Consider the following 56,027-nt stretch of genomic DNA (forward strand, 5'->3'; position numbering starts at 1 on the left):
TCGACCAGCTCCGGCTGGTGCTCGGCCACGGCTCGCTCACCGGCGCCAGCCCGGCCGCGGAGCGGGCCGCCTTCTGGCGTCAGGTGCCCACCACCGCCTCGCTCTCGCTCGGGCTGCTGCGTCCCGACGACGCCCGGCTGCGCGCCGACTTCGGGATCGGCCAGGACGACGTGGCCTGGGAGGCGACGTACGACGGCGGCTGGATCCTGTCCTTCCACGACACCGTCCCGATGGCGTCGGTGCAGCGCGCGGTCAAGGCAGGCGTGGGCCGGCTGCGGGGCGCGGTCGTCGACCCGGCACGGCACCTCGTCACCTCGACCGCCCCGCCGGACGTCGCCCAGTCCTGGGGCGCCCAGGCGAGCCTGCTGGCGCTGGTCGGGCGGGAGGCCGTCTCGACGTACGTCGACCGGTCCTGCCTCTCCTTCGACAGCGTGTTCGGCGACGGGCTGCAGGCCCAGCTCGCCGACGCCCCCGCCGCGGCGCTGCGGGCGCTGGACGAGCTCGACGCCTACTCGGTCGCGCTCGGCACCGAGCTCGCCACCGTCCAGCTCGGACCGGGTCGCGACGACGCCTTCGACCGGGTCCGGCTGGCCGAGGTGATGCCGCCGACGAAGCCCGAGTTCGGCCTGGCGCTGAGCCGCGGGGTCGCCGACCCGGGCAGCGGCCGGCTCGGCTACACGCTGAGCGACCCGGCCGCCGCGGCCGAGCTGACCCGCACCGGGCAGCTGCCGTTCGCGGTCTGCCGCAACGGCGGCTGATCAGCCTCGCGTCTCAGCCCGCAGCGCGTCGAGCTGGGCCTTGTCGTGGGCGCAGAAGACGGTGACCTCGTCGCCGTGCGCTCGGGCCAGCTCCTGCAGCCGCTCCAGGTTGCTCACCCGGGCCTTGTTGTCGACCGCCATCAGCCGCTGGAAGGCGGTCAGCGCGGGCGGGCAGGTGGGCGGCTCCTGGACCTGGCCACCACTGAAGAAGGCGTCGCCGGCGTGCAGCAGCCAGCGGCCGTCGTCCGTGCGGACGGCGACACCGGAGTGGCCGCGGGTGTGCCCGGGCAGCGGCACGATCACCACGTCGTCGGCCAGCGCCGTGACCGCGGCGAACCCGAACCAGTCGTCGCCGCCCTCGGCGTGCGTCTCCCAGCGCGGGCCGTGCGCCCACTGGCCCTGGACGTAACGCTGCTTCTCCTGCAGCGAGGGGTGCAGCGCGGCCTCGAGCTCGGTGGCGTGCACGTGCACCCGCGCGTCCGGGAAGTCACCGATGCCGCCGGCATGGTCGAGGTCGAGGTGGGTGAGCACGATGTCGGTCACCTCGGCCGGGTCGTGCCCGAGCGCCCGGACCTGCGCCTGCGCGGTCTCCTGGGCGTCGAGCGCCGGCCGGACCGCGGCGAGGAAGGGCCGGCCGAGGCGGTGCTTGTCGGCCAGGTCCGCGGTGCCGAAGCCGGTGTCGACGAGGGTCAGTCCGTCGGGCCGTTCGAGCAGGAGCACGTGGGCGACCATCCGCGGCGCCAGCGGCGGCCGCATCGTCGCGCAGTTCAGGTGGGAGATGCGCACGGCCCGATCCTGGCGCTGCCGCGCGTGCGGTGACTACCTCCCGCGGGAGGATTTGTCTGTCTTGCGGCGCGACCGGGTGGTCACAGCGACAGGTCGTGCAACCGCTGGACGGTGGGCGAGGTCGGCACCGTGCTCGGGTCCGGCGCGGTGCCGAAGATCCGGTCCGCCGTACCGGCGGTGGTGACGGTGAACCAGTAGTGCTCGCTCTTGTAGTGGTGCAGCCGGTGGTTGCGCCAGACCTTGCGGTACCACGCCGACCTCGGCCGGTAGTCGCTGTGCAGGAGGTAGTGCGTCCACTCGTAGCCGGACTTGATCGCGTAGATCGCCACCAGGAGCGTGAACATCGCGGTCCAGGTCGGCGTGACCAGCCAGGCCAGCCCGGTCCACGCGGGCGCGAGCCACAGCTGGGCCTGCCAGGGGATGAACACGAGCGGGATCTCGCGCGGGTTGGCGTGGTGGAGGCGGTGCTTGCGCGCGAGCAAGGGGTCGAGGGTCAGCGGGCCGAGGTGGCGCGGCTTCCAGTGCAGGATGACCACGTGGACCAACCACTCCACGACCGGCAGGATCGCGACCAGGCCGACAGGCACGAGCAGCTCCCACCACGAGCCGGGACCGGCGAGGACCCGGCCGGTGGTCGCGGCGGCGAGGGCGGTGCCGAGCAGGTAGGGGCTCGGGTGCCGCCAGAACGCGGCGAAGACCTCCCCCAGCGTCTGGTTCGTACGACGGCCGGCGGCCCTGTCGCCGACGTACTTGCCGTCGAGCCGCGCCTCGTCGTCGGCCAGCCGGGACGCGGCGTGCGCCTCGCGGGGGCTCATCGCTCGTCCCCGATCGCGTCGAGCGCCGCGAGCAGCGCCTCGGCCGTCGGCGTGAGGACCCGGGCCGCGGCGGCCCGGGCGGTGGCCGCGTCGCCGGCCCGGACAGCGTCCGCGAGCAGCCGGTAGGGCTCGACCTGGCCCACCTCGGCGGCGAGCAGGGCACCGAGCGCGGGCAGCGCCGGCTCGTAGGCCGTGCGCAGGCTGTTGAACATCAACCGGTAGACGATCGACTCGGCGCCGTCGACGAGCAGGTCCCAGTAGTCGAGGGCGAGCTGTTGCCAGCGGACCGGGTCGGTGGCGCCGCCCATCGCGTCGACGACGTCGATGAGCTGGTGGGCGAGGGCCGGGCCACCCCGCTGCGCGGCGAGCGCCGCGATGCCGGGCCCGACCTCGGCGCGGGCCTCGATCACGCTGCGGGCGACGGCGGTGTCGAGGCCGCCGGTGCGCACGAGCAGCCGGGGCAGCAGGTCGAGCCCGGCCGCCGTACGGAAGTCGCGGACGGTGGTGGCGCCCCCGTGCCGCACCTCGACCAGCCCGGTCTGCGCGATCCGCTGCAGCGCCTCGCGCACCGCCGGCCGGGAGATGCCGAGCACCTCGGCCAGCCGGCGCTCGCTGGGCAGCGGCTCGCCGACGGCGAGCTCGCCGTCGAGGACGTCGTCGAGGACCTGGTCGAAGACCTGGTCGGCCACGGAGCGGCGGGTCACGGGTCGCAGTGCCATGTCCGCGACCGTAGTCGACCACTCGACTGGTGGTCAAGTGGTCTGACCAGTCGGTTGTAGTCCCTGGCGAAAAGCACCCATTCCGGCCCGATCGGGGTGCTTTTCGCCAGGGACTACCGCGCCCGTAGGCTGAGAGCGTGGTGCGATGGTGGAGCATGCGGCTGTGGGGCGTGCACCTCCTCGCCCTGGTCTGCGTGGGCTTCGCGGCCGGCATGGGCGTGTGGCAGTACGACGCCTGGCAGGACCGCCGCGCGGCCGAGCAGGTCGACCTGACCGCCGCCGCCCCGGTCCCGATCACCGACGTCCTCGGGCCCGACGACCCGTTCCCGACCGCCGGCCTGGGCCGCCCGGTCGACATCACCGGCACCTTCCTGAGCGAGGGCACGGTGCTGGTCACCGGGCGCGAGGGCGCCGACGGTGCTGACGGCTCCTGGCTGGTCACCCCGCTGAGCGTGGGCGCGCCCGACCAGCCGGCGGTGCCCGTCGTCCGGGGCTGGGTGCCCGCGGACACCGCGATCGCCGACGTCCCACCACCGCCGGCCGGCGAGATCGCCCTGACCGGCTGGCTGCAGCCGACGGAGTCCGCCCAGGAGGGCGACGACGACCCGAGCGACGGCACGATCGCGCACCTGCGGGTGGCCGACCTGGTCCAGCTCGTCGGCGGCCAGGACCTGTACGGCGCCTACGTGGTCGCCGAGGACACCTCCCCCAGCGACGCGGCCGCCGGGGTGGTGGCGGCGAGCCTCGACCAGCTCCCGCCCGCGAGCCGGTTCACCGGCCTGCGCAACATCCTCTATGCGATCGAGTGGTGGGTCTTCGCCGCGTTCGCGGTGTTCCTGTGGTGGCGCCATGTGCGCGACGTCACCGCGCAACCGGTCCTCGACGAGTCCGCCGCCGAGGACGCCGAGGACGACGCCGTACCCTCGAAGCCGTGACCAAGCTCTTCACGGCCTATCGCGTGCTCGCGCTCGTGGTGGGCGTCCTGCTCGTCGTCGGCACCCTCGGCTCGCTGTGCAAGTACCTGCTCACGGACGGCTCCGCGCTCCAGCAGCTCGGCGACGACCTGACACCGATCTGGCTGGTGCACGGCTGGATCTACATGGTCTACGTCGTGGTGGCGTTCCTGCTCAGCCAGAAGCTGCGGTGGAGCATCCCCCAGCTCGGCCTGGTGCTGATCGCCGGCCTGATCCCCGGCCTGATCTTCTGGGTCGAGCACCGGGTGGTCGCGCGGGTGCGCGAGGACCACCCGGAGCTCGCCCGCGCCTGAGTCAGGGACGCGGCTCGGCGGACTGCCACTGCTGCTCGCCGCCGGCCTGCAGCTTCTTGGCGACGGCGGCCACGGCCGCGCCGACCAGACCGACCAGCACGAGCCTCTTCAGCGTCTTCATCGCGTTCTCCTCGGGTGTCGTCGGACGGGACCTGACGTCCAGCATGGTCCCCTGCGCAAGTCCTCGTAGGATCGGGGCGTTGCCGGACCACCCCGGACCGGCGCGACGTACCGAGCTCACGAGACGAGGATCCCCATGGCAGACCAGCAGGCCGTCCTGAAGACCAACAAGGGCGACATCACGGTCAACCTGTTCCCGAACCACGCACCGCTGACGGTGAAGAGCTTCGTGGGGCTCGCCACCGGCAACCCCGTCGAGGTCACCCCTGACGGGCCGTTCACCCCCGACCGCCGCGGCGGTACGACGGGCGAGGGCCCCTTCTACGACGGCCTCACCTTCCACCGGATCATCCCCGGCTTCATGATCCAGGGCGGCTGCCCCGACGGCATCGGCACCGGCGGCCCGGGCTACCAGTTCAAGGACGAGCCGCACCCGGAGCTGACCTTCGACAAGCCGTACCTGCTCGCGATGGCCAACGCCGGCCCGGGCACCAACGGCTCGCAGTTCTTCATCACCGTCGGCGCGACCACCTGGCTGAACTTCAAGCACACCATCTTCGGTGAGGTCGCCGACCAGGCCGGGCGCGACGTGGTCGACGCGATCGCCGCCGTGCCGACCGGCCGCAACGACAAGCCGGTCGAGCCGGTCGTCATCGAGTCGGTCGAGATCAAGGGCTGACCCCTTCGATGACCAACCCTCCGGTCGGGGTGCCGACCTGCTACCGGCACCCCGACCGGGAGACCTGGATCCGCTGCCAGCGCTGCGACACGCCGATCTGCCCGGACTGCATGCGCGACGCGGCGGTGGGCTTCCAGTGCCCCTCGTGCGTGGCGGAGGGCCGCAAGTCGGTGCGCCAGGCCAAGACGGCGTACGGCGGGGTGATCTCCGCCAACCCGGGCGCCACCTCGATCACCCTGATCGGCATCAACGTGCTGGTCTGGATCGCGATCATGGCCAGCGGCTACCGCGACAGCCGGCTCACCTCGTGGCTGAGCCTGCACGCCGCGAGCTTCTGCCAGGACGGCGACCGGGTGCTGATCACGTCGAGGACGGCGTGCGAGGCCGGCTTCAGCGCGACCTGGGTCCCCGGCCTCGACGACGGGGCCTGGTGGCAGGTCCTCACCGCCTCCTTCACCCACGTCGAGCCGTGGCACATCTTGATGAACATGTTCGCGCTGTGGTCGCTGGGCCCGGTGGTCGAGCGGTTCCTGGGCCGGGCCCGCTTCGTCGCGCTCTACCTGGTCGCGGCCCTCGGGAGCGCCTTCGCCGTCTACGCGTTCGCCGGTGCCTACACCGAGACGGTCGGTGCGTCCGGGGCGATCTTCGGCCTGCTCGCCGCCTCGCTGGTCGCGGCCTGGAGGATCGGCGCGGACCTGTCGGTCTTCCGGACCACGCTGATCCTCGCGGTGGTGATCAGCATCGTCCCGGGTGTGTCCTGGCAGGGCCACCTCGGCGGCTTCGTCGCCGGTGGCCTGGCGGCGGGGGTGCTGGTGCTGGCACCCAGGGAGCAGCGCACCGTCGTCCAGGTCGCCGGGCTCGGCCTGATCGCGGCGATCTGCCTCGGTGGGATCGCCCTGATGATGGCGGGAGCCTGAGTTTCCCCAGGTTTCTCCACCGATGTGGAGGAATGACAGCCATGTAGTTCTCCCCAGCTGTGGAGATCGTTGTGGAAAACGAACGGCGCCGGTGACCCGAAGGTCACCGGCGCCGCGTCGTACGAGGGCGGAGGACCTACTCCCAGCGGGTGGCGAACGTGAAGCCGACCGCCATGAAGGCGATGCCGACGAACAGGTTCTTCTGCCCGAGGTCGGTGAAGACCGCGATGTAGTCGGGGTCCTTGCCGGTGAGGAAGATGTAGAAGATGCAGATCCACAGCAGGCCGATGAGGAAGCAGCCGAGCATCCCGACCACCACGCCCCGGCCACGGCCGAGCGGCGTGCTCGGGTGCGCGGAGACCGCGAGCCCGAGGAAGAGCAGGACGAAGCCGATCAGGTAGTTCTTGCCCTCGAGGTCGGCGATGAAGGACGGGCCGCCCGGCTGGACCGGCTTGCCCTGGTCGTTGAGGGCGCCGAAGCCGCCCTCGGGCCGGACCCCGAAGTAGTAGTAGAGGATCCACGCGATCCCGGCGACGATCAGCAGGAGCGCGATCGCGAAGCGGACGGTCAACAGCGGTCCGCGCTCGGGGGCGAACGGGTCGTCGTCCTTCTTCTTCGACAGGCGGGGCAGCTTCGCCACGTCTCGGCTCCTCGTGCGTTTCGCCCAGCGGTGGGCTCGGGGTGGACACTGTCAGTATGACGGGTACGCACGCGGGCGCACCGCCGGGCCATCGCTCCAGCAGGTCGCTGGCCTGGCGGGTCGGGACGCCGCTCGTCGCGCTGCTCAGCGGCAGCCTGCTCGCGGTGTCCGCCGCGAACAGCGACGGGACCGACCTCCGGCCCGGACGGTACACCGATCTGGCCGGACTCGTGGAAGCCGAGGCCCAGGACTACCAGCGCGTCGAGGACCGCTTCAACGACCTGACCGCCGAGGTGGACCGTCTCGGCGGCGACGTCAGCGACCGCGGCGTCGACAAGCTGCGCCGCCGCGCGGCCGGCCTGCGCGACCCCGCCGGGCTCACCCCGCGCGAGGGCCAGGGCGTGCGGATCACCATGTCGGACGCCCCCACCGAGCTGGTCGAGGACGCGCTGAAGCGCAACAAGGAGACCAAGGACCCCGAGCAGCGGCTCAACCTCAACCGCTTCGTGGTCCACCAGCAGGACATCCAGGCGGTGGTCAACGCGTTGTGGGACGGCGGCGCGAGCGCGGTCACCATCGCCGGCCAGCGGGTGATCTCCACGACCGGCATCAAGTGCCGCGGGCCTGTCGTCCAGCTGCAGGGCGTGCCCTACTCCCAGCCGTTCGTGATCGAGGCGGTCGGCGACCAGGGCGACCTGCTCGGCGCCATCGACGACGACCCGCTGGTCAGCGGTTACCGCACCGACTCGCTCAACCCGCAGATCGAGATCGGCTGGTCGCTCGACGCCGAGGAGCAGATCAAGGCGCCGGCCTACGACGGCCTGCTCGACCTGCAGTACGCCCGGCCGCTGCGCCGGAAGTAGCCGCTAGCCCGCGGGGTTCTGGCCCGGGGGCGGGTCCAGCGGGTTCTTCGGGTCGGTGCCGGCAGTGACCTCCTGGCCGTCGCTGATGCCGTCGCCGTCACTGTCGGGGTTGTTCGGGTCGGTCCCCAGCTGGGCTTCCTGCGCGTCGGAGAGCCCGTCGCCGTCGGTGTCGACCGGCGCGGGCGGCGTCGGCTTGACGTAGATCGAGACGAAGATGACCACCTCGTCGCCCTGGTCGCGTCGCGTGCCCGCGGCCGGCACCTGGTCGGTGATCCGGCCCTTGGTCTGGCTGTCGTCGGACGCGGCGGCGTTGCGCACCACCGGCACGAAGCCCGCGTCGCGGATCAGCTTCTCCGCCTGGGCACGGGTCTTGCCGACCACGTTCGGCACCGCGGCCGGGCCCTCGGAGACGCAGAGGGTGACGTCGGTGTCGGTGCCGACCGACGTACCGGCGACCGGCGTCTGCTCGACGACGGTCCCCTTCGGGTCGTCCGCCTCGCACTGGGTGACCTTGACCTTGGTCTCCGGGATGCCGGCCTCCTTGAGGGCGGTGATCGCCGCGGCCCGCTTCTGCCCGGTCAGCGTCGGCATCGGGAAGTCGCACCGCCCGCTGGAGACGGTGAGGTAGACGGTGCCGTTGGGGCGCAGGTAGTCGCCGCCGCCCGGCTCCTGCTTGATGACGGTGCCGCCCTCGAACTCGTCGCTGCACGCGACCTGGCTGTGGTCGCTCTCCAGGCCGGCCTCGCCGATCTCGCTGCGGGCGGCGTCGACCTCCTTGCCGACCACGCCGGGCACGGCGACGTCGGTCGGGGTGTCGTCGAAGAGCTTGGGCCAGACCAGGTACGCCGTCCCGAAGAGCGCCAGCAGCAGCACCGCCAGCAGCACCCACAGCCCGGCGCGGCTGCGCCGCTCGTCCGGCACCGGGGGCACGGCGGCGCGGACCGCGGTCTCGTTGGTCGCCGGCCGCGGCACCGGGACCGGCACGGGCACCGGGGTGGGCCCGGTCGACGGGTCGGCGACGACCGCCTGCACCGGCCGGCCGGCGAGGTAGCGCTCGATGTCGGCGCGCATCTGCGCGGCCGACTGGTAGCGGTCCTCGACCCGCTTGGCGAGCGACTTCATCACGATCGCGTCGACCTCCGGGGTGAGGTCGTGCTCGTGCCGCGACGGCGGCACGGCCGGCTCGCGCACGTGCTGGTAGGCCACCGCGACCGGCGAGTCGCCCACGAAGGGCGGCCGGCCGGTGAGCAGCTCGTAGAGCAGGCAGCCGGCGGAGTAGACGTCGGAGCGGGAGTCGACGGTCTCGCCGCGCGCCTGCTCCGGGGAGAGGTACTGCGCGGTGCCGACGACGGCCGCGGTCTGGGTCATCGAGGACTGGGCGTCGCTCATCGCGCGGGCGATGCCGAAGTCCATCACCTTCACGTCGCCCGACGGCGTGAGCATCACGTTGCCGGGCTTGATGTCGCGGTGGATGATGCCGGCGCGGTGGCTGTAGTCGAGGGCCGACAGCACGCCGCTGGTGATCTCCAGGGCCCGCTCGGGCAGGATCTTGCGGCCCTCGCGGAGGATGTCGCGCAGGGTGCGGCCGGCGACGTACTCCATCACGATGTAGGGCACGACCTCGTCGCCGCCCCCGGGCTGCGGGGTGCGCTCCTCGCCGGTGTCGTAGACCGAGACGATGGCGGGGTGGTTGAGCGAGGCCGACGACTGCGCCTCGCGGCGGAAGCGGGCCTGGAAGGTCGCGTCGCTGGCGAGGTCGGTGCGCAGCCGCTTGACCGCGACCACGCGGCCGAGCCGGGTGTCGGTGCCCTTGCGGACCTCCGCCATGCCGCCGCGGCCGAGGAGCTCGCCGAGCTCGTAGCGGCCGCCGACGACGGGGCCGTCGTTGGGTGGGGTGCTCATCCGGCCGCGCCTTCCGTGAGCTGGCTGCCGATGTCGGTCGGGAGGGTGGGCTCGGTGGTCGGCTCGGTGGGCTGTGTCGGCTCGGTGGGCTCCGTCGGCTCGGTGGGCTCGGTCTCCTCGACCGGTCCCCAGTAGAAGACGACGATCTCGTCGCCCTTGTCCAGGGTGCCCGAGCGGGAGAGCTGGGCCACGGTGCCCTCACGGCAGGAGCCGTCGTTGGGGACGTCGTAGCGCTCCACGGAGACCTGCAGGCCCAGGTTGCGCAGGTCGCGCTGGGCGTCGCGGTAGCCGGTCGTGCAGGTGTAGTCGTCCTCGTCGACGTCGACCGTGGTGTCCTCGGTCGTGGTCTCGCTGGTCGGCGTGGTCGCCTCGCTGGTCGGGGCCGAGGTGGTGTCGTCGGCGGTCGGCTCGTCGTCGTCCTTGCCGCCCAGCAGCAGTGCCGCCACCACGATCGCGGCGACCACGAGCAGCAGCACCCCGACCACGGCCGGCCACGGGGACTTGCGGCGCTCGTCCGGCTCCTCCGCGCCGGCGTACGCCGACGGGGAGTCCAGGCGCTGCATCGGCGTCGCCGGGCCGGGAGCCGGGACCGGCACCGGGACCGGGACGGACGGCAGCACCTGGGTCGCGCCCTCGGCGGGCGTGGGCGGCGGGACGGCCGCGGCGGCGCTGGAGGGGTTGCGGATCGCCGCGGCGAAGGCGGCGCCGTCGGCGTAGCGCTCGGCGGGGTCCTTGGCCAGCGCGCGGGTGACCACGGCGGCCAGCGGCGCGGGCACGCTCGCGGGCAGCGCGGGGACCGGCTGCTGGAGGTGCGCGAGCGCGGTGGCGACGGGCGTCTCGGCCTCGAACGGGCGACGCCCGGTGAGGCACTCGAAGGCGACCACGCCGAGGGAGTAGACGTCGGAGGCGGGCGTCGACGGGTTGCCGCGCGCCTGCTCGGGGCTGAGGTACTGCGGGGTGCCCATCACCGAGCCGGTGCGGGTCAGCGCGACCGCGTCCGCGGCCCGGGCGATGCCGAAGTCGGTGATCTTCACGGTCCGGTCGGCGGTGACCAGCAGGTTGGCGGGCTTGACGTCGCGGTGCACGATGCCGGCGCGGTGCGCGACACCGAGCGCCTCGCCGGCCTGCGCGATGAGGTCCTGGACGACGGCGGCGTCGAGGGTGCGGCCGTTGGACCGCGCGGTCGCGAGCAGGCTGGAGAGCGGCTGGCCGTCGACCAGCTCCATGACCAGGTACGGCGGCAGCTCGCCCGCCTCGTCGGCGCCGTAGTCGTAGACGCCGGCGATCCCCGGGTGGTGCAGTGCCGCGGCGCTGCGGGCCTCGCCCTCGAACCGGGTGCGGAACATCGGGTCGTCGGCGAACTCCGCCTTGAGGACCTTGACCGCCACCGGCCGGCTCAGCCGGGTGTCGGTGCCGCGCCAGACCACACCCATGCCGCCCGTGGCGATCACGGAGTCCAGGTGGTAGCGACCGGCGCGGTCGGCGTACGGGCTCTGGCTCACTTGTTCAACACCGCTTCCATGACTGCCTTGGCGATCGGCCCGCCGAGCTGGCCCCCCGCGATCTCCTTGCCCGGTGCCTCCTGGATCATCACCGCGACGGCGACCTCGGCGTCCTTGGCGGGCGCGAACGAGGTGAACCAGCCGTACGGCGGCTTGCCCTCCACGCCGCGCTGCGCCGTGCCGGTCTTGCCGGCGACGCTCACCCCGTCGATGGCGGCCGGCGAGGCGGTGCCGTCGTCGACGGTGGAGACGAGCAGGTCGGTCAGCTGGGCGGCGGTCTGCGGGGAGATCGCGTCGCGCAGCTTCTCCGGCTCCGTGGTCTCCAGCACGTCGAAGCTCGCGGTCTGGATCTCGTCCACGAGGTAGGGCCGCATCAGCGCGCCGCGGTTGGCGATCGCGGAGACCACCATCGCCATCTGCAGCGGCGTGGCCTGCACCGAGAACTGGCCGAAGCCCGAGCGCGCGGTCTCGGCGTCGTTCAGCTCCCGGGCGTCCTGCTCCTTGCCGTCGATGGTGTCGACGACGCTCTCGGGGAACACCGAGCGGGCCTGCGGGCCCAGGTCGAGCAGGTAGTCGCTGTTGAAGCCGAACGCCTCGGCCGTCTCGCGCAGCTTCTCCGGGCCGACCTTGACCGCCATCTTGGCGAAGGCGGTGTTGCAGGAGTTCTCCATCGCCGCGGCGAACGAGATCTCCGCCGGGCTGCACCCGCCGCGGCCCTCGTTGTCGACGACGTTCTGGTCGCCGCGGGTGCCGGGCAGCTGCCAGGTCGCGCCCGAGGGGACCTTGTCGTCCTGGTTGTAGTCGCCGTTCTCGATCGCGGCCGCGGCGGTGACGATCTTGAACGTCGAGCCCGGGAAGAGCCGGGTCTGGATCGCCCGGTTGAGCAGCGGCTGGTGGTCGTTGGCCTCGAGCCGGTCGTAGGCCTTCTCCCGCACCTCGCGGTCGTGGGAGGCCAGCTGGTTCGGGTCGTACGACGGGAAGGACACCATCGCCAGGATCCGGCCGGTCTTCGGCTGGATCGCCACCACGGCGCCCTCGCCGTCGGGACCGACGGTGTCGCGCAGCGCCTGGTAGGCCGCGCGCTGCGCCTTCGGGTCCAGCGTCAGCGAGACGTTGCCGCCCTGGTTGGTGTCGCCCTTGAGCAGGTCGACGAGGCGGTTGACGAACAGCCGCGGGTCCTCGCCGGAGAGCACCTTGTTCTGGCTGCGCTCGATGCCGGTCTGGCTGCCGAGCTGCAGGTAGCCGGTCACCGGCGCGTAGAGCTGCTTCTGCGGGTAGACCCGCAGGTACTTGTAGCGGTCGTCGATCGGCTTGCTCTGCGCGATGGGCGTCTCGCCCACCTGGATCAGCCCGCGCTCGCGGCTGAACGCCGCGGCGGCGACCCGGGCGTTGCGCGGGTCGGTGTTGAGCTTGTCGGCGTGCCAGAACTGCAGGTATGTCACGTTCGCCATCAGGGCGAGGAAGAGGAACATGCAGAAGATCGAGACCGCGCGGATCGGCTTGTTCATCGGTCCACCACCTTCACGATCTGGGTTGCTTGCTCGTCGGCGTCCTCGGTCTCGGTCAGGTCGGGCAAGGGGCGCCGGGCCTGGTCGGAGATCCGCAGCAGGATCGCGATGATCACCCAGTTGGCGACCAGCGAGGACCCGCCGTAGGACAGGAAGGGTGTCGTCAGGCCGGTCAGCGGGATCAGCCGGGTGACCCCGCCGATCACCACGAAGATCTGCAGCGCGAAGACCGCCGCCAGACCGGTCGCGACCAGCTTGCCGAAGCCGTCGCGGGAGATCAGCGCCGCACGCAGCGCGCGCTCCACGACCAGGCCGTAGAGCAGCAGCACCGCCATCACCGCGGTCAGCCCGAGCTCCTCGCCGATGGAGGCGAGGATGAAGTCGGACTCGGCGTAGGGCACCCGCTCCGGCGAGCCCTCGCCGAGGCCGCGCCCGATCAGCCCACCCCAGGCGAAGCCGTAGAGCGCCTGCACCAGCTGGTAGCCGTTGCCGTCGGGGTCGGCGAAGGGGTGCAGCCAGATGTCCACCCGCGACTGCACGTGGGAGAACAGCCGGATGGCCGTCGCGGCGCCACCGAAGAAGAGCAGGCCACCGACGACCAGCCAGCCGGGCCGCTCGGTGGCGACGTAGAGCATGACCAGGAAGAGGCCGAAGAACAGCAGGCTGGAGCCGAGGTCGCGCTGCAGCACCAGGATGCCGAGGCTGACCACCCACATCATCAGGATCGGCCCCAGGTCGCGCCCGCGCGGCAGGTCGATGAAGACCACCCGGCGCCCGGCGAGCGCCAGCGCGTCACGGTGCACGACGAGGTAGCCCGCGAAGGTGATCACCAGCAGCACCTTGGCGACCTCGCCGGGCTGGAAGCTGAACGGGCCGAGCGCGATCCAGATCCGCGCGCCGTTGATGGTGCGTCCGACGCCCGGGAGCATCGGCATGATCAGCAGCACCAGCGCCGCCAGCCCCGAGGTGTAGGTGAAGCGGGCGAGGAGCCGGTGGTCGGGCAGCACGATCAGCGTGCCCACGAAGAGCACCACTCCCAGCGTCATCCAGGTCAGCTGCTGGCTGGCGAGCGCGGTGTCCTTGGCGAGGTCCAGGCGGTGGATGATCGCCAGGCCCATGCCGTTGAGGGCCGCCACCACGGGCAGCAGCACCGGGTCGGCGTACGGCGCGACGAGGCGCACCGCGACGTGGGCCGCGACCACGAGCAGGGTCAGCCAGCCGCCGTACGCGAGCAGGTTGGTGGGCACCTCGCCGTCGATGCCCAGGCCGACCGAGGCGTAGGCGCCGATGCCCACGACGAGCGCGAGCACCAGCAGGAAGAGCTCCGCGCCCCGCCGGCGGCGGTGCACGAAGCCCATCAGGGCGGAGTTGGTGGCCATGTCAGCGGATCACTCGATCGGCGCGAAGTCGCTGGCGTCGGACGACGGGGTGGTCGTGGGCGTCGAGCTGGGGGTCGGGTCGGTGACGGTGCCGGGCTCGTCGTCGGACGAGGGCTGCGCGGCCTGCTGGGCGAGCTGCTGGACCTTCTCGCGCGCGGCGTCGTAGTCGTCGGCGGCGATGCCGTCCTCGACGCTGGAGCGCTGCGCGTCGGACAGGTCGGCGACGGCGATGTCGGAGACCTCGAAGACCGAGGACAGGCCGGGGACCTCGACACCGCGGTAGATGACGACCTTGCCGGCGTCCTCGCCGACGTAGTACTGCCGCTGGGACCACCAGTACGCCGTCCCGAGCACCACCCAGACCAGGCCCACCAGCACGGCGAGGGCCAGCAGGCGGCGCGGCCAGATGAACCGCGGCGGCGGCTGCGGGGCGTAGCGGATCGCCTCCGGGTCCAACGGCGGGTCGGCGCGGATCGCGTGGTCGATGCCCGGTGGGATCTCCGCCGTCACCGGCTCCAGCTCGCCGGTGTCGCCCGAGCGGTGGCCCCGGAAGAGCGCGCGCGGACGGCGCTGCCGCAGGTCGGCGGCGGCACCGACGACCATCGGCTCCGGAGGCACGTGGCCCGGCTGGGCCTCGCCGACGTCGGCCACCACGCAGGTGACGTTGTCCGAGCTGCCGGCCTCCAGGCTGGCGCGGACCATCTCGACCGCGGAGAACTCCGGCGTCCCGCCCGCCAGGATCGTGGTGATCCGCGGGTTGTCGAGCACGCCGCACGCGCCGTCGCTGCACAGGAACAGCCGGTCGCCGGCGACCAGCTCGAGGGTGAACAGGTCGGGGTCGACGTCCTGGTGGCCGTCGAGCGCCTTGAGGATGAGGTTGCGGTGCGGGTGCACCCGCGCCTCCTCCTCGGTGATCCGGCCCTCGTCGATCAGGCTCTGCACGAAGGTATGGTCGCTGGTCAGCTGGGAGAGCTCGCCGTCGCGCAGCAGGTAGGCGCGCGAGTCGCCGACGTGGCCCAGGCCGAGCCGGGCGCCGTCGAAGAGCGCGATCGTCGCCGTGGTGCTGGTGCCGTTGAGGGAGGCGTCCTGGTCCACCTGCGCGCCGATCGCGACGTGCGCGTCGTGGATCCCGTCGGAGACCCGGTCCAGCAGGTCGGCGCCGGTCGGGGAGGCGTCGAGCTGGCGGAGCTCGTTGACCGCCGTGCCGGAGGCGATGTCACCGCGGGCGGCGCCGCCGACCCCGTCGCACACGGCGAGCAGCCACGGTCCGGCGTACCCGGAGTCCTGGTTGTCCTTGCGCACCCGGCCCACGTCGGAGACGGCGTAGTAGTCGAGGCTCAGCGCCGCCTTCTCCGCGCGCGGCGGCGGGTCGACGGTGTCCTCGTCGAAGACCCGCGGCACCTCCGCCGTCGGGTCGGGGACAGGGCGCTCCGGGGTCACCGGATCCGTGGGGTCGGGCATTACTTCCTCAGCTCCACGATGGTCTTTCCGATCCGGACTTGCGACCCGAGACCGATGGGCACGGGCTGGGTGAGCCGCTGGCTGCCGAGATAGGTGCCGTTCGTCGAGCCGAGGTCCTCGACGTACCACTGGCCGCCGGAGGACACGATCCGCGCGTGCCGGGTGGAGACGTAGTCGTCGTCGAGCCGGATCGCCGCGTCGTTGCCGCGGCCGATCAGCACCGGCGCCTGCGCCAGGTCGGCGGTGATGCCGGTGTTGACGCCCTGCACGACGGCCACGTGGGTCGGCTGGCCACGGCGGGGGGCCGGCGGCTGCTTCGCCTTCCGCGGCTGCTTGCCGGGCGCCGCCGGCGTCGGCACCCGGGCGCCGAACATGTCGGAGCGGATCACCGAGATCGCCGACAGCACGAAGATCCACAGGATCGCCAGGTACGCGATGCGCACCAGGAAGAGGGTCAGCTCAGACATCGGGCGTCTCCTCGAGGAGCCGGAGGACAAGGGAGGTGTGGCCGACCTGCACCCGCGAGCCGTCGCGCAGGGTCGCCCGCGCGACCTTCTGCCCGTCGACCCGGATGCCGTTGGTCGAGCCCATGTCGTGGACCTCGACGTGCACGGGACCCTCGCCCGGCGTCGTCGTACCGGTCGGTGTGGTGATGAGGAACTCCGCGTGCCGCCGGCTCACGCCGGGGTCGTTGATCCGGATGTCGGTCTCGCTGCCGCGCCCCACCACCAGGCCCGGGGCCTGGAGCGGGTGCTGCGTGCCGTTGACCTCGAGCACCGCCCGCGTGCGCTGGTTGCCGCGCCGCGCGTGCCCGGTCACCGCCGCCTCCGCCTGGCTGCGGACCCGGAACCGTCCGGTCCCGAGGTCCTCGGCCGGCTCGAAGGCGATCCGGATCGGGCCCGGGAAGACGTACGACTGCAGCTCCGCGTGCTCGGTCAGCTGCTCGGTGAGCTCGCTCTCCAACGCCGTGTCGTACGGCGTGAGGCGCTCCAGGTCGCCCCCCGACAGCTCCACCACGAAGCTGTTGGGCACCAGCCGCCGCTGTCGCGACAGCACCTGCGCCTTGTTGTCGAGCTCGCGCTGGAGCGCGGCCGCGATCTCCACCGGCTGCACGGCGCTGCGGAAGGTCCGGGCGAACACACCCGAGATCGCCTGCTCCAGTCGTTGCTCGAAGCGCTGCAGTCCCCCCATGTGTCTGCCCTCCTCTCCACGACTCCGGTGCATGCTGGCCGGCAGGTCCGGCCGACCAGGTCACTCGATCGTATCGGTGGCGGCCCCAGGGGCCCGGAACCTCACCCCCGTCGTGGGTCGGTGCCCCCGGTTTTGGGTGCGGGGCCAAGGCTGGGATAGCCTTGCGGGGCTTCACGCGCGAGTGGCGGAATAGGCAGACGCGCACGGTTCAGGTCCGTGTGTCCGAAAGGACGTGGGGGTTCAACTCCCCCCTCGCGCACGTAGAAGTGGGGAACTCCCCACCAGAGATGGTGGGGAGGCCTCACCGACTTGATGGCCATGACTTCCCCGGATGTCATGGCCATCTGCGTTTCGTAGGAGAAACCGTGCGCCAAACGTCGTTCACCGCAACGGTCCTCACCGCGCCCGGAGACATTCACGTCAGCGGCGACCGGGCGGGTGGTGCACGTGGCTGAGAAGAAGGAGCCGGGGACGCCGGCACCGGTCTCACGGCTGCGTGGCGGCCCGGGCACGTTCGGCGGTTGCTCCTACCAGGTGCAGGTCGCCATCCACCGGCTGCTCGACTGGGTGCAGATCCACAGCCTGGACCCGTCCGCGACGGGAGACTTCCGCTGCGAGCCGCGTGTCTTCCCGAACATCGAGAACCAGTTCGGGTTCGACTACGGACTGACTGGCTCCGCGTCCGAAGCCGCGGACGGATACTTCGAGGCGAAGGCGAACCCGACCCAGGCAGAGGTTGAGGACATCGTTGCGTCGCTGCGGCGCCTCCCGGTCGGTGAGAAGCCCGTCGAGGTGATGTTGACCTCGGCTGTCGACACTCCGTGGTTCAACGCGCTGCACACCCTGCAGGCGCTCTCCCGGGAGGCGACAAACGACTCAGAGCTGTCCGAACGAGTTGCGGTCATCGTGAATGACGCAGAGCGGGCCAGGGTCAAGACGCTTCTCGACGCTGCCGGCGACACCCCCTGGACGCACCTTCAGCTGCTCGGTGCCCCACTCTTGTCGACTGAGTCGAACGTCGAGCAGATGGCCTTCTGGAAGGCACGAACGTTGGCCGGCTCCCAGGCAGGCGCCGAACGGCTGCTAGACCTGCTGGCGAGGAAGGTGATGGACGGGTTCACCACCCGAGCATCGTTCTCGCTGTCTGGAATCGTTGAAGAGCTCCGAGCCGAGGGCCTTCTCGGCGCCTGCACGGTCACAGGTCCGCCAGACGATGCCGAACTGGCCAACATCGCAGTCGTGCTCCAGATCTGCCCGGTCCCGCTCCCGAAGGGGCTTCTCGCGCAGGCCATGGGCGTAACCGTGGCGGTGCTCGACTCGAAGGTCGCACGGATGCTTGAGGACGGCATCCTGTACGAGGAGGCGGACTGCCTCGGCCGCCCGGACGTCGGCAGCGACACCCCAAAAATGTCCATCTCGTACGGGGCCGACCTCGCGCGCAGTGTCCTCGAGGCGCTCAACGCGTGGGCAGCCCGGCTCGGAGACGGTGCGTTCTGGCAGACGCTCAACGCAACGGCTCTGGCCCGCGCGTACGCGGACACGCACCCCGAGGCGGTCGCACCCACGTTCAAGGCGTTCGACAAGGCGACCAAGCGGTGGGGTGACCTGGGTGCGGTCATGCAGCTCGCCAGGGCATCCAATGAGGCCCTCGCGACGCTCCTGAAGCGGCCGACCGCGACCGCTGAGCTAGCCCACGAGCTCGGTGCGGTCCGTGCACAGACCCTGATCTGCGGCCACTCCTGGGTCCTCCAGCGGGTCGGGCAGTACGAGAACGCCATCGCGGTGATGGCGCTCGCGGAGACCATCTCGATCGAGAACCACGACCCGGAGAACGAGGCGTTCGCGCTCAAGTGCGAAGGTCGGCTCCGGCGAATGCAGTCCGAGACCCTCGCTGACAGCGACCCGGAACGCGCCGCCCACCTGCGCCGCAGTGTCGAGCTGCTCGTTGAGGCGTTCCCCAAGTTCGAGAAGCTGCTGGAGACGAACCCGCGGTTCGCCGAGGACGTCGGAGAGTGCGTCTCTCTCCTGGCTAGGACGTACGCAACCAGCGGCGACCTGGTGACAGCGGCCGAAGAGGCGGCCCGAGCGAACTCGCTGCTCTCGACCCGGAAGGAGTCCAAGGCGTACGCCGACTTGAAGGTTCTCGACGCCGACCTGTTCCTGTTCGAGCACGGCGACGAAGGAGATGCGGACCTGCGCGACGCCCACCTGACCGTGCTCAGCGCTCTGTTGGACCGCCACATCGATGGGTTGGACGCGATCACCAACGCACGGTCCTCCGAGGTGGTTGCTCGCCTGCACGCCACCCTGGCCCGGCTCGTCGAGCCCGCCAACGCCGATGACGCGGTGGCCCATTTCGAGGCAGCTGCTCACATCTACGACTGCCTCGGTTACGTGCCCGACCAGGAGCGGAACATGCTCAATGCCCGTCGCGCGCGCGGCGAGCGCATCCCTCCGGGCCTCGAAGCGGCGCTCAACGCCGTGAACGCTCCCGCTGGAGCCCGGCTTCGCGCACTTGATGAGGCCAGAAGGCTCTCGACACCAATGCCCGGGTCGATGAAGACTGACGACGAGGCCACGGACCTCCCCGTGGGTGACCCATATTGGGACTCGATCGTTAGTGAGGCTGTGGCCACGCATAGCGCGGCGACGACTCACTGGACAGATGGGCTGACGGCGTGAATCGTGCACGTGACCTCGCAAGCCGAGTCCGAGCGACTGGCGAGCGGGTGCTGCATGGAAAGCGTCTGCCACAAGAACCGCGAACCCCGGGATCCGTCCAGATGTACGGCGGCGGCCGCGTCGCAAGCGCTGAAGTCGCTGATGCCTGGAACGACTTGCACGCCCACCCGGCGCTCCAGTGGGTTCCGCCGATGTGGCGCACGGCCAGGCCGACAACGGCGCCGAGCCAGCATGCCATCCACGCCATCGAGGTCAACCTCGTAGTAGCCGTCGAGTCGGCGAATTCGGCCGTCAAGGTTCGCTTGGCGACCGGTCCGCTGCACGACAAGGTGCTTAGCGACGGCGTCGACCCCGTGACGCCGACGATCCATACGGACCCGAACCTCTGCGTGAGTGCCGCAACGTTCGAAGAGGCACTGGTCGAACTCCGGGACGTGCTCATCCACAACTACGGACCTGTGAACGATCCGCGCGCTCACGCTCCGAAAGACGCGGAGACTCTCCGGCCGATCGGGCGAATTCACTCGGTTCGCTGAACCACGCTCACGCGGGTAGCGGCGTGTGGCGGTCGGATGTACTCGCGCCAAAGGTGCCCGAGTTCAAGGTGGCCACCTGGCAGCGCACGCAAGGCGCCTAGAGCGACGGCGTCCGTAACCGCCGCATCAAGCTCCTGTGATGTCCACCCCTCGCGCAGCGAGAAGAACATCGGCATCGCGTCGAAGACCGCCACGGCTTCGGCGTCGAGCCCCGCAGGACCCTCGTCGGCCCTGAGGTCGTGAACCAAGGTGCCCAAGCGACGGTCTGAGACAGGTCCTTCGTCGACAACGGCGAGCAGCGCAACGACAGCGCCTACACAAGTAAGTCGTTGCTCGTCAGACGCAAAACGACTAGATGAGTCGCGCATTGCCATGTGTCTAGTGTCGGCGACTATGAGCAACGCGACGCGCAGACACGCGCAACCGATGTCTAGTCGTTGCTCAATCCGCAAAACACTTGGCACCGGCCTTGATCGAAACGTTAGCTCTGGGCAGAGCAAATAGAAGCAACTACGCTGTCTCTGGTGGACCGTGCAGACCTTGAGCAGCGAAAGCGGCTGCCGAGCGACGACGTGATGTCGACTTCGGAGGTGGCTGGCCTCACCGGCCTGTCTCGTCAGGGGGTCGACCGCGCTCTGCGAGAAGGCCGGTTTTCCGGGTTCAGAGACCCTGGACCCCCGGTCCGCCTCTGGATCGAGCGACCGTCGGCTGAAGCACGCGTCCCGACGGGATCGGACCTGCGGCGGTCGGTCGAAGTCCTGGAATCAGCGGTCGACGAGCTCCGAGCAGAAGTTGCGGCGCTGAAGGCCGGCGCCCACAAAGACGCCTCCCTCCGAGCAGAGAACGTGACCCTGCGCTCCCACAACTTGGAGCTCCTGGCTGCCGCGGATGAGCAGGGCCAGATCGAAGATCTGCTTCACCAGGCCATGAAGCTGGAAAGGGAAGCGCGGACGAAGGCCGACGAGGCGCGCACCAAGGCTGACGAGGCGATGGAGCTCTCTCGCCGAGTTCGAAAGCGATACGCGGACGCTCTCAGTCAGAGTCAGCTCCCTGGGAGTCCCGCCTCATCGTCTTGATCTGAACGGTCCAGGTAGGGCCGTGGACCTCCGAACCGTGACCGCTCGCTCTTACACCTTGCCGATGTGTAACAAGGTGTCTTGCTGATGTGTAACAAGGTGTACAGCCTCTCGCGGCACCACTTCAGTCATGAAGTGTCGGACGTCCTACCTACCGTCGACGGTATGAGAACAGCCTACGTAGACGCGCACGCGGACCTGCCTGAGTCCTTCTGTCTCGCGCGAGCGTGGGCTTGTAGACCGCGGCGATCGCCGGGATATCCGTCAGGTTGCCGTAGGTCTGGTCGACCATCCCGACGAACATCTCCTTGTCGAACTTGTCTGACTCTCGGCAGAACACGAGTCCCTTGCGCAGATACACGTCCGGGTTCTTCGCTCGGGTCGTACCCACCTCGAACTGCCGCTTGATGGCCGCCTTCACGTGTTCGGCCCTGACTGCCCTCCCCGCGATCGGCGCAGGCGCGTCCTCGAGTTTCTGGAAGCACTGCTCGCGCATCGCAGAGAACATCTCTGTTGAATGCTCGTCGGAGGGCCGGATGACAACGAGCTCGCCGTCATCCGAGCTGCTGCTGCTCTCATGCGCGTCGTGTGCGCCGTCGAGGTCCTTCATGATCTAGCTCCTTTCATCGCCGCGCTCACCGTGAGCGTCAGCCAGGGCCACGGAGCTGGTCTTCGCGAGGACGAGCCACACCTCTACAGCAGATCAGTGGAGAAGCAGGCCCTGTTCACCTCGGGCGAGCTCCTCGCCCCCGCAGCGGCCTGCACGAAGCTCGCCTTCCGTGACGCCGACAACGCCACGGTCGCGGCTTGGTTCGACATGAGTACCCAGATGGCGCAGATGCAGATGAAGGGCCCCCGGATGTACGCCAAGCGTGCGCTCGCCAAGCAGGATCGCAAGCGACGCTCCGGCTGAGTGCTCGACGCCCGGTGTGGGCATCCCGCCCACCGATCGGCGGGGGGTGCAAGCGCACCGGGACGCGCTTCCCACGCGCAGCGGTGGGGAGTTCCCCACCTTGCGGCGGGCAGATCCCCCCTCGCGCACGTAGAAGCCCCAGGGATGACCCTGGGGCTTCGTGCTTTCCCGAGCAGAGGCATCGCGGGTGTGGACCAGCGAACGCGACGCCCTGGGACCGCCGTGGCTCTGACCTATACTTCCGGCATCGCCCGGCGCCGTGAATCCTCGTTCGCCGACGCCGGGGGGCCGCTGCGGCTCTCGTCGGTCGACCAGCGGTCAGTCCCGGGATCGAGAGGATGCTCGCACAGTGGTCGACGCCCCCGCGCTGCCCGGAGAATCGTTCGAGGGACGCACGCAAACCTCGATCAAGCGCGACTTCCGGCTGTTGTGGACCGGCGAGGGCATCAGCATGCTGGGCACGGAGATGTCGAAGTTCGCGATTCCGTTGCTGGCCCTCAAGCAGCTGGACGCAGGCGCTTCGGAGATCGGCCTCCTCCGCGCGGCAGGGTCGGCACCGATGCTGGTCATCCTCCTGTTCGCGGGGGTGTGGGTCGACCGGTTCCGGCGGCGGCCGGTGATGGTGGCGTCGAACCTCGTCCAGGCGTCCGTCCTCCTGCTGCTCGGCCTTCTCGCAGTCCAGGGCGCGCTCCACTTCTCGGTGCTGCTGGCAGGCGCTCTGGTGATCGGCGTCGCCATGGTGTTCTTCGACGTGGCGTACCCCAGCTTCATCCCGACCGTCGTCCCGCGGGAGAACATCACCCGGGCCACCGGGCGCCTCTACGGAGCACAGTCCTTCGCCCAGGCCGCCGGCCCGGGGCTGTCGGGCTTCCTGGTGGGGCGGCTCGGCGCGTCCTGGGTCCTCATCATCGACGCGTTGACCTTCGTCGTCTCCACGGCCTGCCTGGTCGGCCTCCAGGTGCGGGAGGCCGCGCCGAAGAAGGCGGTCCGTGCCCTGTGGAAGGACATGTGGGCCGGCCTCGACTCGACCCTCCGTCACCCGATCCTGCGCCCGACCATTCTCACGGCCGGGGTCTACAACTACTGGGAGACCGCCGCGACGACCGTGTTCCTCGTCTACGCCGTCGACCAGCTGGGGATCGGGATCGCCACCCTCGGGGTCGTCCTCAGCGCCGGCAGCGTGGGCGGCCTGGTCGGCGCGGCAGTCTCCGGTCGCGTGGTGGAACGACTCGGACTCGGCCGGGCCCTCGTCTGGACATTCGTCCCCGGCGCACTCCTGCCCATGCTCTGGTTCGTACCGCGCGATGCCTCGGCGGGCAGCATCGCGGCGTTCACGCTGACGTTCTTCGCGATCAACCTCTGCGTGTCGATCTACAGCGTCCAGGCGCTCAGCCTGCGCGTGTCGGTCACGCCGACGGGGATGCGCGGGCGGGTCTCGGCCAGCACCTGGCTGTTCGTCCTCGGCTCGGTGCCTCTGGGAGCCCTGACGGGAGGTGCCCTCGCCAGCTTCATCGGATTGCGGGCCACGCTGGCCGTCGCCGTGGTCGGGATCCCGTTCTCACTGCTGATCCTGCTGCGCTCGAGCGTGCCTCGGCTGCGGACCATTCCCAGCCTCGACGAGGACTACTGGAGCAGGTACGCCTAGCCCCGGCTCGGCCCGCGACGGATCACCCCGTCGGTGAGCTCAGCTCTCCGCGACGGATCTTGCCCGCGGCATCGCGCGGGAGCTGCGCGACGAACTCGAACGACTTCGGGATCATCTCCGTCTCCATCCGGGTGCGGCAGAACTCGTCCAGCTCGGTCTCCGACAGGTCCGGACGGGTGCGTACGACGACGGCGTGCGGCTGCAGGCCGAGGATGTCGTGGGTGCGCCCGACGACCACGACGTCGCCCACTCCGTCGCACTCCAGCAGGACGCTCTCGACCTGGGACGGATAGACGTTGGCACCGCCGACGTTGATCACGTCGGTGCGGCGATCCGCGAGATAGATGTATCCGTCCTCGTCGCGGTAACCCAGGTCGCCGACACTGAGATATCCCGAGTGCTCACGCAGCTCCGGTCCGCCCCCGACGTAGGTCGGCTGCTGAGGGTCCGCGGGCTTCAGGAAGACCTGACCGATCTCGCCGCAGGGGACCTCCTTGCCGGCATCGTCGAGGATCCGGACGTCGACCGCACGGGCGTGCGCCCCCTTGTCCGGTTCGGGACGGCCCACGCTGCCGGGGTGGGTCAGCCACTCGTCCCCACGGATGAGGAGGAACCCGATGCTCTCCGCCGCGCCGTAGATCTCGTAGAGCCGATGGGCCCCCACGAGGTCGATCCACCGGCGCTTGACGTACTCCGGGCACGGTCCCGATCCGTGGTAGACGGCCTCCACGCTGCTGAGGTCGAAACGGTCGATGTCGTCGACGGAGATGATGGTGCGCATGAGCGTGGGCACGAGGCTCACGAAGTTCACGCGATGTTCCTCGATGAGACGCAGGAAGCTGCGGGGTGAGAAGTTCTCCATCACCACCAGCGTCTGGCCGAGCGCCAGGCCGTTGTGCAGCTCGATGAAGCCGCCGTGGAACATCGGCAGTGCGATCAGCTGGACCTGGTCGGGCCGCATGTCGGGGACGTCGTAGCCAGCGGGACGCGGGTTGCCCGCGTCGTAGACCCAAGGGGCCCTGCGCACGACAACGCGGGACCGGCCGGTGCTCCCACCCGTCAGTACGGCGGAGCGGGGTGTCCCCGTCACTGGAAAGGCCGACTCGTCGCCGCTCGCAAGCAGCTCTTCCGGGCTCAGGGCGCCCGGACGGGTGGCGACGACGGTGGCATCCGCGATCATGTCGCACAGGTCGGTGAACCTGGACTCGGGCAGCGCGGGATTGACCGGCACCACCAAGCAGCCGAGCTTCCAGGCCGCGATCGTCGCGATGATGTGCGCGATCCCGTTGGGCAGGGCGACGAGGACGACGCCGCCGGTCGCGCCCCTGTCACGCAACACCCTGGCCGCCGCATTCGTCATGGCCTCCAACGCCGCCCACGAGTACACCTGCTCGCGGCCTCGCGGACCCACGACGACGACGGCGGTGGCGTCGGGGCGCTCCGACGCCAGCAGGGCGATCCTCTCGCCGATCCGGACGACGCCGTCGGGCAGCGGCTCCGAGGCGGCCGGGTGCGCGCCGCCGGACGCCACGGGGCGGTCTTCTCGGTCCGGCGAGGGCCGCTCGTCCTGGCGGGATCCCGGCACAGCGCCGTCGGAGCTCTCGCCGATCAAACGGAGAAGCCCGAGGAAGTCCTCCTCGGCAATCACGTCCAGGAAGTCGCCGTAGGCGACGACGTCGCCGAAATGCTCAGCAAGAGCGGAGTAGAGGGCGATCGTCTGGAGCGACTGTCCCCCTACCTCGAAGAAGTTCTCTTCATCCGAGACGTGGTCCTCGCCGGCCCGGCCCAGAGCGGTGAGCCACTGCCGCTCCAGCTCGTCCCGCAGCGCGCCCGCCTCAGCCCGTGATGCTCCGGACATGAGTCCCTCCCTGATCCACTCTCCGAGAAACGCCCGACGAAGTCCGCGTCACTGTGCCGGCTGGATCAGGGGATCGAGGGTCGGCACCAGGGGGAGGACACGTCGTGCGCACGCCGAGCGGCGACCGATGAGCGCCGATCGCCAGCACGCAAGTTTTTCTACCATGCGATCGCCGGGTAACCAACCGTCGTGGCCGGGCCCAGGTGGGCCCGCCATCGATCAAGGACGGGGCTCGACCGCGCGCCTGTAGGGTCGGGAGGCGTGAGCGATCTGTTCAAGCGTCCGACCGGTCCGGCCGCCCACGTCGAGCGCGCGCTGTGCATCGTCGCCCACCCCGACGACCTCGACTTCGGCAGTGCGGGCACGGTGGCCACCTGGACCGCGGCGGGCACCGACGTCACCTACTGCATCCTCACCGACGGTGACGCCGGTGGTTTCGATGCCGACGTGGCCCGTGAGGAGATCGGCCCACTGCGCCGGGCCGAGCAGAGGGCCGCCGCAGGGGTTGTGGGGGTGAGTGACGTCCGCTTCCTGGGCTACCGGGACGGACAGCTCGAGCTGACCCTCGACCTGCGCCGCGACATCGCGCGGGTGATCCGGCAGGTGCGACCGCAGCGAGTGCTCACCAGCTCGCCAGAGCGCAACTGGGAGTGGATCGACAACTCCCATCCCGACCACATGGTCACCGGCGAGGCGACCCTGCGCGCCGTCTATCCCGACGCCCGCAACCCGTTCGCTTTCCCGGAGCTGCTGGCGGAGGAGGGGCTCGATGCCTGGACGGTGGACGAGGTCTGGGTCTACGGCACGCCCCGTGCCGATCACACCGTCGACGTCACCGACCAGCTCGATCTCAAGCTGGCGGCGCTCAACAGCCACGTGTCGCAGGTCGCTCACATCGACCAGCTGGAGAGCTCGGTCACGGAGTGGATGCAGCTCACCGCCCAGCGGTTCGACCTGCCCGCGGGCCAGCTCGTCGAGGCATTCCACATCGTCCACACGGGTTGACCCGGAGCGAGAGGCGGGCCAGGAGCGGCGCGTCCTCGCCGGTGACAGGTGACTTTTCTCCTCGCGCGTCTCGGGCCATACTCGCCTTGGCCGGCTGCGGACTCGGCGATCGCGAAGGGGGACCTCGGGTGGCGCCTCCTCTCGCCGACGTGAGCGCCTCCGGCCTCCTGCCCATCGGGGTCGACTTCCCGGCCGGCACGGTGACGTTCGCTCGGATGGTGGACCGCGACTTCAGCGAGACGTGGTACGACGACACGGTGCGCACGTGCCGGTCAGATACCGTCGCGACCCTGCCGCTGCGCGTCTTCCTCCAGCAGTCTGCCGACCTACCGCCGGCTGCGGCACCCAGGCTGATCGGGCACGTCTCACGGTGCGGGTCGACGCTCCTGTCGAATCTCCTCGCCCTGCGACCGACCACCATGGTGCTCAAGGAGCCCGACTTCGTCACCGACGTGGCCCACCGCGTCGCGCTCGCCCCGCGTCCCGCGGACCGGCAGCGCCACGCGGAGCTCCTCGCGGCTCTGTTGCGCTACACCTGCCACGTCGCGAACGCGCACGAGCGGACGTGCGTCGTCAAGGTCACCAGCTGGACCACCCCGGTCGTGATGGCGAGCCTCCCTCGCTCTGCCGAGGCGACGTGGCTGCTGCAGTGGCGGCAGGCTCACGCCGTGGTCGCGTCCAACCTCGCCTCGCCCCCGGGCTGGGGTGAGGACGCGCAGCGGGGAGGCGCCGTACGACGAGCGGTGGGTCTCCCACCCTCCTCGACCGATGGGCTGGAGCTCTATGCGTCAGTGTGGGCCCACGTGGTCGCGGCTTTCGCGGGCGCGCCCGACGGTGTCCGGTACCGCGCGCTGGGCTACGACGACTTCGCCGCGGACAAGGAGGAGTCGCTGCTGGCGGCGGAAGCGTGGTTCGGCCTCGGAGGAGGCCGACGGCCACCTGGCTACGCAGAGGAGAGCGTCCGCTACTCCAAGGGGGCTGTCGGTGAGCAGTTCGACCGGGCTGGAGATCATCGGCGCCCCCGTCTGGACGCGCCGTCGCTGAGTCGGGTCGAGGAACTCACGGCTGCTGCGGACGCATGGCTGCGCACCTCTGCCCGGCGACTCCTCTGAAGGAGGCGACGCTCGCGCGTCCGGGCTCGTGCCACGCATGGCTCAGGTGCCACGAGAGGCGGCCAGGATCCGCCGGACGTCCCACACATGATGCAGCGCGTCGTGGGCGTTGTTCCGGGCGACGTCCTCTGCGCGCTGCTCGCCGCGGCGTGCGTGCCACAGGCTCACCTGCTCCTGCACGGCTCGGGGCACGACCTCGGTCCAGGCGACCACCGCACTCGTCAAGGACCAGAGCGCCGCCTCCGGCACGACCAGGTGGTATCGCTTGGCCTCGGCCAGCAGGTCCGGGTCGTAGCCGGGCACGGGCACCGGCACGAGTGAGGGGTTCTCCAGCCCGGCCGACAATCCCTCGGTCCAGGCCCTCAGGTTGTCTCCGACATGACAGACGTACGCGACCGGACCCCAGGCGAGATCGGTGTGCCGCTCCCGCCCGGTACTCCCATCGAGCAGCTCGCGGAACGCGGACGGCAGGCCGTCGACGAGCTGCACCGCCTCGGTCACGGTGAGGTCCCAGCTGTAGGCACACTCCCTGCAGGGATGGCCGTAGAGATCCTCTCCCCACCGTTCGGTAGGCACGAACGCAAGCCGCTCCACGTCTTCGCCTACAGCCAGCTGGCCCGGACGAGTCCCGCCGTGGCGGGCTCGGGTGCCGGCGCCAAGGGCCCGGCGAGGGTCTGGTCCAGCAGCCATCGGACCACCTCGATGACCCGGGGAAGCGCCAGGCGAAGCTCCGCGAGGTCGCGAGGGGTGGCGGTGGACTCGGCGACGCCGGCGCGGGCGAGCACTGCGGGAAGGTCGGACAGCTCCCGCTCCAACCAGGCGAACGGGTCGGTGGACAGCTCGTCGTCGAAGACCCGGGCACTCTCGTCCCAGCCGGTGAAGGCGGGATGGTGGTGCGCACGGTCGAGAGTCGCACCGGGCGCACCGACCGACCTCAGCAGGTCGACGCGCCACAGCGGCTCGGTCACCGCTACCGGTCGAGCGGAGTAGACCGATCCCCGCAGCTGCCCGGCCTCGATGTGCCGCAGCTCCACTCGCACGCCGTGCTCGGCGCCCTCCTGACCGGGAGGAGGGTCGGGGTGCTGGAAGAAGAGGTCGGCCGCGACGAGAGCGAGCCTGTCGAAGCCAAAGGTGATCAGCATCCGCGTACCCTCCGAGAAGATCGTCCGGGATTCCTCGGCTCGGGCCGTCCAGCGCTAGGAATCAAGGTGGACCCAGGTCGTCTTGATATCTGAGTACTTGTCCAGCACGGCCAGGCCCTTGGTGCGACCGTACCCCGACCTGCCGACGCCGCCCGCAGGGACCGTCATGTCGTCGCCCTCGAAGCAGTTCACCCACGCGATGCCCACCTTGGCTCGGCGTGTCACCTGGAAGGCGCGGTCGAGCGAGGAGGTCCACACCGACAGTCCCATTCCGTAGCCCGACGCGTGGATCGTCGCTTGAGCGTCGTCGACGTCGTCGAAGGACCGTACGGCGACGATGGGAGAGAACACCTCGTCGGTGAACACCGGCGAGTCCGGGGCAGCCTCGGTGAGCAGGGTCGGCGGGAAGTAGTGGCCGCCCTCGACGACGTCGCGGACCTCTCCGCCGCGGACGATGCTTCCGCCTCCGTCGACCGTCCGCGCCACCGCATCCTCCGCGAGCTCTCGCTGTCGACGTGTCGTGAGTGCGCCGACCGTCGTCGCCCAGTCCAGCGGGTCGCCCAGGCGCAGCTTGTCGATCTCCCGGGAGAATGCGTCGACGAACTCGTCGTGCACCGGCGCCTCGACGAGCACCCGTGAGCAGCCGGTGCACATCTCGCCCTGGTTGAGGAAGCTGCCCCAGGCCAACGCGGCTGCCGCAGCCCCGATGTCGCCCGCGTCCTGGAAGATCAGCGCCGCCGACTTGCCGCCGAGCTCAGGCCATACGCGCTTCCCGTTGCTCTCCGCGCTGGCCGCCATGACCGCTCGTCCCGCGGCCACCGAGCCCGTGACCGAGATCGCGTCGATGTCTCCGTGACGGGCGATGGCCTGACCGACGGTGGAGCTCAGGCCGGGCAGGACACTGATGGCGTCGCGCGAGACTCCCGCCTCGACCGCGATCTCGCACACGCGGAGCACGGAGAGCGGGGCCTGCTCCGACGGCTTGATGACGACGGAGTTGCCCAGCATCAGGGCGGGCGCCACGTCGTACCCGATGAGCGAGAGTGGAAAGTTGGAGGGCAGGAGGATGCCGACGACTCCGACGGCCTCGCGACTCACCAGTGCGAGGTCTCGGCTGCCGACGTCGGGGTGGTCGCCGTGCAGCTTGTCCGCCAGCGCGCCGTGCCACCGGAGCGCCTTCACCACGCTCTGGAGGTCCACCTCCAGGGCTTCGCGAACGGGCTTGCCGGTCTCCAGGCTGACGAGCAACGCGAGCTCGACACGCTGGGCCTCGATACCGTCGGCCCAGTCCTTCAAGATCTCGCCTCGCACACGGGGAGTGAATCCCGGCCAGCACCCGACCTGCTGCTCGGCACGCGCACACTCGACGGCGTGCTGCACGTCGCGAGCCGACGGCTCCGGGACCGAGCACAGCACACTGCCGTCACGTGGCGCAGTGAGCTCGTAGCCCGGCCCTGCTACATCCATCCTGGCTCCGTGGACCAGCGGTCGCGGGTCCTTCGCCAACGTCGTCGCCAGCGAGGTCCAGTCGATGGAGGCGCCATCCACGCTCATGTCACTCCCTCTCTCCCGGGGCGCCGCCGGACAGGCGGGGCTGCACCACCGTGCGGTCCACGTCCGCGATGCTCGCCCGTCCCACCAGCAGCATCGAGCGCTCGAGCTCGGCGCGCAGCAGGTCGAGGGCGCGAAGGACAGCCGGTGTGCCGCCGGCCGCCAACGACATGGCGGTGAGCCTTCCCACGCACACCACGTCGGCGCCGAGGGCGAGGGCCTTGAGCACGTCCGCGCCACGACGAATGCCGCCGTCGAAGGCGACGGGAACCCGGTCGCCGACGGCGTCGGCGACCTCCGGCAGCTGGTCGAGCGTGGCGGGCAGGCAGTCGAGCTGTCGCCCCCCGTGGTTGGACACCACGACCCCGCTCGCGCCGGACTCCACGGCTGCCACGGCGTCCTCGGCCGTCATGACGCCCTTGGCCAGCACCGGCAGGTCGAGCTCGGCACGCACCTGGGCGAACGTCTCCCACGTCCACGTCGAGCCGACGCCGGCCGCCAGCCTGTCTGCTGCTTGGGGATAGTTGCCGGACCACTGTCGACCGGGGGTCGTGAAACGGCTCTTCATCGGACGCTCACGCCACCCGAGGGTCGGGCAGTCGATGGTGACGCAGAGCGCTGCGTAACCGGCGGCCACCGCTCGTCGTGCCAGAGCCAGGAACTGCTCGGGCTCACCCCAGGCCATCAGCTGCATGATCTTGGGAGCACGGCTGGCGGCGGCGACGGTCTCGAGCACAAAGGGGGAGGCCTCGGACACGATGGTCACGGTCCCTGCCGCGGCGGTCGCCTCCGCGATGGCGCACTGACCTCGCTCGTGGAACATCCCGTCGCCACCGATCGGTGCGGTGAGCACGGGAAGAGCGAGGTCGATTCCGAGGAAGCGGGTGCTCACGTCGGACGCCTGGAGGCCACCCAGGTAGCGGGGGCGGAAGCACCACCTCGCCATGGCGGCGATGTTGTCTCGCAGGCTCTGCTCCTCGCCGGCGCCGCCGTCGAGCACTTCCCACACCTCCGGCAGGAGCCGCTCCCGAGCGGTCGCATAGATCTCGCCCAGGGTGGCGAAGTCAGCACCGTCCGGTGCCGGTTCCGCGTCGGCGTGGTCACTGCGGAACGCGTGCGTCATGGCACACCCCACTCCGAGAAGGATCGAGCTCGGTGCCCCACCCGACAGCCCGCCGTCCCTCGTGCGATGTGGACAGCCGGGGCAGAACCGTGCGTCGGAATCACCGGCCGACGGGTAGGCGCTTGGCCACGAGCGTGTGGTGCGCCGGCATGAGCAGCTCGTCCGTCGCTCCGTAGCCCTCGCCCTGCTGGGCCAGGTAGGTGCCCAGGAACAGCTCCCCAGAGGTCCAGAGACCATTCACCAGCTCGACCAGCGCCTCGCTGGGCCGGAAGTCGCGGTACCACTGCAGGAAGTCCGGCCACTCGACGGTTCCGTCCTGGGCCTGGATCCACGTCGCCATGTCGTAGACGGTCGGGAGCTTCCATCGGTAGATCCCACCCGTCAGCTCCCCGGTGGTGAGGTACGGGTAGTTCTCCGAGACGTAGATGGCACCTCCGTCGGTGACCCCCTCGCGCAGCGGGGTGAGCGCGGGCAGCGCGTCCTCGATGCCGCACGTGCCTGCCGCGTCGCGACTGAAGTCGAAGTCGCGGGGGTAGGCCCGCTCGAAGGTCTCGAAGGATCCGCAATGGTCGGCGACAGCGTCCATGCCCTCGTAGAACGGCTTCCAATAAGGCTTGCGGGCACCGAGCATGGCGCTGAAGACATGGCTGCCGCACGCCTCCGCGAGGCGTTTGCCGAAGGTGTGGAGGTCGTCCGGCGTGTCGAGACCCGGGATGAGGGGGGCGACATGGAAGGCGACGGGGATGTCCTGGTTGGCCAGCTGCTCGGCGACCCGGAGCCGTTCGACCGGTGCCGGGGCGTTCGGCTCGATCCGGCGGGTGATGTTGTCGTTGAGCGTGATGACGGACAAGCAGACCTCGACGAGTCCCTCCTGCGCGAGCTCGCGCAGCAGGTCGACGTCGCGCAGCACCAGGTCGCCTCGCGTCAGGACGAACAAGGGGATCTTCAGCTCGATCGCGGTCTGCAGGATCCCGCGGGTGATCTTCTGGTCCGCCTCCATCGGCTGGTAGGGATCCGTCGTCGTCCCGATGTCGACGATCCCCATGTCGGCGCGGGCGGGGACCGAGAGCTTGACCGGCTGGACGTGGAGCCCGTACTCGCCCGGGCCCTTGTAGAGGCAGTACTGGCACTCGAACTCGCAGCCCTTGTAGGCATCGGTGTACGACCGCCAGTGGTGGGCGCGGAGCGTCTCGATGGAGGTCTGGAACTCGAAGGCGGACGGCAACTGGTACATGGGGCTCCCGGAGTGCTCATGGTTGCGACGGTCCTCACCGTACAAAACAGACGGGGCACAATCCAGGGTCTGCCGACCCGGCCCGTACCCGTGCCCGGCGCGGGTCCAGGACGTTGACGGTCCCGTTGCGGTGAGGCAGCATGACGACCCGGACATCACGGAATCTGACGGGCCAGAGACTGGGAGTTGGGGTGCGCACAGCCTTCTTGGGGCTCAACATCGTGCATGACACCTCCGCCGCGATCGTGGTCGACGGCGAGCTGGTGTGCGCTGTCGAGGAGGAACGTTTCAACCGAGATCGCCACACCGCGGCGTTCCCGCTGGCGGCCATCGAGCACTGCCTGGACCAGGCCGGGATGCGCGCCGAGGAGCTGAGTGGCGTCGGGCTCACGTTCGACTACGAGCGTTTCCGCAACAGCTCTGCTCCCTTCGACCAGAACCTGATCGCGCACGACGACCTCTCCGAGGAGGGGATCGAGACGATCAGGCAGGGCAACCTCGACATCTGGCGAACGGCGATGCGACAGCTGGAGGAGCACGGGTTCCAGCGGGCCCGGCAGTTCAGGCACCACCTGACGCACGCGGCCTGCGGCTTCTACCTGAGCGGCTTTCCCGAGGCCAACGTCATGGTGATGGACGGGCGAGGCGAGGACGAGAGCACCTCGCTGTGGGCGGCCTCGGGCACGCGTCTGAAGGCGATCGACACCTACCCCGTCGATCACTCGCTCGGCCACCTCTACACCTACGTCACCGCGTTGTGCGGTCTCTACCAGCGCAGCGGCGTCCTGGACCGGTCCGACCACCTGGGCGCGATCGGCAACGAGGGAAAGACGATGGGACTCTCCGCCTACGGGACCGGCGAGATCTCCTTCGAGGAGGTCGTGCGGTTCGAGGGCGATCGCTACCACGTGGATCGCAAGGCCCTGCGAGCTTTCGACGCGTTGCGTGCGGCGCCAGGGGCACCGGACGACTCGTCCCGGGAGCTGGCCCACGCGCTGCAGAGGCGGCTCGAGGAGGTCTTCCTCTTCCTCGCTGCGAGGGCTCAGCGGCAGACCGGTAGTCGTCGGTTCGTCCTCGCGGGCGGAGTGGCGCTCAATTGCAACGCCAACGGCGTCCTCGCCGCGTCCGACCTGGTGGACGACCTGTTCGTCCCGCCCGCGGCGCACGATGCCGGCGCGGCCATCGGGGCGGCGTTCCTGCAGTGGGTCGAGCACAGCGGGACGGCGCCCGCGGTCCCGCTCAACCAGGTGTACTTCGGGGGCGACCTCGACCCGCACGACATCGACCGGAGCGTGCGCGAGAGCGGCGTGCCTCACCACGCGCGCGTCGCGAACCCGGCCAAGGTCGCCGCCACCGCGGTGGCGGACGGCCATGTCGTGGGTTGGTGCCAGGGCGCCATGGAGTTCGGGCCGCGGGCGCTCGGGAACCGCTCGATCCTGGGAGACCCGCGCAACCCGGGTATCCCCGACCAGATCAACAACAAGGTCAAGTTCCGCGAGCCCTGGCGGCCGTTCGCGCCGTCGGTCCTCGCCGAGCAGACTGCCGAGTGGTTCGACCTCGATCTCGCATCGCCCTACATGCTCCTCTCGGTCGACGTGAGGGCCGCGAAGCGGCCGATCGTCCCGGCGATCACCCATGTCGACGGGAGTGCTCGGGTCCAGACCGTGACGAGAGAGCACAATCCCGCCTACTACCGTCTGATCGAGCACTTCCACGAGCTCACCGGGGTGCCTCTCGTGCTCAACACCTCGCTGAACATCAAGGGTGAGCCGATCGCCAGGACACCGGACGACGCCATCCGCTGCTTCGTGCACTCCGATCTCGACGTGCTCGTCCTCGGTGACACCGTGATGTGGAAGGACCACGTCCGTCTCGTCACGGCCTGACCTGCGCCAGGTCCTGACGCGACCGTGCCGCGGCCGTGCTACTGGACGGTCCAGCCACCGTCGACGACGATCGTCTGGCCTGTCACGTGGCGGGCGGCGTCGCTCGACAGCCAGTGGACGGCGCCGGTGAAGTCCTCGAACGTGGCGTGGCCCGGCAGCGGCGCGTTGCGCGACAGCCATGCCTGGAACTGCTCGTCCTGGTAGAGCTCGTCGTTGATCTCGCTGCGGAAGAAGCCCGGGGCCACGCAGTTGGCCCTGATGCCGTACCGACCCCACTGCACGGCCAGCTCCGCTGTCAGCCCGGACAACCCATGCTTGCTGGCTGCGTAGGAGGCCTGCGGATATCCCGGGATCCCCACCTGCCCGCTGATCGAGGTCACGTTGACGATCGCGCCGCGCCCCGCGGCGGACATCGAGGGGAAGACGTCCTGGCACAGGCGGAACGGAGCGACGAGGTTGAGGTCCATCGTGCGACGGATCGCCTCGACCGGCTCGCGCTCGGCAGGGTCGCGGCTGAAGATGTCGCCCGCCACGTTGACGAGGATCGTGGGTGGGCCCATCGTGCTCGAGACCTGAGGGATGAGCCCGTCGAGCTGCTCGTCGTCCGACAGGTCGCAGGGGAAAGCGGTTCCCCCTGTCTGCTGTGCCACTGCCGCCAAGCGGTCGGCCCGGCGGGCCACGAGCGCCACGGCGGCGCCAGCCTCAGCGAGCGTGCGGGCGACCTCCGCACCGAGTCCTGACGACGCGCCCGTGACCACGGCTACACGGTCAGTGAGGTCGAAGCTGCGTGCCATCGATGGTGCGGAGGAGGTCAAGAGGGGCTCCTTCCCGTCGCGACGAGCAGGCGACGGTAGTGGTCCGAGAAGAGCGCGGCGGGTGTTCGTGGGCGCCATTATCTCCGACCGTGACCTCGAGCTGGCGCGGCGGCGCACACGTGTCGAGGCGAGGATCCCGTGCCGGCGCCGGTAGTAGGGTCGCCGCATGCAGCCCTCGGACTCCGGCTTCGCCACCCGCGCCATCCACGACGGCCAGGAGAGCGATCCGCTGACCGGCGCGGTCGTGCCACCCATCTATGCGGTCTCGACCTTCCACATGGATCGAGTGAACGTCTTGAGGGCCGGCTACGACTACAGCCGCAGCACCAACCCGACGCGGACTGCGCTCGAGACCTGCCTCGCGTCGCTGGAGGGTGGGGTGCGCGGCTTGGCGTTCGGCTCGGGCCAAGCGGCGACCGACGCACTGCTGCGGACGGTGTGTGCTCCGGGCGACCACGTGCTGATCCCCGGCGACGCCTACGGCGGCACGTATCGCCTGTTCGCCAAGGTCTACGCGCGGTGGGGGGTGGAGTACACGCCCGTGCCGTTGGACGACCTCGACGCGGTGCGGGCCGCACTCCGTCCGACGACCAAGCTCATCTGGTGCGAGACACCGACCAATCCGCTGCTCAGGATCGCCGACCTCGCCGCGCTCGCACAGATCGCCCACGACGCGGGCGCTCGGCTGGCGGTGGACAACACCTTCGCCTCGCCCGCTCTGCAGAACCCGATTGCTCTCGGCGCGGACGCGGTGATGCACTCCACGACCAAGTACCTCGGCGGCCACTCCGACGTGATCGGCGGTGCCCTCGTGGCCGGGGACGAGGAGCTCGGGGAGGAGCTCTACTTCCACCAGAACGTGCTCGGCGCGGTGGCCGGGCCCTTCGATGCCTGGCTGGTGCTCCGCGGGATCAAGTCCCTGGCTCTCCGGATCGACCGGCACTGCGCCAACGCGGAGGCGATCGTCGACATGCTCCTCCAGCACCCGAAGGTCACGGAGGTGTTCTACCCGGGCCTGCCCGACCACCCGGGTCACGACATCGCTGCCCGGCAGATGCGCGGTTTCGGCGGCATGGTCTCCTTCCGCGTGGCAGGCGGGGCGGAGGAGGCGCGGGCGGTCTGCGAGCGGGCCCGGCTCTTCACCCTCGCCTTCTCGCTCGGCGGCGTGGAGTCGCTGATCGAGTATCCGGCGGAGATGACCCACGCGGCCGTCAGTGGCTCCTCGCTGGAAGTCCCTGACGACCTCGTCCGACTCTCGGTGGGTGTCGAGGACGTCGATGACCTGAAGGCCGACCTGTTCCAGGCACTTGGCTGACATCAAGGCCCGGGTCTGCGCCGCGGTCGACGCCCGGGCCGAGGAGCTGGTGCGCATCTCCCGAGCGATCCATGCCCGCCCCGAGATCGGTCACGAGGAGTTCTTCGCGCACGGCCTGCTCACTGATGCACTGGAGCGCGAGGGGCTGAAGCCCGAGAGGGGTGCCTTCGGCCTCGCTACCGCGTTCGCGGCGCGCGCCGGGACCGACGGACCGACCGTCGCCGTCCTGTGCGAGTACGACGCCCTGCAGGACATCGGTCACGCGTGCGGTCACAACGTGATTGCCGCAGCCGGCCTGGGCGCCGGACTCGCCGCGGCCACCGTCGCCCCCGAGATGCGCGGGCGACTGCTGGTGCTGGGAACACCCTGCGAGGAGATGGCGCCCCAGGGCAAGATCACGCTCGCCGAGCGAGGCGCTCTCGCAGGCGTCGACGCCGCGGTGATGGTTCACCCGGCCGACGCCGACATGGTGGAGATGGACACGCTGGCGAGCATCGGCGTCATCGTCACCTACAAGGGCGTGGCGGCGCACGCTGCGGCGGCCCCGCACCACGGTCGCAACGCCCTGGACGCCGCCATCCTCGGCTACAACGCCGTCGCCGCACTGCGCCAACACATCGCGCCGGACGAGCGGGTGCTGGGCGTGCTGACCGAGGTGCCTCAGAAGGTCAACGTCATTCCCGACCGGGTCGTGTCCCGGTGGAGCCTGCGCTCGACGACCCTGGCCCGCGCCCAGCAGCTGGAGCCCCGGGTCATGGCCTGCCTGGAGAGCGGGGCGCTCGCGGCCGGTTGCGAGATGGAGGTGACGCACCTCGGTGTCACGGAGGAGGTGCGCACCAATCGCGCACTGACGGCGAGCTACGTGGCGAACATGGAGGCGCTGGGCAGGCAGGTCGGCGCACCGGTGGGGAGCAGTGGCACGGTCGGCTCGACGGACATGGGCCACGTCAGCTACCTCGTGCCCGCGATCCACCCTCTCATCGCCGTAGCACCTCCAGGGGTCAAGATCCACGAGGCGGAGTTCGCGGCGGCCGCGGCCTCCGCGGCCGCCGACCGGGCGGTCATCGACGGCGCCAAGGCCCTGGCGATGACGATCGTGGACTACTGGACCGACCCGACCCTGCGAGCTCGGGCCAAGGCCGAGTTCGAGGCAGACAGGGCCTGATACCGCGTCGAGGACGGTGGTTCGTCCTTGCTTGTCGGTGCTCGGGGCGTCGACTAGCCTCGCGACATGCGCGTCTCTCGGTCGGCAGCATCCAGTGTCTTCGCGTGTGTGCGTCGTGAGGTCGCCTCGTGACGGCTCCGCCGTCAGTGTCGACCACGCCCGCCGACGACGACCGGGAACACCTCTTCTCGGAGCTCGCAGCCCACGACCGGCTCGGCGAGGCACTCATCGAGCATCCGGAGCGGGTCTTCGTCTCGGACTGGAACGGCGACCACCCGTTCATGGAGGACTTCCTCGGAGAGCTCGGCGAGGCGCCGATCGGCAAGTGGGGGTCCTTGGGGACCTACAGTCGTATGGACGAGGACCTGGGGCTGTCGGACGCGGTCGCCGAGCTGCACGTACGACGCTATGGCGAGCCCGGCGTCACGGCCCAGCGTTGTGTCACCGGCGCGGGTGCCACCAGCTTCCTCACGACGCTCCTGATGTACCAGTACCTCCAGGGTTTCAGGGAGATCTCCTACCTGCCGCCGGTCTACTACAACGCAGCGTGGTGGATCCGCCGGCTGGGACTCGGCGTGCGCCGGGTGGCGACCGACGTCGACTTCGCCAGCAACGTCGAGCTGGACCTGCCCGATGACGGTGGATTGTTGTGGGTGACCGATCCGGTGTGGTTCGCAGGTCTGCCGGTCCGCTCGGCCACCATCGACCGCATCGCCGAGTGGCAGGGCCGTACGGGCGCGACGGTCATCGTGGACGGGACCTTCCAGTACATGGGGTGGGAGGGCGCCACCGCTGAGGCGGCCGACCGTCTCGACCCCGACCTGACGTTCCGCTTGGTGTGTCCGACCAAGACACTCGCCATGCACGGGTTCCGCTTCGCCTACGCCGTCGTGCCCGAGCAGCACTCCGCCTCGTTCACCGAGCTGCACAAGCGGCTGCACGGTCCCGCCGGCCTGGCGGACCGGTTGTTCGCGCACCGAGCGGTCGAGGTGCTGGGATCCCACAGCGGCGCACTCCCGCTGATGGACTTTGCGCGCTTGCGCTATCGGGAGCTGGTGGACAGTGGCGCCGTGACGGAAGCGGTGAAGCCCGAGACCGGCTTCTTCCTGTTCGGCCGGCCATCGGTCGACGCGTCCGAGTATGTCGCCATGGACGCCAGCTGCTTCGGCGGACAGGGCTATCCCGGCTACGTGAGGATCAACCTCCTCAACCCGGCCGCCGTGGGACTCCTGACGAGATGACCGTAGCGGCGAGCTCCACCAGCTACGAGCTGTGCATCGTCGGTGCGGGCATTGCCGGTCTCAACGCTGCGTTCGTGGCGGGCCGCCACCTGGACCCGGGTGCGCGGGTGCTGCTGCTGGACCGGCACGACCAGCCGGGCGGCATGTGGAACGACGCCTACTCCTACGTGCGGCTCCACCAGCCGTACTCGTTCTTCACCGCGGGCAACATCCCGTGGAACCTGGCCGCGGACCGCGCCTACCTTGCCCGCGGGGACGAGGTGCAGGCGCACCTGCGGGACTGCCTCCAGCACATCTCCCAGCATCTCGACGTCGACGCGCGCTGGGGATGGGAGTACCTGTCACGGGTGGAGGAGCCCACCGGTGTGACGATCCGCGCCCGTGACCGTGAGGGACAAGAGCACACCTTCACGGCCGGTCGGATGGTCCTCGCCAGTGGGTTCGACGTGTCGGTGGAGCCTCCTTTGACCTTGTCGTCCACGCGGGTCCGTTCCACCGCGCCGCACCTGTTGGCATCGGCGGGTCCGTTGGCGTCGGACGACGACGCGCCGGCGTGGGTGATCGGGAGTGGCAAGACGGCGATGGACACCGTGCAGGCGCTCGTGGCCGCAGGGTCGAGCCGGGACGTCGTTCTCGTCGCGGGCTCGGGCACCTACTTCTTCGACCGCGACACCCTCTACCCGACCGGCATACGACGGTGGTGGGGCGGAACGCCGGCGAGCGTGATGTACGCCCAGGCCGTGAGGCGGTTCGACGGGACGAACAGCGCCGAGGTCGCGCGCTGGGCACGGGGCCGCTACACCACCAGCCCCGTGCACGAGCCGACCCACAACGTCGGCGCCATGCTCTCGGGCGCCGAGGCCGGCGTCGTGCGCAGCAGGGTGAGCCGAGTCCTCCGCGATCATCTGGCCGATGTCGAGGACACTCGCGACGGACCGGTCATGGCGTTGCGCAGTGGCGCTCGCGTGCCAGTCCCCGAAGGAAGCTGGATCGTGAACTGCACCGGTTTCCTCGGTCCGCGCGAGGTCACGCACGAGCCGTACGTCTCCTCGGGGGGGCGAGTGTTGTCGATCAACCTCACCTCGACGACGACCGGAGTGAGCGGGACAGCCGGCTACTTCCTCACCCACCTGTTGTTCCTCGGCAAGCTGTCGACCGTGCCGCTCTACGCGCTGAACTGGCACGAGCTGCGGCGCCGTGCCCCGGAAGCGGTTCCCTGGGTCCGCGGCTCGCTGCTCACCTACAACCTCGGGTTGATCTCCGACCACCTCCCGCCGTCGGCCTACCGCGACTACGGGCTCGACACCGACAGATGGTTTCCCCGGTACCGTCGGATGTTGCGCAGGATGAGAAGCACCGGCGACCGCGAGCAGGCCCGTCGACACTGTCGCAGGTCCCTCGACGAGTTCGCTCGGACCACCGGGGTCCCGTGCGCACCGGTCGAGACCGTGGACGCCTCGCCCGTGCGACCCCGGGCCCCGGCCGAGGAGCCGACGCGATGACGCCGACTGTGGTCGCGTGCTGTCAGCTCGCTCCGGTGGCCGGCGAGCTCGCATCGAACCGCGAGCGCGCTGAGGATGCCGTGCGCACCGCGGTGGACAACGGAGCATCGATCGTCGTGCTTCCCGAGCTGATGTCCAGCGGACACGTGGTCGAGGACAGGCGCCAGGCGCTCGCCTGCGCCGAGTCGGCCGAGGGCCCCACCATCCGTTCGTGGGCACGTCTTGCGGCCGAGTTCGACATCGTCGTCGTCGGCGGGTTCTGCGAGGTGGCCCAGGGGCAGCTCTTCGACAGTGCGGCCCTGGTCGACGCGCGCGGTCTCCGCGCGACGTACCGGAAGGTGCACCTGTGGGACCACGAGACCTCCTGCTTCGTCAGCGGCGACGCCGAGCCGCCGGTCGTCGACACCCGGTTCGGACGGATCGCCACCATGGTCTGCTACGACCTGGACTTCCCCGAGTGGGTGCGGCTCGCTGCGCTCAGGGGGGCTCAGCTGCTGTGCGTACCCACGAACTGGCCAGCGGGACCTCGACAGGTCGACGCGACACCGATGGAGATCGTGCGCATCCAGGCCAGTGCCTCGGTCAACCGCATGTTCATCGCTGCCTGTGACCGGGCCGGCGACGTGCCCGGGACGAGCTGGGTCGGTGCGTCCACCATCGTCGACGTCGAGGGGTGGCCCCTGGCCACGGCCTGGCAGCCAGGAGGGTCGACGACGACCATCGCCTACGCCGGCTGCGACCTCGAGCGCGCAGCCGACAAGGACGTCGGGCCCTGCAACAACATCCACCTGGATCGTCGGCCGTCGCTGTACCGCGGCCTCGTCGAGGATCCGTCCGCCGGGAGTGCGCGTCAGTAGGCGCGACTCAGAATCGCCACCATGCCGGGCTCGTCGTCGTCGTCCGGCACGCTGCCGTCCTCTCGGAAGAGGCAGCGGACGGTGATGCCCGAAGCGTTCGCCTTCGCCTCGCCGTCGACGCCGATGACATCCCACGGGACGCGCGCCCAGCCGGAACCGGCGGCCTCGATGGCGTCGTCGAGCGTGGTCACGTCGACCGTCTTGGCCTCACGACCGGCCAGTGCTTCGGCGTAGAGCGCCTCCTGCTCGGCGTCGAGGACCGCGGGGATCTTGGACGCGACATCGGCCAGCGCGAGCTGCTCCTTCGTGCCGCGGATCCGCGTCACGACGGTCGCCTGACCCGCCTTCAGGTCGCGGGGGCCGATCTCGACCCGGATGGGATAGCCCTTCAGCTCGGCATCCACGGCGCGCCGACCGAACGGTGTGTCCACGCGGTCGTCCAACCGGACGCGGATGCCTGCCTCGCGCATGGCCCGCTGCACCTCGTGGGCCGCGTTCATGACCTCTTCGCTGCCGTTCACGGCCACGACGAGCACCTGGACGGGGGCGAGACGGGGCGGCACGCGCAGGCCGTCGTCGTCCCCGTGGCACATGATCATGCCGCCGACCATCCGCGAGGAGACACCCCACGACGTGGTGCTGCAGTACTGCTGCCCACCGGCGGCGCTGCTGAACTTGATGTCGAAGGCGCGGGAGAAGTTCTCGGCGAACTCGTGCACGGTGCCCATCTGGAGGGCCTTCCCGTCACGCATCATGCCCTCGAGCGTGTAGGTGCTGGTCGCTCCGGCGAAGCGTTCCCGCACCGTCTTGCGGCCGACCGCCACCGGCACCGCGAGGACGTTCTCCATGAAGTCCCGGTAGACGGTGTGCAGGATCTTCCGGGCGAACTCGCGCGAGTCGTCGAAGTCGGCGTGAGCGGTGTGGCCCTCCTGCCAGAGGAACTCCGAGGTCCGCAGGAAGATCCGCGGCCGCTTCTCCCAGCGCACCACGTTGGCCCACTGGTTGAGCAGCAGCGGCAGGTCGCGGTAGCTGTTGACCCACTTCGACATGAACTCACCGAAAAGCGTCTCGCTGGTCGGGCGCACGACGACAGGGTCGGGCAGCGCCTTTCCGCCGGCGTGGGTCACCGTCGCGAACTCCGGGTTGAAGCCTTCGATGTGCTCGGCCTCGCGGGCGAAGTAGTCCTCGGGCACGAACAGCGGGAAGTACGCGTTCTGGGCCCCGGTTTCCTTGATGCGCCCGTCGACCTCGTCGACCATGCGCTCCCAGAGCGCGTAGCCCGTCGGCCGGATCACCATCGTCCCGCGGACCGGCCCGTTGTCGGCAAGCTCTGCCTTCGCGACGACGTCCTGGTACCAGCGGGGGAAGTCCTCGGCCTGCCGAGTGAGTACTTGCGCCATAGCCGCACACGCTACCCGATGCCTGAGCCGCCCTTCCTTCCGCGATGGCGCCCGCGACGGGGTCCGCCCGGCGGCGGTGTGGCCGCCGATCGGCTCGATGACGGCGGGTCCGTCCGAGGCTCTCCCCGGCCTCGTCCGCTACGGCCAGGGGAGCTGGGTGGGGAGAGTGGACCGCAGGGTCTCGCCGAGACCCCGGGTCGAGCTCATGACCGAGCTGAGGACGGCACTGGTCTCCTCCAGGGCAGACGTGAACGCGGCCTCGGTCTCGGACTGCCCACTGAAGTGAACGGTCAGGAGAGGGTTCGTTCGACCCAGGGCACGGATGTCGATCGGCGGTCCGCTCTGCCGGCGGACCGGCAGCGCGTGCACCTGCCCCGGCGTCCAGGGCTCGGTGCGCATCACGCTCGTGGGATCGGCATCCGCGAGGTAGTTGTAGAAGATGTCGAGCTCGCGCTCCTCCCTCAGCTCTGCCGCGATGAGCCGGGCCGCCTCGTCCACGTCGTACCGCGCATGCCGGATGCCGGCCAGACCGGCCAGCTGCAGGCCCTTCATGAACTCCATCCAGGTCGTCTCGGCCGTGACTTCTGCCGTGACCGGAAGGACCTGGTTCAACGAGGCGACGACGTCCTTCGTGGTGGAGTCCCAACGGTTGTTGTACATCAGGGTCAGCACGGGGAGGAGGCTGCGGTTGGCCAGCATGGTGGACAGGCAAGCCGCCACCATGGGCACGGTGGAGGGGAGGAGGCGGTGCCGACGGCTCCACGCCTCGAGACCCTCCGTCGGCACGGGCAGCAGCAGGCCGACGTGCCGCCGACCCGGGAGGCTGTGGCTGCCGGCCGGTGCGGTGGCCGCGCGCAGGGCCCCCGAGCCGGCCAGGTCTCCCCAGTAGCGGCGGGTCTCCTGCTGCGTGCGGTCGCGGCTCGCTTCTTCTTCCCGCACCAGGGCGCGGAGACTGCCGGCGCCGGGCAGCGCCGCTCCGGGGTCGGCGAGCAGGGCTGTCAGCTCCCGTTCCAGGAGTCCGAGTGACTCGCCGTCGGCCAACATGTGGTGGATGCAGAAGTCGACCCGTGCGCCGTCGGCGCCGTCGACCAGTCGGCATCGCCAGCCGACGGTGTGCTCGAGGTCGAACGGGCTGTCGAAGAACGCCGCCTCCGCGGGCAGGTCGACGGCGCTCTGGCGGACACCGAGCACCTCTGGCTCCGCGACGTCGAGCACCCGCTGGCGCGGGTCATCGGACCGCAGGCGGTCGAAGACGACCCGCAGGCCCTCGTGACGTCCGCTCAGTGCGGCCAGTGCCTGGTCGAGGTGAGGGGGCACGGAGCTCGGGTCCAGGTCGATGGTGAAGCCGAGGTGCGCCTCCGCGATTCGCTCCTCGGGGAGCTTCTCGATGGCGCGCAGCACCGACAGCTGCCCGTGACTGAGAGCCATCCAGCCCGGATCTCGCTGGTGCTCGGGGCTAGGCAGGGGCATTCGCCGTGAACGACCAGACGAGGGAGTACCTGAGCCCGCGCGTCACGGCGGCCACCTGGTGGAACGAGGACGGGCCGAACTCCAGGCTGGAGGCGAGGTTGTGCGTGGCGGCATAGCGACGCGCCTCCACCGGGCCGGACGAGCCTTCCTCGAAGAGCCGAAGGTCGCCGCCGCCCACCTCGTCGGACGGATCGGCGAAGTAGGTGATCAGCCGATGTGTGAAGACGGTCTTGCCCGGCTCGTAGTCGGTGTGGATCGTGGTCTGGTCACCACGCCCGTGGCGGTAGGCCTCGACCTTGATCGCGTTGTCGAAAGGCCTCGAGTAGGCCTCCTCCATCCGCGTGCGGAGAAAGCGGAGGCTGGTCGCCGAGAACACCGGCTGCAATGACGTGGGTACGTCAGTGGGTTTGAGCGCGAAAGCACTCGCCTTCCAGTGCGGCTGTTCTCGACCCTCCCATCCGGGAAAGGCCTGCAGCCACGACAAGATCGATTGGGCCACCTCAGGGCGATAGACAGCGTCCCAGATGAAGTGGGGAAAGGGGTGAGGGTCCACGCGCGGTCCGCCGCCGCTGTCGTAGACCAAGTCGAGATCGACCGCTGCAACCACGCTGGCCTCAGTTCCGTCGGTGACGCAGGGGTGGTGCGGGAACTCCCGCACCACCCCTGCGTGAACTCAGTCGGCGGCGTAGAAAGTGTTCTCGACGCCCTCGTCCGACACGCACACCGTGGAGTCCACACAAACGGTGAAGTTGTAGTCGGTGCCTTCCGCCATGATGCTGCTCCTCATCTCTTGACCATCGGCTCTTCCGATGGCTCTGTTCAATCGAAAGGTGACAGCCCGCGAGACTTGATCATGCATTCACTCATCGGCCGAGACCCGTTGATTAGGGGCGAGGCTACCTCGAAAGTGATGGTCAGCAAAGGCTCCTGGCGCGTCGCGCGCCCGAGTTGAGCGCAACCTGCCGCCATCCCCAGGTCGACGGCAGTACCGACAGGGGGCCGTGTGTGCAGGTGGTCCTCACCACGGCCCGGCGAGCGCCGAGGCCGGGATCCCCGGGCTCCGGTGCCCGTCCCGCCCGACCATCGTCCGCGCGGCGACCAGCGCGTTCAGCACGCTCTCCTCGGTGGCCTGGACGACGGCCTCGTAGACCGGGTCGAGGGCGCCCCAGGGCAGGAAGTCGATCCGGCTGAGCCGGGACGGGGCCGGGCCGATCGCGCTGTCGAGGGCGCCGCGGTTGGCGGTGGAGAAGGCGAGGAAGATGTCGCCGGAGAAGTGGCTGCCCGTCGTACCGGTGCGGGCCAGGCCGAGCGGGACGCGGCGGGCGAGCGCCTTGCACTGCCCGGGGAGCAGCGGCGCGTCGGTGGCGACGACGCCGATGCAGGAGCCCGAGCCCGGCGGGGCGAGCCAGTCGGAGTCCTCCATCGGGTTGTCGGCGAGGTGGTCGCGGCCGACCTTGCGCCCGGCGATGGTGAGCTCGCGGCGGGCGCCGAAGTTGGCCTGCAGGAGCACGCCGACCGTGTAGACCCGCTCGCCGACGCGGACCACCCGGGAGCTGGTGCCGGTGCCGCCCTTGAAGGCGTAGCAGTTCATCCCCGTGCCCCCGCCGACCGAGCCCTCCTCGAGCGGGCCGGAGGTGGCGGCGTCGAGGGCGGCCTCGGCGTGGTGGGGCTGCACGTGGTCGCCGTTGATGTCGTTGAGGTAGCCGTCCCAGGTCTCACCCACGACGGGCAGGTGCCAGGCGTCCTTGATCGCCGGGTTGGTCCGCAGCGACCAGGCGAGGACGCCGCGGTGGACCGCGCCGACGGAGTGGGTGTTGGTGATCCCGATCGGCAGCGACAGGCCGCCGGACTCCTCCAGCCAGTGGCTGCCGGTGAGCTCGCCGTTGCCGTTGAGGGAGTGGAAGCCGGCGGCGCACGACGTGCCGACGCCGTCACGGCCGAGCGGCAGGATCGCGGTCACGCCGGTGCGGACCGGGCCGCGGCCCTCGTCCAGCTCGCCGGATCCCTCGACGAGGGTGGTGTACCCCACCTCCACGTCCGGTACGTCGGTGATCGCGTCCCACGGCCCGGGCTCGCCGTCGAGGGGCACGCCGTGGTCGCGGGCGCGCTTGCCGGCGGGGTGGACGAGTCGCATCAGATCTCCTTGACGGTCGCGCCGAGGCCCAGCTCGCCCGGGAGGATCTCCTCGGGGGCGGCACTCAGCATGGTCCAGCGGTCCGCACGACGCGGGCGCAGGTAGGCCAGGTAGTAGAGGAAGCCGACGGCGAGCGCGCCGAGGGCGATGACGACCTGCCAGGGGTTGGCGTCCCAGACCTCGTACGACACGTAGGCCAGCGCCACCACGATGATGACCGGCGGCAGCGGGAAGAGCGGCATGCGGTACTCCGCCGCCTCGGTCGCTCCGGTACGACGCCCGACGAGCGCCGAGAGCGCGACGAACACGTAGAGCACGATGAGGGTCGCACCGGTGCCGGTGATCAGCGACTCGATCGGCACGAAGGCCGCGAGCGTGGCGGCGACCAGGCCGACGAGCAGCGTGGCGTACGGCGGTGTCTGCAGGGTGGGGTGCACGTGGGCGAGCACCCGGCCGACCGGGTCCGGGAAGGCGCGGTCGCGCGCGGCGCTGAAGAGGGTGCGCCCAGCCTGCAGGATGATCGCGACGGTCGCGTTGATGATCGCGATCGCGATGGCGAGGCTGACGGCGACGTTGAGGGCGTGGGAGCCGCGAGCCTCCATGAAGTACTCCATCGGGTTGTCGGCACCGATCAGCCGGGTCATGTCGGGTGCGCCGAGCAGCACCGCGGCCAGCGGCAGGATCTCGGCGGCGACGGTGACGCCGAGGGCGACCAGGACGACCTTGCCCATCACGGTGCGGGCGCCGTGGGTCTCCTCGGCGAAGTAGATCGCGGCGCCATAGCCGTTGTAGGCGAAGAGCGCGATCGCGGTCTGGCCGGCGATCAGGCCCAGCCCGACACCGACCAGCGTCCCGTGGTCGCCGACGGTCTGGGCGTCCCACAGCGTGCTGACGGGGCGGGAGACGTTCGCGAAGCCGAGCGCGCAGATGACGACGACGGCGACCATCTCCAGGGCCAGGAAGACGCCGGTGATCCAGGCGTTGGTGCGGATGTTGAGGATCGCGACCCCCGAGCAGACGACGATCACGGCGACCCCGACCCACTTCGAGTCCGCGCCGGAGAACGCCGCGGCGAGGTACTCGCCGGTCCCGAGGGCGATGACCCCGATGATCATCGTCAGGCTGAGCGCGTTCATCAGGAACAGCGAGAAGCCGGCGGCCCGCCCGAGGACCCGGCCGGCGAAGGCGTACTCCCCGCCCGCGATCGGGAACGCCGAGGCGAGCTCGGCGTAGCACAGCGCCATGCAGGCGGCGACGCCCGCGGCGAGCAGGAACGCGAGGAAGGACGCGCCGCCGACGGCGGCGATCACCGTCGGGATGATGATGAAGACGCTCGAGGCCGGAGTGACCGAGGAGAGCGTGATGAGCACGTTGCCGCGCAGGGTCAGCGAGCGCGAGAGCTGTTGCTCGTAGTGCGCGCTGTGCCCGGTGGGGGTGGGTGAGGACATCGGGGTCTCCTCGGGTCGGCGATATTCTTTGACACATTCATCGAATAACGGCGAGCACGTCAATCGTCACAGAGCAATGCCCTAGGTTGAGCGGACCGGACGGTCGGCGGCCCACACGGGCAGGGAGGAAGGCGCGGGTGCCCCGGAGGCGAGACCAGGCCGCGCGGCGGCAGGAGCTGCTCGCGGCCGCCGTCGCGGTCATCAACGAGCGCGGCCCGGCCGGCGTCCGGATGAAGGACGTCGCCCGTCAGGCCGACCTCGCCACCGGGTCGGTGTACTACTACTACGACGACGTCGACGAGCTGCTCCACCAGGTGCACCTGCTGGCCTCCGAGCGCTACCTCGCCGATCGTCGTACGGCGACCGCGGCGCTCGACGACCCGCGCGCCCGGCTCGCCGTCATGGTCGACCTCGGCCTGCCCCGCCCGGCCGACGAGCCGCTGTCGCTCGCGCTCTACCAGGTGGCCGTCGCCAAGGCCCGCGACCCGCGCCACGCCGCCTTCATGACCGAGCTCTGCGGCTCCCAGCGCGAGCTCTACGAGGAGATCCTGACCGAGGGCGAGCAGGCGGGCGTCTTCGACCTGACGGCGTCGGCCCGCACCATCGCGGAGAGCCTGATCGCCTTGGAGGACGGCTTCGGCCTGGGGATCTGCTGCGGCAAGGACGGCTTCACCTACGAGCTGTGCCGCGACCAGCTGTTGGCCGCCGCGGCCGGGTGGACGCGCTGTGCCGACCTGGCCGACCTGGCCGACCGGGCCGGCCTGGCCTAGGCGCCTGCCGCCCGCAGCCGGTGCTCGGTCCCGAGCCACGGCTTGACCCAGGTCATCTCCTCCGGCCGCAGAGCCTGCCCGCACGCGGAGCAGGTCTCCGCGGCCGTGGTCTCGGCGCCGCAGGCGGTGTGCACGAGCGCCATGTGCGCGCCGCCCTCGGGCTCGACCGTGTGCCGCTCGCCCCAGATGGCGAGCTGGTGCAGCAGGGGGAGCAGGTCGGCGGCGGCGTCGGTGGCGACGTACCGCTGCCGGGTGCGCCCGCCGCGGGTGTAGTCGACGGTGTCGAGCAGGCCCGCCTCGCGCATCGCGCGCAGCCGCCGGGAGAGCACCGCCTCGGAGATGCCGAGGTTGTCGCGCAGCTGCTCGAAGCGGCCGTTGCCGTGCAGGACGTCGCGCACGATGAGCAGGACCCACGGGTCGCCGAGGACGTCGAGGGAACGACGGATGGGGCAGTGCTCCGTCGACCAGTCCGAGCGCAGGGGCATGGCTGCTAGCCTACCTCCGTGACTTCGCTCAAGAAAGCCAGCCGCTTCCACCCGGCGTGGGCGGTGGCGGCGGTGGCCTTCCTGGCGCTGATCGGGGCCGCCGGCTTCCGGGCCGCGCCGGGCGCGCTCATGGTGCCGCTGCACGACGAGTTCGGCTGGTCGACGAGCGTCATGTCGCTGGCGGTGAGCATCAACCTGCTGCTGTTCGGCCTGACGGCGCCCTTCGCCGCGGCGCTGATGGACCAGCTCGGCGTACGACGGGTGGTGGCCGCGGCGCTCACCCTCGTCGCGACCGGCGCCGGCGGCAGCGTCTTCATGACCGCCTCCTGGCAGCTGCTCGTCCTCTGGGGCGTGCTGATCGGGCTCGGCACCGGCTCGATGGCGCTGGTCTTCGCCGCGACCATCGCCAACCGGTGGTTCGAGCAGCGTCGTGGCCTGGTGATGGGCGTGCTCACCGCCGGCTCGGCGACCGGGCAGCTCATCTTCCTGCCGATCGTCGCGAGCCTCGCCGAGGGCACCGGCTGGCGCGCGGCGTCGCTGGTCGTGGCGGGGGCGGCGCTCGCCGTCGTACCGGTGGTGTGGTGCGTGGTCCGCGACCACCCGGAGGAGCGCGGCGTCGCGCCGTACGGCGCCGCGGCGGACTGGACGCCGCCGCCGCGGCAGCACGCCGGTGCGGCCCGGCGGGCCGTCGAGGGCCTGACCTTCGCCGCGCGGCACCGGGCGTTCTGGGCGCTGGCGGTGGCCTTCGCGATCTGCGGCGCGACGACCAACGGCCTGATCGGCATCCACTTCATCCCCTCCGCGCACGACCACGGGATGGCGAGCACCACGGCGGCCGGGCTGCTGGCGGTGGTCGGCGTCTTCGACATCATCGGCACCATCGCGTCGGGCTGGCTCACCGACAAGCTGGACCCCCGGGCGCTGCTTGTGGCCTACTACCTCTTCCGCGGGCTCGGCCTGCTCCTGCTGCCGCAGCTGCTCGCCGACAGCGTGCACCCGAGCATGGTGCTGTTCATCGTGATCTACGGCCTGGACTGGGTGGCGACCGTGCCGCCGACGGTCGCGCTGTGCCGCGACATCTTCGGCGAGCGCGGCACGATCGTGTTCGGCTGGGTGTTCGCCGCGCACCAGGTCGGTGCGGCGGTGGCGGCCTTCGGCGCGGGCGTCGTCCGCGACACGTTCGGGACCTACACCTATGCCTGGTGGGCCGGTGCGGCGCTCTGCGCGATCGCGGCGGTGCTCTCGGTGCTGACCGTCGGCGGCCGGACGTCAGCCTCCCTCCCCGACCGAGGACCGGATGGACGAGTGACCGGCGTCACCACTACGACGTAGAATGTCGGGCCATGCCCGAACGCCTCGCCAGGAGACGCCGATGACCTCTGCCTCTATCGATCTTCTGCAAGACATGGTGGTCCGACACCAGGCCTTCTCCGGCCACGGTCGAGGGGAGTGGGCCAGGCGCGTCAACTTCACCAGCAGGCTGGAAGCCGCTACTTCGGCAGTGATGGCCGGATGTCGTGCAGGGATCGACCGAGCGCCGGGCCTCGACAGCAGCACGATCGCCGAGGCGGTCAATGGCTGCTTGACCGAGATCGCTGAGGGTCCCGTGCTGCCGCTCCATGCGCTCGTCCTGCGTTTCTCCCAGGGCTTTCGCGCAGCGGTGGCGGACGGTGACCGGCTGCCCCGCAAGGAGAAGAAGGCCTACAAGAAGGCGCTGGAGGCGGCGGTGGCGGAGTTCGCAGACGTGCTCCGGAGCACCGAGCGAGCCCACGGCTACCACCAGCTGAGCCAGCCCCGCCGATGAGAGCGGCGGCCAAGCAGGTGAGCAAGCCGCGAAGGGAGAAGGAGTCGTACCGCAGCCGGCTGCGGGACCTCGGTTCGAGGCTCTCGGATCGAGAGCAGTACGCGCTCACGGTCGCCGAACGCCGCGCCATCTGGGCGGTCATCCTCTTCGTCTGTGGCATCGTCCTCGTGGGGAGCGCCGCGGCCATCGGGCTGACCCACCATCCGCGCACCTGCGTGGAACGCACCGTCACGAAGACGACGACCTCCGCGGTGAAGGCGCGCCCGGCCAGCCCCGTCGAGAAGACGACCACGAACGAGTGCTCCGAGACGGAGTGGCCCAAGGTGCCGCTGGCCCTCGGCGCACTCGGCGCGCTCTTCCTTGCGCCGGTCGTGCTCCGCCTCCTGCCTCCCGGCGCGAAGTTCGGTCTCGGGACACTTAAGCTCGATGCCGGCCAAGGCACCCCGTTCGAGGCCGCCGAGAAGTCGGTAGCCGCCGAGGGATCGAAGTTGGACGCCATGACGCGCCAGCGTCACGAGGAGAAAATCGGGGCCGGCGACGCGCCCGCCTGAATATCCGCTGCGTCAGCCTCGGCGTGTCTCATGATAACTACAACCATGTCATTGGCAGAACCGGAGGTTACAGTGGTGAGCCGACCGCAGATAGACCAGGCGTCCCTCGCAATGACCGACCGCACCAGCCCCGCGACGTTCCTCACCTTGGCGCGCGCCATCGATCTTCTTGCCGCCTACGGCGAGGGGACCGCCCCTCTGCCCGTCGGCCTCGACCTGCCCTCGCTCACCGGCGATCACCTCGACTACATCGCCACCGCTCCCGGACGCACGGACGTCGCGGTGTGGGCCAGCACCTTCCGTGACACTCGTGCGGACATCCTTGCCATTCGGGCAACTCTCGATCACCACCCGGAGACGGTCACCGTGACGGACGTCGCTGCGGCGATCGAGGTCGCGGAGCGGATGTTTGCCGGACTGGCGACGTGGCTCGACTCGAGCCCCGCGCTTGCCAGCTAGGACGACGAACGCCGGCCGCGGGCTCGTGCCCGCGACCGGCGTCGACCGATGAGACGGATCAGCGACCCACCGGCACCAGCAGCTCGTCGGGCAGCTGACCGGGCGCCACGACCGGTGGCACCGGGCGGCGGCGCGGCCAGGCCCGCTCGCCGAGCAGCACCAGCACCGCGGGCAGGACCACCAGCCGGATCAGCGTCGCGTCGACGAGGATCGCGGCGGCGAGCCCGACGCCCATCATCTTCATCTCCAGCATCGACAGGGTCGCGAAGATCGCGAACACCGACACCATCACCGCCGCGGCGCTGGTGATCACGCCCGCGGTGTCGGAGATCCCGCGGTGCACCGCCTGGCGCACGGGCAGGCCGCTGTCGACCAGCTCGCGCACCCGGCTGAGCACGAACACGTGGTAGTCCATCGACAGCCCGACGAGCACGACCAGCACGAAGACGGGGATCCAGTCGATCACGAAGCCGGGACTGGTGAAGTCGAGCAGGGACTCGCCGACGCCGTGCTGGAAGACGATCGAGAGGATGCCGAAGGCGACCCCGACCGAGGCCAGGTTCAGCACGGTCGAGACCACGCCGAGCAGCACGCTGCGGAAGGCCGCGATCATCATCACCATCGTCAGCAGCAGCACGAAGCCCAGCAGGACCGGCATCCGCTCGCCCTGCTTGTCGGCGTTGTCGAGGGACGCGGCGGCGCCGCCGCCGACCTTCACCTCCGCGCCGCTGCCCGCGAACGCCTGCGGGACCAGGGTGGAGCGCAGGCGCTCGATCGCGGCGGTGGCGCGGTCGTCGGACTCGTCGTACGGCATGCCGAGGTCGATCACGGAGGTCCGGCCGTCGGCCGACGTACGCACGGCGGCGCCGTCGGTGGCGAAGTCGTCGGACCCGCCCGCGGCGGCGGCCAGCCGGTCCAGCCCCGTGCGTGCGGCCCGCTCGCCCACCCCGGTGACCACCACCTGGGCCGAGGTGCCCTCGGCGGGGAAGGCCTTCGTCAGCGCGCGATAGGTCTGCACCGTCGGGATGTCGGCCGGCAGGGTCTCGGCGCTGGCCTGGTGGGTCTTCATCGACAGCGCCGGTACGGCGAGCGCCACGATCCCGACCGTCGCGACCACCAGCGCGGCCACCGGGTGCCGGACGACGGGCCCGAGCAGCCGCCCGCTGATCGCGCCGGTGCGCGCGCGGCCGGTGAGTCGCCACAGCAGCGGCACGCGCGGCCGGTCGACCCAGCGCCCGAGCTTGACCAGCAGCGCCGGCAGCACGGTGATCGAGCCGAGCACGGCGATGGCCACGACCAGGATCGAGCCGGTGGCGAGGGAGTTGAAGGTGACGTCGGTGAGCACGAAGAGCCCCGCCAGGGCGGCGATCACGGCGGCGCCGGAGACCAGGATGGCGTGCCCGGAGGTCTCCGCGGCGATCGCGACGGCGTCCAGCGTCGTCCGGCCGGCGGCGCGCTCCTGGCGCTCGCGCTTGAGGTAGAACAGCGAGTAGTCGACGCCGACGGCCATGCCGATCAGCACGATCATGCTGGTCACGGTCGACTCGGCGGGCACCAGGTGCGAGACCGGCGCGGAGATGCCGATCGTGGCGGCGACGCTGGTCGCGGCGAGCAGCACCGGCAGGCCGGCGGCGATCAGCGCGCCGAAGGCCAGCAGCATCAGCACCAGCGTGATCGGCAGGCTGACGAGCTCCGCGGAGTGCAGGTCCTCGGCGACCCGGTCGTTGACCGCGTCGTCGATGGTGACGTCGCCGGCCTGCGCGAGACGCAGCCCGGGATGGTCGTCCTGGACGGCTGCCGTCACGGCCTCCAGCGGCCCGGCGTCGATCTCGTCGGAGGTCAGCTCGACGGGGACCAGCACCGCGCTGCCGTCGGCGCTGGTGACCGGGTCGCCGACGCCCGAAACCCCCTTCACACCGGTCATCCGGGCCGCGACGTCGGCCGCGGCGGCCTTCGCCTCGGTGGCGTCGAGCGTCCCCGAGCGGGCCGTGACCAGGACGTTCTCGGTGGGCGGGCTGTCGAGGCCGGCGTCGTCGAGCAGCGCCTCGGCGCGGCCGGAGTCGCCGATGCGGTAGTCGGCGTCGGTGACCTGCTCGGTCGGCACGGCCGCGGCCAGGCCGACGGCGACCACGACGAGCAGCAGCCAGGCGCCGATCGCGCGCCACGGATGGGTGGCGCTCCAGCGCGCGGCGCGGGTGGGCAACGCGGAGAGGTGGGACATCGGAGGCTCCTGAGGGGGGTGCGGACGAGGTGTTCCGAGCCTCGCGGCGCGAGCCCCCGCGGTCAGGGGTGGTGCGTCCCGACCGGTGGTGGTGCCTGCACCCCTGCGCGCGGCCGGCGAGCACGACAGGATGGGGCGGTGAGCAGGTGGCCCGAGCACGACGTCGCGGCGCGTGCCGGTCGCTGGGAGGCGACCGGGTACGCCGCTCTCCACGTGCTCCTCCTCGCCCCGCTGGTGGTGGTCCTGGTGCTCACCCTGGTGAGCGCGGCGCTCGTCGTGGTGTGGGTCGGGGTGCTGCTGCTCGCCGGCGTGCTGCCCGTGATGCGGGTGCTCGTGGGGTGGCACCGGACGATGTCCGGGCGGATGCTCGGGGCGCCGGCCACGGCGCCGTACCTCCCCCTGCCGGGCGGGCCGATCGCCAACCTCCAGGTCCGCGCGGCCGACCCGATGACCTGGCGCGACCTGCTCTGGATCCTGTGGGCGGTCACCCTCGGCTTCGTGGTCTCGCTGCTCGCCGTCGTGCTGCTGCTGGGCGTGGTCACCTGGCCCGTGTGGTGGTACGGCGTCGGCCCGCTCATGCGCGCCCGCGCCTGTGTCGACCGCGCCCTGCTCACCGTCGGGCGCACCGAGCACCTGGAGCGCCGGGTGCAGGCGCTGACCGAGTCGCGGGCGGTCGTCGTCGACCACTCCGCCGCGGAGCTGCGCCGGATCGAGCGGGACCTCCACGACGGCCCGCAGGCCCGGCTGGCGGCCGTGTCACTGAGCCTGGGCCTGGCCGACGACCTCTTCGAGACCGACCCGGACGCCGCGCGCCGGCTGGTCAACGACGCCCGCTCGACCTCCTCCACCGCGCTCGGCGAGCTGCGCGACGTGGTTCGGGGCATCCACCCGCCGGTGCTGGCCGACCGCGGGCTCACCGGCGCGGTGTCCGCACTGGCGCTGGACATGGCGCTGCCGGTGGAGCTCGCGCTCGACGTGCCGCGGCGGCTGCCGGCGCCCGTCGAGTCGGCGGTCTACTTCACCGTCGCCGAGTGCCTCGCCAACGCCGGCAAGCACGCGGGCGCGGACCAGACCTGGATCAGCCTGCGCCACGCCGACGGCGTCCTGCGCGGCGAGGTCGGCGACGACGGCCGCGGTGGGGCGGACCCCACGTCCGGGTCCGGGCTGCAGGGTGTCGCCGCCCGCCTGGCGGCGTTCGACGGCATCCTGTCGGTGTCGAGCCCGGCCGGCGGGCCGACCGTCGTGAGCTGGGAGGTCCCGTGCGGGTAGTCCTGGCCGAGGACCACGCGCTGCTGAGGGCCGGCCTGACGCAGCTGCTGGAGGCCAAGGGCTTCACCGTCCTGCACGCCGTCGACAACCTGCCCGCTCTGGAGCGGGCGCTGGAGGACCCGGCGGCGGAGGCGGCCGTGGTCGACGTACGGATGCCGCCGTCGTTCACCGACGAGGGCCTGCGCGCGGCGATCGCCGTGCGGGCGCGGCGGCCGGGCTTCCCCGTCCTCGTGCTGTCGCAGTACGTCGAGCAGCTCTACGCCCGCGAGCTGCTGGCCAGCGGCGAGGGCGCGGTCGGCTACCTGCTCAAGGACCGGGTCTCCGACGTGGCGGAGTTCGTCGACGCGCTGCGCCGGGTCGCGGACGGGGCGACCGTGCTCGACCCGTCCGTGGTCGCCGCGGTGCTGGAGCGCCGCCGGGACTCACCGATCGAGCGGCTCACCGACCGTGAGCGCGAGGTGCTCGCGTTGATGGCGGAGGGCCGGGCCAACGCCGGGATCGCGCAGGCGCTGGTGGTCAGCGAGAAGGCCGTCGCCAAGCACATCAACGGCATCTTCGCCAAGCTCGACCTGCCCGCCGACACCGACGACCACCGCCGGGTCCGCGCGGTCCTGGCCTGGCTGAAGGTCTAGCGGGCCAGCTCGTCGATCAGCATCCGGGCCGACTCCGGGCTCACCGGCAGGCTCTCGCTCCACGCCCGGCACCGGCCCTGGCTGGGCGAGAGCTGCAGGCGCAGGTCGAGGTCGGTGACCACCTGGGCCAGCCGGGGGTGCAGGTCGGGCGAGCGCCGGACCAGTCCGACGAGACGGCGCGCGTTCAGCTCCGCCACCTGCGCGCACTCCGGCAGCCGC

54 protein-coding genes and 1 tRNA gene (2 of these 55 only partly in view) are annotated in these 56,027 nt (G+C 70.7%); 26 read left to right on the plus strand and 29 right to left on the minus strand.

Translation table 11 applies throughout. The features are described 5' to 3' along the window. On the plus strand, nt 1-758 hold the 3' portion of the coding sequence (locus tag MRBLML1_RS05200) for a hypothetical protein (RefSeq protein ID WP_364512354.1). Its footprint begins 208 nt before the window's first position; only the last 758 of its 966 coding nucleotides appear in the window; its start codon lies off the left edge, out of view; it ends in the stop codon at nt 756-758. Here MRBLML1_RS05200 and MRBLML1_RS05205 read toward each other — a convergent pair whose 3' ends face one another. From MRBLML1_RS05205 to MRBLML1_RS05215, 3 genes are all read right to left on the minus strand, one after another. After that, a complete protein-coding gene (locus MRBLML1_RS05205; protein ID WP_364512357.1) occupies nt 759-1,544 on the minus strand; it encodes an MBL fold metallo-hydrolase in 786 nt (261 codons plus the stop codon). It lies immediately after the preceding gene. Between the two features lie 80 nt (nt 1,545-1,624). After that, the gene (locus MRBLML1_RS05210) at nt 1,625-2,359 is read right to left on the minus strand and encodes a sterol desaturase family protein (protein WP_364512360.1); all 735 of its coding nucleotides are present in this window, start codon (nt 2,357-2,359) and stop codon (nt 1,625-1,627) included. After that, nucleotides 2,356-3,078 carry a FadR/GntR family transcriptional regulator gene (locus MRBLML1_RS05215; protein ID WP_364512363.1) on the minus strand — a complete coding sequence of 241 codons (723 nt, stop codon included), beginning with the start codon at nt 3,076-3,078 and terminating at the stop codon, nt 2,356-2,358. Before MRBLML1_RS05215 ends, MRBLML1_RS05210 begins: the two co-directional genes overlap by 4 nt. A gap of 137 nt (nt 3,079-3,215) precedes the next feature. Between MRBLML1_RS05215 and MRBLML1_RS05220 the strand changes: the two genes are divergently transcribed. The 4 genes from MRBLML1_RS05220 to MRBLML1_RS05235 all read left to right on the plus strand — a co-directional run bounded on the left by MRBLML1_RS05220 (nt 3,216) and on the right by MRBLML1_RS05235 (nt 6,061). Next, nucleotides 3,216-4,013, plus strand: coding sequence for an SURF1 family protein (locus tag MRBLML1_RS05220; protein WP_364512366.1), 798 nt, complete (start codon nt 3,216-3,218; stop codon nt 4,011-4,013). After that, nucleotides 4,010-4,345, plus strand: a complete 336-nt coding sequence (locus tag MRBLML1_RS05225; protein ID WP_364512368.1) for a DUF3817 domain-containing protein — start codon at nt 4,010-4,012, stop codon at nt 4,343-4,345. Before MRBLML1_RS05220 ends, MRBLML1_RS05225 begins: the two co-directional genes overlap by 4 nt. A gap of 256 nt (nt 4,346-4,601) precedes the next feature. Next, complete coding sequence (locus MRBLML1_RS05230) at nt 4,602-5,144, plus strand: peptidylprolyl isomerase (protein ID WP_364512370.1); 543 nt, start codon at nt 4,602-4,604, stop codon at nt 5,142-5,144. Between the two features lie 8 nt (nt 5,145-5,152). Continuing rightward, entirely contained in the window at nt 5,153-6,061 is a 909-nt protein-coding gene (locus tag MRBLML1_RS05235; RefSeq protein ID WP_364512373.1) for a rhomboid family intramembrane serine protease, read from the plus strand. A gap of 136 nt (nt 6,062-6,197) precedes the next feature. On the opposite strand, the gene MRBLML1_RS05240 is transcribed toward MRBLML1_RS05235, so the two are convergent. Continuing rightward, nucleotides 6,198-6,701 (minus strand): cell division protein CrgA, encoded by a 504-nt coding sequence (locus MRBLML1_RS05240; RefSeq protein WP_364512376.1) that lies wholly within the window; start codon nt 6,699-6,701, stop codon nt 6,198-6,200. A 56-nt stretch (nt 6,702-6,757) separates the two neighbouring features. On the opposite strand from MRBLML1_RS05240, the gene MRBLML1_RS05245 reads away from it, so the two are divergent. After that, the gene (locus MRBLML1_RS05245) at nt 6,758-7,564 is read left to right on the plus strand and encodes a DUF881 domain-containing protein (RefSeq protein WP_364512379.1); all 807 of its coding nucleotides are present in this window, start codon (nt 6,758-6,760) and stop codon (nt 7,562-7,564) included. A gap of 3 nt (nt 7,565-7,567) precedes the next feature. Here the strand turns inward: MRBLML1_RS05245 and pknB are convergent, their stop codons facing one another. The 7 genes from pknB to MRBLML1_RS05280 are packed head-to-tail and all read right to left on the minus strand — an operon-like array spanning nt 7,568 to nt 16,507. Beyond that, entirely contained in the window at nt 7,568-9,466 is a 1,899-nt protein-coding gene (gene pknB, locus MRBLML1_RS05250; protein ID WP_364512381.1) for a Stk1 family PASTA domain-containing Ser/Thr kinase, read from the minus strand. Then, nucleotides 9,463-10,968, minus strand: a complete 1,506-nt coding sequence (locus MRBLML1_RS05255; RefSeq protein ID WP_364512382.1) for a serine/threonine-protein kinase — start codon at nt 10,966-10,968, stop codon at nt 9,463-9,465. Before MRBLML1_RS05255 ends, pknB begins: the two co-directional genes overlap by 4 nt. After that, a complete protein-coding gene (locus tag MRBLML1_RS05260; RefSeq protein WP_364512384.1) occupies nt 10,965-12,476 on the minus strand; it encodes a peptidoglycan D,D-transpeptidase FtsI family protein in 1,512 nt (503 codons plus the stop codon). The genes MRBLML1_RS05255 and MRBLML1_RS05260 overlap by 4 nt, the downstream gene beginning before the upstream one ends. Beyond that, on the minus strand, nt 12,473-13,855 hold the full coding sequence (locus tag MRBLML1_RS05265; protein WP_364512387.1) for an FtsW/RodA/SpoVE family cell cycle protein: 1,383 nt from the start codon (nt 13,853-13,855) through the stop codon (nt 12,473-12,475). Before MRBLML1_RS05265 ends, MRBLML1_RS05260 begins: the two co-directional genes overlap by 4 nt. Before the next feature lie 9 nt (nt 13,856-13,864). Next, nucleotides 13,865-15,316 (minus strand): PP2C family protein-serine/threonine phosphatase, encoded by a 1,452-nt coding sequence (locus MRBLML1_RS05270; protein WP_364512390.1) that lies wholly within the window; start codon nt 15,314-15,316, stop codon nt 13,865-13,867. After that, nucleotides 15,316-15,783 (minus strand): FHA domain-containing protein FhaB/FipA, encoded by a 468-nt coding sequence (locus tag MRBLML1_RS05275; RefSeq protein ID WP_364512392.1) that lies wholly within the window; start codon nt 15,781-15,783, stop codon nt 15,316-15,318. Before MRBLML1_RS05275 ends, MRBLML1_RS05270 begins: the two co-directional genes overlap by 1 nt. Beyond that, nucleotides 15,776-16,507, minus strand: a complete 732-nt coding sequence (locus MRBLML1_RS05280; RefSeq protein WP_364512395.1) for a DUF3662 and FHA domain-containing protein — start codon at nt 16,505-16,507, stop codon at nt 15,776-15,778. Before MRBLML1_RS05280 ends, MRBLML1_RS05275 begins: the two co-directional genes overlap by 8 nt. 175 nt (nt 16,508-16,682) lie before the next feature. On the opposite strand from MRBLML1_RS05280, the gene MRBLML1_RS05285 reads away from it, so the two are divergent. From MRBLML1_RS05285 to MRBLML1_RS05295, 3 genes are all read left to right on the plus strand, one after another. Further along, nucleotides 16,683-16,766, plus strand: a tRNA-Leu gene (locus tag MRBLML1_RS05285). Nucleotides 16,767-16,954: 188 nt separating this feature from the next. After that, complete coding sequence (locus tag MRBLML1_RS05290; protein WP_364512398.1) at nt 16,955-19,189, plus strand: hypothetical protein; 2,235 nt, start codon at nt 16,955-16,957, stop codon at nt 19,187-19,189. Between the two features lie 101 nt (nt 19,190-19,290). After that, a complete protein-coding gene (locus MRBLML1_RS05295; RefSeq protein WP_364512401.1) occupies nt 19,291-19,725 on the plus strand; it encodes a hypothetical protein in 435 nt (144 codons plus the stop codon). Here MRBLML1_RS05295 and MRBLML1_RS05300 read toward each other — a convergent pair. The 3 genes from MRBLML1_RS05300 to MRBLML1_RS05310 form a co-directional block, all read right to left on the minus strand. Further along, a complete protein-coding gene (locus MRBLML1_RS05300) occupies nt 19,710-20,099 on the minus strand; it encodes a hypothetical protein (RefSeq protein WP_364512403.1) in 390 nt (129 codons plus the stop codon). The two genes, MRBLML1_RS05295 and MRBLML1_RS05300, sit on opposite strands and share 16 nt — an antisense overlap. 390 nt (nt 20,100-20,489) lie before the next feature. Continuing rightward, nucleotides 20,490-20,645: a hypothetical protein gene (locus tag MRBLML1_RS05305; RefSeq protein ID WP_364512406.1), complete on the minus strand. Its 156-nt coding sequence runs from the start codon at nt 20,643-20,645 to the stop codon at nt 20,490-20,492. Nucleotides 20,646-20,952: 307 nt separating this feature from the next. Then, nucleotides 20,953-21,411 (minus strand): hypothetical protein, encoded by a 459-nt coding sequence (locus tag MRBLML1_RS05310; protein WP_364512409.1) that lies wholly within the window; start codon nt 21,409-21,411, stop codon nt 20,953-20,955. Between the two features lie 96 nt (nt 21,412-21,507). Between MRBLML1_RS05310 and MRBLML1_RS05315 the strand changes: the two genes are divergently transcribed. Then, complete coding sequence (locus MRBLML1_RS05315; protein WP_364512411.1) at nt 21,508-21,714, plus strand: hypothetical protein; 207 nt, start codon at nt 21,508-21,510, stop codon at nt 21,712-21,714. Nucleotides 21,715-22,063: 349 nt separating this feature from the next. After that, the gene (locus tag MRBLML1_RS05320) at nt 22,064-23,359 is read left to right on the plus strand and encodes an MFS transporter (protein WP_364512413.1); all 1,296 of its coding nucleotides are present in this window, start codon (nt 22,064-22,066) and stop codon (nt 23,357-23,359) included. A gap of 22 nt (nt 23,360-23,381) precedes the next feature. Here the strand turns inward: MRBLML1_RS05320 and MRBLML1_RS05325 are convergent, their stop codons facing one another. Next, nucleotides 23,382-25,217 (minus strand): AMP-binding protein, encoded by a 1,836-nt coding sequence (locus MRBLML1_RS05325; protein WP_364512416.1) that lies wholly within the window; start codon nt 25,215-25,217, stop codon nt 23,382-23,384. A 261-nt stretch (nt 25,218-25,478) separates the two neighbouring features. Between MRBLML1_RS05325 and MRBLML1_RS05330 the strand changes: the two genes are divergently transcribed. Both MRBLML1_RS05330 and MRBLML1_RS05335 read left to right on the plus strand, forming a co-directional pair. Continuing rightward, complete coding sequence (locus MRBLML1_RS05330) at nt 25,479-26,222, plus strand: PIG-L deacetylase family protein (RefSeq protein ID WP_364512418.1); 744 nt, start codon at nt 25,479-25,481, stop codon at nt 26,220-26,222. 128 nt (nt 26,223-26,350) lie between these two features. After that, the gene (locus tag MRBLML1_RS05335) at nt 26,351-27,334 is read left to right on the plus strand and encodes a hypothetical protein (RefSeq protein WP_364512421.1); all 984 of its coding nucleotides are present in this window, start codon (nt 26,351-26,353) and stop codon (nt 27,332-27,334) included. Nucleotides 27,335-27,376: 42 nt separating this feature from the next. Here MRBLML1_RS05335 and MRBLML1_RS05340 read toward each other — a convergent pair whose 3' ends face one another. The 5 genes from MRBLML1_RS05340 to MRBLML1_RS05360 all read right to left on the minus strand — a co-directional run bounded on the left by MRBLML1_RS05340 (nt 27,377) and on the right by MRBLML1_RS05360 (nt 32,384). Continuing rightward, nucleotides 27,377-27,928 carry a hypothetical protein gene (locus tag MRBLML1_RS05340; protein WP_364512424.1) on the minus strand — a complete coding sequence of 184 codons (552 nt, stop codon included), beginning with the start codon at nt 27,926-27,928 and terminating at the stop codon, nt 27,377-27,379. 8 nt (nt 27,929-27,936) lie between these two features. Further along, nucleotides 27,937-28,476 (minus strand): hypothetical protein, encoded by a 540-nt coding sequence (locus MRBLML1_RS05345; protein ID WP_364512427.1) that lies wholly within the window; start codon nt 28,474-28,476, stop codon nt 27,937-27,939. Between the two features lie 54 nt (nt 28,477-28,530). After that, entirely contained in the window at nt 28,531-30,030 is a 1,500-nt protein-coding gene (locus MRBLML1_RS05350; RefSeq protein ID WP_364512429.1) for an aldehyde dehydrogenase family protein, read from the minus strand. 1 nt (nt 30,031) lies between these two features. Beyond that, complete coding sequence (locus tag MRBLML1_RS05355) at nt 30,032-31,150, minus strand: alpha-hydroxy acid oxidase (protein WP_364512432.1); 1,119 nt, start codon at nt 31,148-31,150, stop codon at nt 30,032-30,034. Between the two features lie 100 nt (nt 31,151-31,250). Further along, the gene (locus tag MRBLML1_RS05360; RefSeq protein ID WP_364512434.1) at nt 31,251-32,384 is read right to left on the minus strand and encodes an SPL family radical SAM protein; all 1,134 of its coding nucleotides are present in this window, start codon (nt 32,382-32,384) and stop codon (nt 31,251-31,253) included. 140 nt (nt 32,385-32,524) lie between these two features. Here MRBLML1_RS05360 and MRBLML1_RS05365 point away from each other — a divergent pair, with 140 nt between their 5' ends. Continuing rightward, nucleotides 32,525-34,270 (plus strand): carbamoyltransferase family protein, encoded by a 1,746-nt coding sequence (locus MRBLML1_RS05365; protein ID WP_364512438.1) that lies wholly within the window; start codon nt 32,525-32,527, stop codon nt 34,268-34,270. Nucleotides 34,271-34,308: 38 nt separating this feature from the next. Here MRBLML1_RS05365 and MRBLML1_RS05370 read toward each other — a convergent pair whose 3' ends face one another. Continuing rightward, entirely contained in the window at nt 34,309-35,028 is a 720-nt protein-coding gene (locus MRBLML1_RS05370; protein WP_364512441.1) for an SDR family NAD(P)-dependent oxidoreductase, read from the minus strand. A 223-nt stretch (nt 35,029-35,251) separates the two neighbouring features. On the opposite strand from MRBLML1_RS05370, the gene MRBLML1_RS05375 reads away from it, so the two are divergent. From MRBLML1_RS05375 to MRBLML1_RS05395, 5 genes are all read left to right on the plus strand, one after another. Then, nucleotides 35,252-36,400: a cystathionine gamma-synthase gene (locus MRBLML1_RS05375; protein WP_364512444.1), complete on the plus strand. Its 1,149-nt coding sequence runs from the start codon at nt 35,252-35,254 to the stop codon at nt 36,398-36,400. Next, nucleotides 36,393-37,565, plus strand: a complete 1,173-nt coding sequence (locus MRBLML1_RS05380) for an amidohydrolase (RefSeq protein WP_364512447.1) — start codon at nt 36,393-36,395, stop codon at nt 37,563-37,565. Before MRBLML1_RS05375 ends, MRBLML1_RS05380 begins: the two co-directional genes overlap by 8 nt. 146 nt (nt 37,566-37,711) lie before the next feature. Then, the gene (locus tag MRBLML1_RS05385) at nt 37,712-38,806 is read left to right on the plus strand and encodes an aminotransferase class I/II-fold pyridoxal phosphate-dependent enzyme (RefSeq protein WP_364512449.1); all 1,095 of its coding nucleotides are present in this window, start codon (nt 37,712-37,714) and stop codon (nt 38,804-38,806) included. Beyond that, the gene (locus tag MRBLML1_RS05390; RefSeq protein ID WP_364512451.1) at nt 38,803-40,308 is read left to right on the plus strand and encodes an FAD-dependent oxidoreductase; all 1,506 of its coding nucleotides are present in this window, start codon (nt 38,803-38,805) and stop codon (nt 40,306-40,308) included. Before MRBLML1_RS05385 ends, MRBLML1_RS05390 begins: the two co-directional genes overlap by 4 nt. After that, the gene (locus MRBLML1_RS05395) at nt 40,305-41,165 is read left to right on the plus strand and encodes a nitrilase-related carbon-nitrogen hydrolase (protein ID WP_364512454.1); all 861 of its coding nucleotides are present in this window, start codon (nt 40,305-40,307) and stop codon (nt 41,163-41,165) included. The genes MRBLML1_RS05390 and MRBLML1_RS05395 overlap by 4 nt, the downstream gene beginning before the upstream one ends. Here the strand turns inward: MRBLML1_RS05395 and proS are convergent. The 5 genes from proS to MRBLML1_RS05420 form a co-directional block, all read right to left on the minus strand. Next, nucleotides 41,159-42,565: a proline--tRNA ligase gene (gene proS, locus MRBLML1_RS05400; protein WP_364512457.1), complete on the minus strand. Its 1,407-nt coding sequence runs from the start codon at nt 42,563-42,565 to the stop codon at nt 41,159-41,161. The two genes, MRBLML1_RS05395 and proS, sit on opposite strands and share 7 nt — an antisense overlap. Before the next feature lie 138 nt (nt 42,566-42,703). Further along, nucleotides 42,704-43,993 (minus strand): condensation domain-containing protein, encoded by a 1,290-nt coding sequence (locus tag MRBLML1_RS05405; RefSeq protein ID WP_364512460.1) that lies wholly within the window; start codon nt 43,991-43,993, stop codon nt 42,704-42,706. A 28-nt stretch (nt 43,994-44,021) separates the two neighbouring features. Next, entirely contained in the window at nt 44,022-44,693 is a 672-nt protein-coding gene (locus MRBLML1_RS05410) for a 2OG-Fe(II) oxygenase (RefSeq protein ID WP_364512463.1), read from the minus strand. A 360-nt stretch (nt 44,694-45,053) separates the two neighbouring features. Further along, on the minus strand, nt 45,054-46,169 hold the full coding sequence (locus MRBLML1_RS05415; RefSeq protein ID WP_364512465.1) for a P1 family peptidase: 1,116 nt from the start codon (nt 46,167-46,169) through the stop codon (nt 45,054-45,056). Beyond that, on the minus strand, nt 46,169-47,617 hold the full coding sequence (locus MRBLML1_RS05420) for an APC family permease (RefSeq protein ID WP_364512467.1): 1,449 nt from the start codon (nt 47,615-47,617) through the stop codon (nt 46,169-46,171). The genes MRBLML1_RS05415 and MRBLML1_RS05420 overlap by 1 nt, the downstream gene beginning before the upstream one ends. Before the next feature lie 137 nt (nt 47,618-47,754). Here MRBLML1_RS05420 and MRBLML1_RS05425 point away from each other — a divergent pair, with 137 nt between their 5' ends. Continuing rightward, the gene (locus MRBLML1_RS05425) at nt 47,755-48,387 is read left to right on the plus strand and encodes a TetR/AcrR family transcriptional regulator (protein WP_364512470.1); all 633 of its coding nucleotides are present in this window, start codon (nt 47,755-47,757) and stop codon (nt 48,385-48,387) included. On the opposite strand, the gene MRBLML1_RS05430 is transcribed toward MRBLML1_RS05425, so the two are convergent. After that, nucleotides 48,384-48,872 (minus strand): winged helix-turn-helix transcriptional regulator, encoded by a 489-nt coding sequence (locus MRBLML1_RS05430; RefSeq protein ID WP_364512472.1) that lies wholly within the window; start codon nt 48,870-48,872, stop codon nt 48,384-48,386. The two genes, MRBLML1_RS05425 and MRBLML1_RS05430, sit on opposite strands and share 4 nt — an antisense overlap. A gap of 18 nt (nt 48,873-48,890) precedes the next feature. Here MRBLML1_RS05430 and MRBLML1_RS05435 point away from each other — a divergent pair, with 18 nt between their 5' ends. From MRBLML1_RS05435 to MRBLML1_RS05450, 4 genes are all read left to right on the plus strand, one after another. Continuing rightward, nucleotides 48,891-50,204: an MFS transporter gene (locus tag MRBLML1_RS05435; protein WP_364512475.1), complete on the plus strand. Its 1,314-nt coding sequence runs from the start codon at nt 48,891-48,893 to the stop codon at nt 50,202-50,204. Nucleotides 50,205-50,244: 40 nt separating this feature from the next. After that, nucleotides 50,245-50,676 carry a hypothetical protein gene (locus tag MRBLML1_RS05440; RefSeq protein ID WP_364512478.1) on the plus strand — a complete coding sequence of 144 codons (432 nt, stop codon included), beginning with the start codon at nt 50,245-50,247 and terminating at the stop codon, nt 50,674-50,676. A gap of 17 nt (nt 50,677-50,693) precedes the next feature. Then, on the plus strand, nt 50,694-51,227 hold the full coding sequence (locus MRBLML1_RS05445; RefSeq protein WP_364512480.1) for a hypothetical protein: 534 nt from the start codon (nt 50,694-50,696) through the stop codon (nt 51,225-51,227). 111 nt (nt 51,228-51,338) lie between these two features. Then, on the plus strand, nt 51,339-51,686 hold the full coding sequence (locus tag MRBLML1_RS05450) for a hypothetical protein (RefSeq protein WP_364512483.1): 348 nt from the start codon (nt 51,339-51,341) through the stop codon (nt 51,684-51,686). 58 nt (nt 51,687-51,744) lie between these two features. Here MRBLML1_RS05450 and MRBLML1_RS05455 read toward each other — a convergent pair whose 3' ends face one another. Continuing rightward, complete coding sequence (locus tag MRBLML1_RS05455; protein ID WP_364512486.1) at nt 51,745-53,907, minus strand: MMPL family transporter; 2,163 nt, start codon at nt 53,905-53,907, stop codon at nt 51,745-51,747. Between the two features lie 138 nt (nt 53,908-54,045). Here MRBLML1_RS05455 and MRBLML1_RS05460 point away from each other — a divergent pair, with 138 nt between their 5' ends. Both MRBLML1_RS05460 and MRBLML1_RS05465 read left to right on the plus strand, forming a co-directional pair. Continuing rightward, nucleotides 54,046-55,176: a sensor histidine kinase gene (locus MRBLML1_RS05460; protein ID WP_364512489.1), complete on the plus strand. Its 1,131-nt coding sequence runs from the start codon at nt 54,046-54,048 to the stop codon at nt 55,174-55,176. Further along, nucleotides 55,167-55,808 carry a response regulator transcription factor gene (locus tag MRBLML1_RS05465; protein ID WP_364512491.1) on the plus strand — a complete coding sequence of 214 codons (642 nt, stop codon included), beginning with the start codon at nt 55,167-55,169 and terminating at the stop codon, nt 55,806-55,808. The genes MRBLML1_RS05460 and MRBLML1_RS05465 overlap by 10 nt, the downstream gene beginning before the upstream one ends. On the opposite strand, the gene MRBLML1_RS05470 is transcribed toward MRBLML1_RS05465, so the two are convergent. Further along, on the minus strand, nt 55,805-56,027 hold the 3' end of the coding sequence (locus MRBLML1_RS05470; protein ID WP_364512494.1) for a hypothetical protein. 509 nt of this gene lie beyond the right edge of the window; only the last 223 of its 732 coding nucleotides appear in the window; the start codon falls outside the window, past its right edge; its stop codon occupies nt 55,805-55,807. The genes MRBLML1_RS05465 and MRBLML1_RS05470 overlap by 4 nt on opposite strands.

Source organism: Nocardioides sp. LML1-1-1.1, assembly GCF_040676175.1.
In the GTDB taxonomy this organism is placed as follows: Bacteria; Actinomycetota; Actinomycetes; order Propionibacteriales; family Nocardioidaceae; genus Nocardioides.

Excerpts from the sequence above, each read along its gene's own strand:
- MRBLML1_RS05210 (WP_364512360.1), bottom strand. The coding sequence starts at position 2,359 with ATGAGCCCCCGCGAGGCGCACGCCGCGTCCCGGCTGGCCGACGACGAG.
- MRBLML1_RS05215 (WP_364512363.1), bottom strand. The coding sequence starts at position 3,078 with ATGGCACTGCGACCCGTGACCCGCCGCTCCGTGGCCGACCAGGTCTTC.
- MRBLML1_RS05230 (WP_364512370.1), top strand. The coding sequence starts at position 4,602 with ATGGCAGACCAGCAGGCCGTCCTGAAGACCAACAAGGGCGACATCACG.
- MRBLML1_RS05235 (WP_364512373.1), top strand. The coding sequence starts at position 5,153 with ATGACCAACCCTCCGGTCGGGGTGCCGACCTGCTACCGGCACCCCGAC.
- MRBLML1_RS05245 (WP_364512379.1), top strand. The coding sequence starts at position 6,758 with ATGACGGGTACGCACGCGGGCGCACCGCCGGGCCATCGCTCCAGCAGG.
- pknB (WP_364512381.1), bottom strand. The coding sequence starts at position 9,466 with ATGAGCACCCCACCCAACGACGGCCCCGTCGTCGGCGGCCGCTACGAG.
- MRBLML1_RS05260 (WP_364512384.1), bottom strand. The coding sequence starts at position 12,476 with ATGAACAAGCCGATCCGCGCGGTCTCGATCTTCTGCATGTTCCTCTTC.
- MRBLML1_RS05265 (WP_364512387.1), bottom strand. The coding sequence starts at position 13,855 with ATGGCCACCAACTCCGCCCTGATGGGCTTCGTGCACCGCCGCCGGCGG.
- MRBLML1_RS05270 (WP_364512390.1), bottom strand. The coding sequence starts at position 15,316 with ATGCCCGACCCCACGGATCCGGTGACCCCGGAGCGCCCTGTCCCCGAC.
- MRBLML1_RS05275 (WP_364512392.1), bottom strand. The coding sequence starts at position 15,783 with ATGTCTGAGCTGACCCTCTTCCTGGTGCGCATCGCGTACCTGGCGATC.
- MRBLML1_RS05280 (WP_364512395.1), bottom strand. The coding sequence starts at position 16,507 with ATGGGGGGACTGCAGCGCTTCGAGCAACGACTGGAGCAGGCGATCTCG.
- MRBLML1_RS05295 (WP_364512401.1), top strand. The coding sequence starts at position 19,291 with ATGTACGGCGGCGGCCGCGTCGCAAGCGCTGAAGTCGCTGATGCCTGG.
- MRBLML1_RS05300 (WP_364512403.1), bottom strand. The coding sequence starts at position 20,099 with ATGGCAATGCGCGACTCATCTAGTCGTTTTGCGTCTGACGAGCAACGA.
- MRBLML1_RS05310 (WP_364512409.1), bottom strand. The coding sequence starts at position 21,411 with ATGAAGGACCTCGACGGCGCACACGACGCGCATGAGAGCAGCAGCAGC.
- MRBLML1_RS05325 (WP_364512416.1), bottom strand. The coding sequence starts at position 25,217 with ATGTCCGGAGCATCACGGGCTGAGGCGGGCGCGCTGCGGGACGAGCTG.
- MRBLML1_RS05345 (WP_364512427.1), bottom strand. The coding sequence starts at position 28,476 with ATGCTGATCACCTTTGGCTTCGACAGGCTCGCTCTCGTCGCGGCCGAC.
- MRBLML1_RS05350 (WP_364512429.1), bottom strand. The coding sequence starts at position 30,030 with ATGAGCGTGGATGGCGCCTCCATCGACTGGACCTCGCTGGCGACGACG.
- MRBLML1_RS05355 (WP_364512432.1), bottom strand. The coding sequence starts at position 31,150 with ATGACGCACGCGTTCCGCAGTGACCACGCCGACGCGGAACCGGCACCG.
- MRBLML1_RS05360 (WP_364512434.1), bottom strand. The coding sequence starts at position 32,384 with ATGTACCAGTTGCCGTCCGCCTTCGAGTTCCAGACCTCCATCGAGACG.
- MRBLML1_RS05365 (WP_364512438.1), top strand. The coding sequence starts at position 32,525 with ATGACGACCCGGACATCACGGAATCTGACGGGCCAGAGACTGGGAGTT.
- MRBLML1_RS05375 (WP_364512444.1), top strand. The coding sequence starts at position 35,252 with ATGCAGCCCTCGGACTCCGGCTTCGCCACCCGCGCCATCCACGACGGC.
- MRBLML1_RS05390 (WP_364512451.1), top strand. The coding sequence starts at position 38,803 with ATGACCGTAGCGGCGAGCTCCACCAGCTACGAGCTGTGCATCGTCGGT.
- MRBLML1_RS05395 (WP_364512454.1), top strand. The coding sequence starts at position 40,305 with ATGACGCCGACTGTGGTCGCGTGCTGTCAGCTCGCTCCGGTGGCCGGC.
- proS (WP_364512457.1), bottom strand. The coding sequence starts at position 42,565 with ATGGCGCAAGTACTCACTCGGCAGGCCGAGGACTTCCCCCGCTGGTAC.
- MRBLML1_RS05405 (WP_364512460.1), bottom strand. The coding sequence starts at position 43,993 with ATGGCTCTCAGTCACGGGCAGCTGTCGGTGCTGCGCGCCATCGAGAAG.
- MRBLML1_RS05415 (WP_364512465.1), bottom strand. The coding sequence starts at position 46,169 with ATGCGACTCGTCCACCCCGCCGGCAAGCGCGCCCGCGACCACGGCGTG.
- MRBLML1_RS05420 (WP_364512467.1), bottom strand. The coding sequence starts at position 47,617 with ATGTCCTCACCCACCCCCACCGGGCACAGCGCGCACTACGAGCAACAG.
- MRBLML1_RS05430 (WP_364512472.1), bottom strand. The coding sequence starts at position 48,872 with ATGCCCCTGCGCTCGGACTGGTCGACGGAGCACTGCCCCATCCGTCGT.
- MRBLML1_RS05440 (WP_364512478.1), top strand. The coding sequence starts at position 50,245 with ATGACCTCTGCCTCTATCGATCTTCTGCAAGACATGGTGGTCCGACAC.
- MRBLML1_RS05450 (WP_364512483.1), top strand. The coding sequence starts at position 51,339 with ATGACCGACCGCACCAGCCCCGCGACGTTCCTCACCTTGGCGCGCGCC.
- MRBLML1_RS05455 (WP_364512486.1), bottom strand. The coding sequence starts at position 53,907 with ATGTCCCACCTCTCCGCGTTGCCCACCCGCGCCGCGCGCTGGAGCGCC.